Consider the following 56,753-nt stretch of genomic DNA (forward strand, 5'->3'; position numbering starts at 1 on the left):
GGTGGTATCTTCCGTGACCTCCAGGACCAGACTACGTGCAGGCAAATGGTGCTCCATCAATGCCTTGGCCACCCGTTTGAGCAAATTACGCTGGTACATGCCTGGCGAGATATTCACACACATTTGCAGATCAACCATACCAAGCTGGTGCCACTGATAGAGCTGCTCGCAAGCTGTGTTCAGCACCCAGCTCCCAACCCGCTCGGCAAGCTGGAACTCCTCGGCCACCATGATCACTTCGTTTGGCGGAATGAAGCCGAGTTCCGGATGCCGCCAGCGCAGCAGAGCCTCGACAGCTTCACAACGGCCACTCTCGAGATTGACGATGGGTTGGTAATAGAGTTCCAACGCATTGTGTTCCAGCGCCATGATCATGTCCGACGCCAGATGCTTGCGCCGCGCCGTCTCGTTGAGCAGGGAGTTATCGTAAATCACATAGGGGACATGGGTCTTGCGACTATGGAACAGGGCCTGCTCCGCACGACTCAGCAACTCCTGAGTCTTGTCGCTGTCCATCGGATAGAAGGCAATCCCGATCCCGACTTCGAGCCGGAAGGGATAGTTGTCATAGACGATATCTTGCTTCAGCGCATGCAGCAATCGCGCTACCAGCTCCCTGACCTGACGCAGATCGCTGCTGCCACGCTGAATAATGGCAAATTGATCTCCCCCCAGACGTCCGCTCCACTCACCCTCTTCACAGAGCCCCCTGATCCGGGTGGCAAACTCACAAAGCAGATAATCACCGGTGTCATAGCCAAACTTGCTGTTGATATCCCTGAAGTCGTTGATATCGACCAGCACCAGACCAAACGGCACTTCCTGTGTGGCGTACAGCTCCATCCGCTCCAGCAAAGCAACCCGATTGGACAACCCGGTCAGCGGATCCCGTCTGGCCGCTCTGAAATGGCGACGCCCTTCATATATAAGCAGCATGCTGAGCAGCAGCACTGACATGACCAGACCGGAGACCATCAGCAACAAGGCATTGCGCAACTGCCCAAAATGACGATCGTTCTCGGAATAGACGTTAATGTTCTTCTGCATCACAGAAGCGAGGGAGTAGGAGAGCGGCTCTTGCAGCGGGGCAAGGCGCATCATGATCTGCTGATAGTCAGATGCCCCGCTTTGCAACTTGGTGATGTCGGGCTCTATTTGGCGAATATTGGTTTCAATCAGCTGCACCAGACGCAAGGTTTTCTGCTTGTCCTGCATGCTCTTGCGCAGCTGGCCGCTCAACAGGATGGGCGTTCTGCTCCAGAGAATGTCATAACGCAACATCAAGGTGTCATGATCAATCCCGCCATAGTGATAGACCTCTACCGCATTGAGGAAACGCCCGAGCTCCAGCTGCAACTGCATCAGCGCCCAAGAGACATCATAGGTGTATTTCTCCATCGCTCTGGTCGCATTCTGGATCTGCATCAGGCAATAGAGGGTGCTCCCGGTAAACGACAGGATGGATACATACAGAATGACGAGCAGTGGCCACGCCCTGGTCTTTCCTTTCACCCCATGCTCCCGTGCTGTTTTTATCAGTGCTGAATGTCTATCAAATCCAGCTGCCAAATCATCATGTCGGTATATTCGGATCGCTTCAATTCCGGATATTGATCAAGAGGCAGCATAAACCAGACCGGCCCCTTGTCACGCACCCGCATGACAGCCCCATTGTCTTCCCATGCAAGAATGGGCTCGTATTTGGCAACCTTGTCCCATTCAATACGGATCTGGAAACTGTTCAGCGCAGTCAACGTAATGGTCTTGCCATCCGCACCGACTGCAGCCAATACATCGGCCAGTTTTGGGCCTCTGTAGGTGTGCGGCTTATCCACCCACGGGTTGCCGGTCACGATCTCATGTTGCGGCAGAGCCTGTAGTTTTGCCAGATCAAACAACACCTTGCCATCAACTTCGTCTGCCGACTTGATGTTACCACCCACTTTCAGGATCACCGGCCCCGTCAGCGCCTCAGCAGCCATCACCGGCATGATGACCAATGAACACAGTAGTGTCAGCCAACCAAACATTTTCATATCGCCCCCCAGATTTGCTGTCTCAACAGACTCAGTTTAGCCAGATATAAAAAAACGGCTCGCCTTGAGCGAGCCGTTTGTCAAACAGAACAAGGGGGATGATTACATCATGCCCATGCCACCCATGCCGCCCATATCAGGCATAGCAGGGGTATCTTTCTTCGGCAGTTCGGTGACCATGCACTCGGTGGTGATCATCAGACCGGCGATAGAAGAGGCAAACTGCAGAGCGGAACGGGTTACCTTGGTCGGATCCAGGATACCCATGGCCAGCATGTCGCCATACTGTTCGCTGTAAGCGTTGTAACCGAAGTTGCCTTCGCCGTTCTTCACTGCGTTGGCAATGACGGAGGCTTCTTCACCGGCGTTGATGACGATTTGACGCAGCGGGGCTTCCATGGCGCGCAGGGCAACCTTGATACCGACGTTCTGGTCTTCGTTGTCACCACGCAGACCAGCCAGTTTGGCTGCAACGCGAACCAACGCAACACCACCACCGGCAACCACACCTTCTTCAACCGCGGCGCGGGTAGCGTGCAGGGCATCTTCAACGCGGGCTTTCTTCTCTTTCATCTCGACTTCGGTGGCTGCGCCAACCTTGATCACGGCAACACCGCCAGCCAGCTTGGCTACGCGCTCTTGCAGCTTCTCACGGTCGTAGTCGGAGGAAGTCTCTTCGATCTGCTGACGGATCTGGGCAACACGGCCTTCGATCACGCCTGCATCACCCACGCCATCGATGATGGTGGTGTTCTCTTTGGTGATGACGATGCGCTTGGCACGACCCAGATCTTCCAGAGTCGCTTTTTCCAGCTCCATGCCAACTTCTTCGGAGATGACGGTACCGCCAGTCAGTACGGCGATATCCTGCAGCATGGCCTTGCGACGGTCACCGAAGCCCGGCGCCTTGACGGCAGCCACTTTCACGATGCCACGCATGGTGTTGACCACCAGAGTCGCCAGGGCTTCGCCCTCTACGTCTTCGGCAACGATCAGCAGCGGTTTGCCCGCTTTGGCAACACCTTCCAGCACCGGCAGCATTTCGCGGATGTTGGAGACTTTCTTGTCAACCAGCAGGATGAACGGATCGTCCAGCTCGACAGAACCAGTTTCCTGTTTGTTGATGAAGTACGGAGAGAGGTAGCCGCGGTCGAACTGCATACCTTCAACAACAGCCAGCTCATCTTCCAGACCCTGACCATCTTCAACGGTGATGACGCCATCGCGACCCACTTTATCCATGGCTTCGGCAATCAGCTTGCCCACTTTCTCGTCGGAGTTGGCGGAGATGGTGCCCACCTGAGCGATGGCATTGCTGTCGGCACACGGCTGGGACAGTGCCTGCAGCTCGGCAACGGCAGCCACAACTGCCTTGTCGATACCGCGCTTCAGATCCATCGGGTTCATACCGGCGGCAACGGCTTTCAGACCTTCGTTGACGATGGCCTGAGCCAGAACGGTTGCAGTAGTGGTACCGTCACCGGCGGCATCGTTCGCCTTGGAAGCCACTTCCTTGACCATCTGGGCGCCCATGTTCTGGAACTTGTCTTCCAGCTCGATTTCGCGCGCAACAGACACACCATCTTTAGTAATGGTCGGGGCGCCGAAGGACTTGTCCAGCACCACGTTGCGGCCTTTCGGGCCCAGAGTCACCTTGACGGCATCAGCCAGGATGTTTACGCCTTCCAGCATCTTGATGCGGGCTTCGTTACCAAACTTAACGTCTTTAGCTGCCATTTTTCTTCAATCCTTAAATCAATTCGGGGAAAAGGAGGATGGATTACTCTTCGACAATCGCCAGGATGTCGGTTTCTGAGAGGATCAGGACGTCCTGACCATCCAGCTTCTCGGTCTTCACACCGTAGCCTTCGTTGAAGATAACCTTGTCACCAACCTTCACGGCCAGCGCTTTGACTTCGCCATTATCCAGGATGCGACCAGTCCCCACGGCAAGCACTTCACCACGGGTGGACTTCTGGGCCGCAGTACCAGTCAAGACGATACCGCCGGCAGATTTGGCTTCAGCTTCGATGCGCTTGATGATGACGCGGTCGTGCAGTGGACGAATTTTCATCGATAACTCTCCCAAAATGAGTCTCATTGTTGCTTTGAGGAATGGCCGTTCCAGGCCAAATTAGATATGTCCCTGATGTGGGGCAGAGTTGCTAACCCTTCAAGGGCAAATACAAAAAAAATTTTTTCACGTACTATAAACATCTTCGATGGTTCAGCCATGTCCGCACCCTGGTGCAAGGTCGGTTCAAGCCGCCCGTTTTCGATGCCAGAACCTTCAAAGCCAGCTGTAGAGACGAGCCCTTGACCCACACCAACCCCATGTTGACAGCCCCTATTCCGGTCGTACTGCGCCAGATGACGGGCCCCATGATCTTCGGCATCATCGCCATTCTTGCCTTCAATCTGGTCGATACCTTTTTTATCGGTATGCTGGGCACCGAAGCTCTGGCCGCCATCAGTTTTACCTTTCCTGTCACTTTTGTGGTTACCTCGCTGGCGATGGGATTGGGCGCCGGATTGTCAGCGGTGATCGGTCATACCCTGGGGCAGGGCAAACACGATGAGGCAGCCCATCTCGCCACCGACAGCCTGTTTCTGGCGGTGATCATGGTAGCCCTGCTCTCCGCGGGGGGCGCTCTCACCATCAAGCCTCTGTTTACCCTGTTGGGCGCCAGTGCCGAGCTTATCTCCCTCATCCATGACTACATGCTGATCTGGTATCTCACCGTCCCCATGCTGGTGCTGCCCATGGTGGGCAATGCCGCCATCCGGGCGACCGGCGATACCAAAACCCCCAGTCTGGTGATGGCCGTAGCCGGGTTGGTCAACGGAGTACTGGATCCTCTGTTGATCTTCGGCATCGGCCCCTTTCCCGAGTGGGGGATCCGCGGGGCCGCCATCGCGACTTCTCTCTCCTGGTTGATGGCGATGCTGGTCAGCCTCTATATCCTGCGTCATCGGGAGGGCTTGCTGCTGTGGCGCCTCTCGCCGCGGGCTCGGTTGCTGACCCACTGGCGGGCCTTGCTCCATGTCGCCGTCCCCGCCTCTTTTACCAATATGCTCAACCCCCTGGCCAATGCGGTGCTGATGACGATCTTTGCAGGACTGGGTACCGAGGTGGTGGCGGCTTACGGCGCCGCGTCGCGGGTCGAGGCGCTGTTGCTGATTGTGATGATGGCCCTTGCCTCCGTGCTGGCCCCTTTCATCTCGCAAAACTGCGGTGCCGGTAATCCGGCCCGCGCCAAGGCTGCGCTGCAAAGCTGCATGAGTTTTGCGTTGCTGTTTCAGCTCGCCATCTATGGCTTGACCTGGCTACTGGCGCCACTCATCGCCAACCTGTTCAGCGATCATCCGCAGGTCATCCGCCTCATCATTCTCTATCTGCATCTGGTGCCGATCGGTTACGGCTTTCAGGGCATGGTGATGCTGCTGGCCTCTGCACTCAATGGCGTGCGAGCATCCAGTATCTCGTTTTTGTTCAACGGATTGCGGCTGTTTGGTTTTCTGTTGCCAGGAGCCTGGCTGGGGGCAAAGCTGGGAGGAGAACAGGGGATATATCTGGGGATACTGCTGGCCAATCTGGCGGCGGGCACCCTTGCATGGTGGTATGCCCGACACCGCTTCGAGACCTTGTGCCATCAGGGCAAACCCTGATTCAGTCACTCGCCTCGGGTTTTCGTCTCGTCGATTACTCTTTGCGCTCACTCTTTGCGCTCAAATTCGCCTTCGATGGTGGTGCCGCCCTGCTTGGCGTTCCCCAGATGATCATCGGACGGTGCGTTGCCAAACGGCGATTGAGTACGCTGGAAGCCACCCATCTGCATCCGGAACTGGCTGCTGCCGATCAGCTTGTCAGCCAGTTTGTTACGCAGCCAGGGTTGCAGCAACAGCACACCGAAAATGTCGGTCACGAAACCCGGGATAATCAGCAGCAAACCGGCCAACGCCAGCATCATGCCCCCCATCACCTCGCGGCCCGGCATCTCGCCCATCTGCATCTTTTGCTGGGCGCTGAACAGGGTCTTGATCCCTTCACTGCGCACCAGCGAGGAGCCCAATACCGCAGTCAGTATGAGCAAGCCGACAGTCGGCAGCGCCCCGATTACCGAGCCGACCTCGATCATCACGGTGAGTTCCAGTACAACCAGACCCACCAACAACAAAAACAACTTGCCCATATCCACTCCAGCACCGGTAAATTGAGAAAAAGTGGCGTCCATCCAACGATGGTCAGAGGTGATTTTGCCACCCCGTCATCACCACTTTCTGCCCTGAATAAATGGGGGCGGCCCCCCTCTTTTCAAGTTGGTCAACTGACCCCTAAGTCATCAGCAATCTAAAAAACCAGCAAAAAGTCACAAAAATTTATAAAAATCATCATGATAAAAACTTCATAACATATGTGTACTTTCCTCAAAGTAATTTGAAAATGTCGCAAATTTAGTGATCCACCTCTAATAACCGATACCTCAATTGGAGTAGTATATTGATTAGTTTTTCGGGAGGTCATTCTCCCAACCGCCCCACTCGATGTGTGGTGCTTCAGGATGAGCTGTGCGCAAGGAACTCGCGACCACTCGGTGAGGATTTTTCCATTTATCTGATTTCTGAGGCATTACAATGAGCGACATCAAGAACGTCCGCATTGAAGAAGACCTGCTGGGCACCAAAGAAGTTTCCAATGATCTCTACTACGGTGTGCACACCCTGCGCGCTGTCGAGAACTTCAAGATCAGCTCTCAGAAGATTTCTGACGTTCCGGAATTTGTCCGCGGTATGGTGCTGACCAAGAAGGCCGCTGCGCTGGCAAACGGTGAACTGGGTACCATCCGTCCTGAAATTGCTGACAAGATCGTAGAAGCCTGCGACCTGATGCTGAACACCGGCAAATGCTTCGACCAGTTCCCGGTCGACGTTTACCAGGGTGGTGCCGGCACCTCCGTCAACATGAACACCAACGAAGTACTGGCCAACATCGCCTTGGAAATCATGGGTCTGGAGAAAGGCCGTTACGACGTCATCAACCCGAACGACCACGTCAACAAGTGCCAGTCCACCAACGATGCCTACCCCACCGGTTTCCGCGTTGCTGTGGTCAACAGCACTGACGTGACTCTGCACGCGCTGGAGCACCTGATCGCGGCATTCGATGCCAAAGCGAAAGAGTTCAAAAACATCCTGAAGATGGGTCGTACCCAGCTGCAAGATGCGGTTCCGATGACTCTGGGTCAGGAGTTCCACGCATTCGCCGTGACCCTGCGTGAAGAGATCAAATCCATCAAGCGTTGCCAGGAGCTGCTGCTGGAAGTGAACCTGGGCGCGACCGCCATCGGTACCGGTCTGAACACTCCGCCCGAGTACTCTGCACTGGCTATCAAGCGTCTGGCTGAGATCACCGGTCGTGCCTATGTGCCGGCAGAAGATCTGATCGAAGCGACCTCCGACTGTGGCGCCTACGTCATGCTGCACGGCGCCATCAAGCGTCTGGCCATGAAGCTGTCCAAGATCTGTAATGACCTGCGTCTGCTCTCCTCCGGCCCGCGCACTGCACTGAAAGAGATCAACCTGCCAGAAATGCAGGCGGGTTCCTCCATCATGCCGGCCAAGGTCAACCCGGTTATCCCGGAAGTGGTCAACCAATCCTGCTTCAAGGTATTCGGCAACGACATCACCATCACCTTCGCCGCCGAAGCCGGTCAGCTGCAGCTGAACGTCATGGAGCCGGTGATTGGTCAGGCGATGTTCGAATCCCTGAGTCTGATGGAAAAAGCCTGTATTTCCCTGCGCGAGAAGTGCGTGGAAGGTATCACCGCCAACCCGGAAATCTGCATGAATCACGTGCTGAACTCCATCGGTATCGTGACCTACCTGAACCCCTTCATCGGCCACCACGAAGGGGATATCGTCGGCAAGATCTGTGCCCAGACCGGCAAGAACGTCCGCGAAGTCGTTCTTGAGCGTGGCCTGCTGAGCGCCGAGCAGCTGGACGAAATTCTCTCCATCGAGAACCTGATGAACCCGCAATACAAAGCCAAGCGTTTCACCCGCGAAGCTGCCGTATAAGCGAGTGTGGGCCGGGATCTTCCCGGCCCATAAAGTCAGTTCCCGATTGGTCTTTATCCCCAGCCCGATCGGGAATTGGCTTTTTGCCAAATAAAAACCAAAAACTAAAAAATGGAGTTATCGCTATGATTGGAATCGAGTTACTTGTCGTGCTCGCCGCTATCTATCTGGGGGCCCGGATAGGCAGCATCGGCATCGGCTTTGCCGGTGGTCTGGGGGTACTGGTATTGACGTGGGGTCTGGGCATGCCCATCCCGAGCGATCAACTGGTCAGCTACATCCCTTGGGATGTGATCATGATCATCGCGTCCGTCATCTGCGCCATCGCCTGTATGCAACTGGCTGGCGGGATGGACTACCTGGTCTTCCTGGCAGAAAAAGCGCTGCGCAAGAACCCCAAATACATCACCTTCGCCGCCCCGGTGGTCACCTACCTGATGACCATGCTGGCCGGTACCGGTCATACCGCCTTCTCCACCCTGCCGGTGATCGCGGAAGTGGCCAAAGAGCAAGGGATCCGCCCATCCCGTCCGCTCTCCATCGCGGTTGTCGCCTCCCAGATCGCCATCACAGCCTCCCCGATCTCTGCCGCTGTGGTTGCCTTCTCCGGCATGCTCGAGCCATTTGGTGTTGACTACCTGACCCTGCTGGCCATCTGCATCCCCTCCACCTTCCTGGCCTGTATCCTGGGCGCCTTCATTGCCAACATGATGGGCAAGCCGCTGGAGCAGGACGAAGTCTATCTGGAGCGTAAAGCCAAGGGCCTGATCAAACTGCGTGGTACTACCAAGCTCGAGATCAAACCGTACGCCAAACTGTCTGTCTGGATCTTCATCGCCGCCATCGTTGCTGTCATGGCTTATGCCACTGCCATCTCCGGTAAAGTGGGTCTGATCACCAACCCGCCGATCCCCCGTGACGGCGCCATCATGGGCATCATGCTGGCCGCGGCCACCATCATGACTCTGGTGTGCAAACTGGACGCCACTCAAGTGACCAACATGCCGACCTTCAAGTCCGGTATGTCTGCCTGTATCTGCGTACTGGGTGTGGCCTGGCTGGGTAACGTCTTCGTAAAAGGCAACATGGACACCATCCAGCTGATCGCTGGCGACCTGCTGAACCAGTACTCCTGGCTGCTGGCCGTGGTGCTGTTCTTCGCCGCCATGCTGCTCTATTCACAAGGTGCCACCACCAAAGCGTTGATGCCGGCCGCACTGGCACTGGGTGTCAGCCCGCTGACTGCGATTGCCTCTTTCGCAGCCGTGAGCGCCCTGTTCGTACTGCCGACCTACCCGACCCTGCTGGCTGCGGTAGAGATGGACGACACCGGCTCCACCCGTATCGGTAAGGCGGTATTCAACCACCCCTTCTTCGTACCGGGCACCGCCACCATCGCCATCGCCGTGGCACTGGGCTTCTTCTTCGGCGGCATCCTGCTGTAATCCATCGCCTGCCGATCACCAAACAAAAATCCCCGCCAGTTGGCGGGGATTTTTTATCTCTTTACTCTGTGCTTGGCTGTCTGCCAGCAAGAGACCTGACCTCTTATCCGGATGGCTCAACCACGGCGACAGCAGACACCACAACAGCGTGCCAGCGGCGCTATAACCACCGCTGCCGGATTGCAGGAGCGATAGGCCACCATGGTACTCACCACCACGCCAGAAGGCGGGATCCGTCGGATCAGACCGGATCCAGGGTATCCAGCGGCCAGCGCGGCACGGCTTTGACCGCCAGCGGTTCGAACACGCCCGCTTTCAGGCGCTGCATACCGGCATAGGCAATCATGGCGCCGTTATCGGTGCAATATTCAGTGCGCGGATAGAACACCTCGCCCTTGAGGCTCTCCATCAGCTCGGCCAGCTGGGCACGCAGATGACGGTTGGCACTGACGCCACCGGCGACCACCAGACGCGTGAGACCGGTCTCTTTCAAGGCACGACGGCACTTGATGGCCAGGGTATCAACCACCGCATCTTCAAACGCCCGAGCGATATCGGCACGGGTCTGTTCATCATCACCATTGGCGGCGATGGTGTTGGCTGTGAAGGTCTTGAGGCCGGAGAAGCTCATGTCGAGCCCAGGACGGTCAGTCATGGGACGGGGGAAGTGGAAGCGCCCAGTAGTGCCCTTCTCGGCCAGACGGGAGAGCAGCGGACCACCCGGATAGTCCAGCCCCATCAGCTTGGCGGTCTTGTCGAACGCTTCGCCAGCGGCATCATCGATGGATTCGCCCAACAGCTGATAGCTGCCGATACCGTCGACTCGTACCAGCATGGAGTGACCACCAGAGACCAGCAGCGCCACGAAGGGGAACTCGGGAGCTTTCTCTTCCAGCATGGGGGCCAGCAGGTGCCCTTCCATATGATGGACGGCAATGGCCGGCTTGTTCCACGCCATCGCCAGCGAGCGGCCAATGGTCGCCCCCACCAGAATGGCGCCAACCAGACCCGGACCCGCGGTATACGCGATGCCGTCGATGTCATCTTTGCCCAGTCCCGCCTCTTGCAATGCGGCCTGGATCAACGGGATCGTCTTGCGAACATGATCCCGGCTGGCGAGTTCGGGGACGACGCCACCGTAGTCCGCATGCAGCTTGACCTGGCTGTATAACTGATGGGAAAGGATCCCTTTTTGATCGTCGAAGATCGCGATCCCGGTTTCGTCACAGGATGTCTCTATGCCCAATACACGCATTGCTAAAAAATTTCACTGCTAAAATGAGACGGCTATGGTAACCTTCGCGGGTTTTTTAAACCAGAGCGATCTCTGCGGGTTTACTTTCATTCCCTGTCCAGAGTATAATTTCGCACCATTTTAAGACATGCTGATCGATTGAAGGTCAGCTAACAATTTATCACTGAGGTGAAAGGCACATGCCAGTAATCAAAGTCCGTGAAAATGAGCCGTTTGACGTTGCTCTGCGTCGTTTCAAGCGTTCTTGCGAAAAAGCCGGTATCCTGTCCGAAGTTCGTAGCCGTGAGTTCTACGAGAAGCCGACTACCATTCGTAAGCGCGCCAAAGCGTCTGCTGTCAAGCGTCACGCCAAGAAGCTGTCTCGCGAAAACGCACGTCGTATCCGCCTGTACTAATCGGGAGATATTGCCGTGTCTCTGAAGGATCAACTCAAGGATCAGCAAAAGCTCGCAATGCTTGCCAAAGACAAGGCACGTCTGGGAGCGATCCGCTTGTTGATGGCAGAAATCAAGCAACGTGAAGTCGATACCCGTATCGAGCTGAATGATGAGGATATCCTCGCTGTCGTGACCAAAATGGTCAAACAGCGCCGCGATTCCATCAGCCAATTTGAAGCTGCCGGTCGCCAGGATCTCGCCGACAAAGAGTCCGCCGAGATCGTTGTGTTGCAGGAATTCCTGCCGCAACAGCTGACCGTAGATGAAATTTCCGCCCTGATCGAGCAAGCCATCACTGAAAGTGGTGCTGCCGTCATGGCTGATATGGGCAAGGTCATGGCTGTCTTGAAGCCGAAAATTCAGGGGCGTGCCGATGTCGGCGCCGTCAGTGCTCAGGTGAAAACCCGCTTGGCGTAACAGGCAACTCTCTTGTTTGGTCGAAGAAGCCGTGCTTCCCTTGGAATGCGCGGCTTTTTTATTTTCTCCGCAATGAAACAGGACGGTTATGGCAGGCAGGATCCCCCAATCCTTTATCGACGATCTGCTCGTACGCACAGACATAGTCGAGCTGATCGACTCGCGAGTGCGGCTGAAAAAAGCCGGTAAGAACTACCAGGCTTGCTGCCCTTTTCATAACGAAAAAAGCCCCTCTTTTACCGTCAGCCAGGAGAAGCAGTTCTACCACTGTTTCGGTTGTGGCGCCCATGGCAACGCCATCGGCTTTGTCATGGAGTACGACGGTCTCGAATTTCCCGATGCCATCGAAGAGCTCGCCAGCATGCAAGGCATGCAGGTACCTCGCGAGCAGAGCATCGGTGGTTCGGCCAATAGTCAGCCCGCTGTTAGCAAGGATCTGTTCGAGCTGATGAACCAGATCGCCCGCTTCTACGAGAGCAATCTCAAGAGCGCTCCCCATGCGGTGGAGTACCTCAAAGGCCGCGGCCTGACCGGTGAAGTGGTCAAACGATTCAACATTGGCTATGCACCCAGCGATTGGGATCAGGTGCGCCGCCGCTTTGGTACCAGCCGGGATCACGAGCAATTGCTTATCTCGGGCGGCATGCTGATCACCCGTGACAATGGCCCGGGGAGTTATGATCGTTTCCGCGATCGCATCATGTTCCCGATCCGCGACAAGCGTGGCCGGGTCATCGGCTTCGGTGGCCGGGTGCTGGGTGATGGCACACCCAAGTATCTGAACTCGCCGGAGACCCCCATCTTCCATAAAGGGCGGGAGCTGTTCGGTCTCTACGAAGTGAAGCAGGCACACAAGGATCCGCGCCGGATCCTTGTGGTGGAAGGCTACATGGATGTGGTGGCACTCGGTCAGTACGACATCGACTATGCGGTGGCGGCGCTGGGTACTGCAACGACCAGCGACCATATCCACACCCTGTTTCGCACCACCGCCGAGGTAGTCTGCTGCTACGATGGTGACAACGCCGGTCGTGAAGCCGCCTGGCGCGCGCTGGATAATGCCCTCCCCCATTTGCAGGATGGCCGCGAGCTGAAGTTTGTGTTCCTGCCCGATGGCGAGGATCCCGACTCGCTGGTACGCCAGATCGGCAAGGAGGGCTTCGAAGCCTTGCTCGATGAAGCCCAGCCGTTCGCCGACTTCATGTTCGAGCGTCTCGGTCGCGATGCGGCGCTCTCCGGTGAGGCAGGCAAGTTCGAAGTGGCCAACAAGGCCGCCGAGCTTATTCGTCGCGTACCGGAAGGGTTTACCCGCGAAGGGCTGATCACCCGCCTCTCCAGCATGATGCGCTGGGGCGAGAACAAGCAGCGCATCGCCGAGCTCTTTACCCGTAACAGTCAGCCCAAGGCCGAGGCCAACAAACCCAAGGCAGCCAAGCTGACGCCACTGCGGCGTGCGCTGGCACTGATGGTGCAATATCCGGCAGTAACGGCTGAGCTTCCCCCCATGCCGGAATTGGCCGGACTACGCGTACAAGGCATCAAGTTCCTGCTGCAACTGCACCAGCAAATCCTGGCACAGCCCGGTATCACAACCGGTATCCTGCTGGAACACTGGCGTGGTACCAAAGAGGGAGAGATCCTTGCTCAGTTGGCCATGCACGACCTGTTCGAGGAGATCAAACTCGATCAGGAGCCGGATATTCTGGGAGAATTGCAGGACACCTTCGTCGGCTTCATCAACCAGTTTCTGAAACAGCGGATCGAAGAATTGCAGGCCAAAGTGACTCAGGAAGGACTAAGCTCCGAAGAAACCCAAGAGCTGATGATGCTGATAAGAGAGGTGCAAATTGAGAAAAGAAATGAGAGTGGGGCTTGATATTTGAGTGATTAGTCCCAATATGGATAGCGTTGCCCGAATCGACGGGATGAAAAGCAAAATTTTTATAACCGCCTGGCCCCGACAATACTGCGGGCAGGGGTTTCTCATGACCGACGCCGCAACCAGACATAGCATGTCTGGCGGTTTTCTATTAGAATTGGCTATTTGCGCAGCAGCGCACTGTACGCGCAACCTAGCAACACCAACCGGATGAGTTCTATGGAGCAAACCCCGCAGTCTCAGCTTAAACTCCTCGTTGCCAAAGGTAAAGAACAGGGCTACCTGACCTATGCCGAGGTGAACGATCACCTCCCGCAAGACATTGTCGATTCAGACCAGATCGAAGACATCATTCAGATGATCAACGATATGGGCATTCAAGTGGTTGAAAACGCTCCGGATGCCGATGACCTTATCATGGCTGAAGGTGGTACCGCCGATGAGGACGCTGCCGAAGCAGCGGCCCAGGCTCTGGCATCTGTTGAATCTGAGATTGGTCGCACGACCGATCCCGTCCGCATGTACATGCGGGAAATGGGTACCGTCGAACTGCTGACCCGTGAAGGCGAAATCGACATCGCCAAGCGGATCGAAGACGGTATCAACCAGGTACAAAGCTCCGTAGCCGAGTACCCTGAAGCAATTACTTACCTGCTCGAACAGTACGACAAGTACGAAGCCGAGCAGCTACGTCTCTCTGACATCATCTCTGGCTTTATTGACCCGAACGAAACTGAAGACATGGCACCTACCGCCACGCATATCGGTTCCGAACTCGGCGAAGACGATCTGGCCGACGAAGATGAAGAAGACGAAGAAGACGAAGACGAAGATGGCGACAGCTCTGACGACGACGGTGACGGTGGTCCGGATCCGGAAGTCGCTCGCGAGAAGTTTGGCGAACTGCGTGCCCAGTATGAAGTGACCCGCCTCTCCATTCAGAAGAATGGTCGCGCGCACGAAGATACCCAGGCCGCCATCGCCCAGCTGGCCGATGTATTCCGCCAATTCCGCCTGATGCCCAAGCAGTTCGATCGCCTGGTCAACAACATGCGGGAAATGATGGAGCGCGTCCGCGTGCAGGAACGCATCATCATGAAGCTCTGCGTTGAGCAGGCCAAGATGCCGAAGAAAACCTTCGTCGCGGCCTTCACCAACAACGAGTGTGAAACTGCCTGGTTCGAATACCAGAAGCAGGCTGGCAAAGCCTGGTCTCCCCGTCTGGTTGAAATGGACGAGGATATCCAGCGCGCCATCGGCAAGCTGCAGCAGATTGAAGAAGAGACCGGTCTGTCGATTGCCCAGATCAAGGATATCAACCGCCGCATGAGCATCGGTGAGGCCAAGGCCCGCCGTGCGAAGAAAGAGATGGTTGAGGCCAACTTGCGTCTGGTTATCTCTATCGCCAAGAAGTACACCAACCGTGGCCTGCAGTTCCTGGATCTGATCCAGGAGGGCAACATCGGTCTGATGAAGGCGGTAGACAAGTTTGAATACCGTCGTGGCTACAAGTTCTCGACCTATGCAACCTGGTGGATCCGTCAGGCCATTACCCGCTCCATCGCGGATCAGGCCCGTACCATCCGTATCCCGGTACACATGATCGAGACCATCAACAAGCTCAACCGAATCTCCCGTCAGATGCTGCAGGAGATGGGTCGTGAACCGAACCCGGAAGAGCTGGCCATGCGCATGGGCATGCCGGAAGACAAGATCCGCAAGGTACTGAAGATCGCCAAAGAGCCTATCTCCATGGAGACGCCCATCGGTGATGATGAAGATTCCCACTTGGGCGACTTCATCGAAGATACCACCCTGGCTCTGCCAGCGGATGCGGCGACCAGCGAAAGCCTGCGCAACGCCACCCGCGAAGTGCTTGCTGGCCTGACCGCCCGCGAAGCCAAGGTACTGCGGATGCGTTTCGGTATCGACATGAACACTGACCACACCCTCGAGGAAGTGGGCAAACAGTTCGACGTTACCCGTGAGCGTATTCGTCAGATCGAAGCCAAGGCACTGCGTAAACTGCGCCACCCGAGCCGCTCGGAAGTGCTGCGCAGCTTCCTGGACGAATAGTCCTGACCCTGTGTCAAACTGCTCTGCCAAAGCCCCGCCATGCGGGGCTTTGTTTTGTCTGGCATTTACCCTTGCGACCCGCTTTGCACCCTCTATCGACCTGGACAATTAGTCGCCAAGTGGTTGATATGCCTATAGACTGCCCTTTCCTCTTCCCCTATAATCCACGCCGCTAAACGCACAATTTGGCCCCTTAGCTCAGTTGGTCAGAGCAGTCGACTCATAATCGATTGGTCGTGGGTTCAAGTCCCCCAGGGGCCACCAAATTTAAAAAGGCCGCTCATGATGAGCGGCCTTTTTGCATCTACGTATCGGACAATGCCCTGTGATGAGCTCGATGAGGTCATAGAAAAGACCCGCCATGGGCGGGTCTGGGCAGGGTCCGGATCAGGCGCCTCACTCAGAGACAAGGAGCCTAATGCTGAGCCTCAGGTATGCTCGTTGCTGCCGCTCTGGATGGACGAGCGACGCCCGGCGGGTAGCATCCGGGTAACCAGATTGCTGCGCTGACGCCAGGAGGTGAAGATGATGGCCAGCAGGTGCAGACCGATCAGCCCCTGTAGCGCCACCACGCACCACTCATGCCACTCGTCAGCCCCCAGTTCAAATCCCGTCTCGGTATTTTGAAACCAGCCGCTGCCAGCAGTAGCCAGCACAACCAGCCAGAGCGCCCACACGGCCAGCTTGCCGCTACCGTGATGCCCCGGTGCCGGAGGCTGCCGCTCACGCATCTCGCGCGCTTGCTGGCGAAAATCCTCACCACTGGGGATGAGGGCACCAAGGCGAGCGTAGCCACGGGCAAAAGTAAGCCCCCAGAGCAGACGCAAGGAGACCAGCCCAATGGCACCGTAACCCAGCCACTCGTGCCACTCCTCGCCCGCTTCGTTAACCCAGAGATTGCTGATGCAGACCGCCACCAAGCCCCAGTGGGTCAGGCGAACCAGCGGATCCCAGCGAAAGGGCTCACCCTTTTTGCTTGGCATATTTGTGGTACTCCTTCTTCAGGTCGTTGACCTTGGCCAGATGTTCGCGCGCCTTGGCCTCATCACCCGCCTTGAGTGCGGCCAGGCTGGCGTCCAGCTCGGTCTGTACCTCGTTCATCCCTTCAAGGAATTTCTCTTTCTTGGCGGCCGGCATGTTCTTCTGCTTGGCCACATCAAGCTGGGCCTTCATCTCGTTGATGTGCTTCTCCATGGTGGCTGCATCATCAGCCTTGACGGCCTGCTTGTAGTTGAAGCCAATCTTCTTCATCGGCTGTTCCAGATCACCCGCCACGGCAGGCAGGGTCATCAGGCCAAACATCAGGGGCAGCAGCAGGGGGCGGACGGTTTTCAACATGGGATTTCCTTATATAACGACATGCTCGAATTGTTAGGGGTACTTATGAATCCAAACAAGAATTCATCACCAGCATGATGCCATGACTCATGGTGAAACGTTTGTGAAAAATGCTGTTTTTTGTGGCAAATAGTGACAGATATGCCGCGCTTGTTTGCGCTTGGTAACTGATTGAACGCAGGTGACGCGCACTATGAGGATGGTTGAAAGCGGTAAACAGGGACAAAAAGCCCCGCCGTAGCGGGGTCTGAATCAGCTGGTCATTTGCGTGCGTCAGTTACTCCTGTTCGCGAGCAATGGCGCGCCAGCCGATATCCTTGCGGTAGAAGACGCCATCCCACTTGATGCGGCCAGCGAGCTGATAGGCACGCTGCTGGGCTTCTGCAACCGTATGGCCCAGCGCCGTGGCGCACAGTACACGACCGCCAGCAGTCAGGCTGGTATCGCCCTCCAGGCGGGTCCCGGCATGGAACACCTTCTCTCCTGCCACTTCATCCACCGGCAAGCCGCTGATGGGGTGATTGGTACTGTAATCGCCAGGATAGCCTCCCGCCGCCAACACCACGCCGATGGCGGCGCGGGGATCATAGATGGCCTCTTTCTGATCCAGCTTGCCTGCGCAAGCGGCCAGGCAGAGCTCCACCAGATCGGACTGCATCCGCAGCATGATGGGCTGGGTCTCGGGATCGCCGAAACGACAGTTGAACTCGATCACCTTGGGATTGCCTGCACCGTCGATCATCAGACCGGCGTAGAGGAAACCGGTGTAGACGTTGCCCTCGGCCGCCATGCCTCGCACGGTCGGCATGATCACCAGCTCCATCACGCGTCGATGTACCTCGGCGGTCACCACAGGCGCCGGGGAGTATGCCCCCATGCCGCCGGTGTTGAGGCCGGTATCACCGTCGCCAACCCGCTTGTGATCCTGACTGGTGGCCATCGGCAGCACGTGCTCGCCATCGACCATGACGATGAAGCTCGCCTCTTCACCCTCCAGAAACTCCTCAATCACCACCCGGGAGCCCGCTTCGCCAAAGGCATTGCCGGAGAGCATGTCGCGCACCGCGTCTTCCGCTTCCTGCAAGGTCATGGCGACAATCACCCCCTTGCCCGCCGCCAGACCATCGGCCTTGATGACGATGGGGGCGCCCTTCTCGCGCAAGTAGGCGAGTGCTGGCTCCACTTCGGTGAAGTTCTGGTACTCGGCAGTCGGGATGGCGTGACGGGCCAGGAAATCCTTGGTGAAGGCCTTGGAGCCTTCCAGCTGGGCAGCGGCAGCGGTCGGGCCAAAGATGGGCTGACCAGCGGTGCGGAAGGCATCCACCACCCCTTTCACCAGCGGCGCTTCCGGCCCGACGATGGTGAGGCCGACCTGCTTCTCTTTGGCAAAGGCCAGCAGCCCTTCGATATCGGTCGCCTCGATGGCGACGTTCTCGACACCCGGCTCAAGCTGGGTGCCAGCGTTGCCCGGCGCCACAAAAACGTGACGTACCAGTGGGGAGTGTTTGGCCTTCCAGGCCAGAGCGTGTTCGCGGCCACCGTTGCCAATGATCAGTACTTTCATCGTATCGCTCGCTTCTATTTGTGGTCACTGGACGGCCACTCGGGCCGTCAGTCAGTGGAAATAGTCAGTTGAAAAGAGACAACAAAAGGGCCGCCATCGGCAGCCCCTGACCCATCAATGACGGAAATGGCGCATGTTGGTAAAGACCATGCACATGCCGTGTTCGTCGGCGGCGTCGATCACCTCCTGATCGCGCATTGACCCACCCGGCTGGATCACGCAGGAGATACCGGCCTGAGCGGCAGCATCGATACCGTCGCGGAACGGGAAGAAGGCATCGGAGGCCATCACGGAGCCCGCCACGGTCAGTCCTTCATCCGCCGCCTTGATACCGGCGATTTTGGCCGAATAAACACGGCTCATCTGGCCTGCGCCGACGCCGATGGTCTGGCCATCTTTGGCGTAGACGATGGCGTTGGATTTGACGAACTTGGCCACTTTCCAGCAGAACAGCAGATCCTGCAGCTCGGCCTCGGTCGGCTGGCGCTTGCTGACCACAGTCAGGTCACTCAGCGTCACCATGCCGAGATCGCGCTCCTGCACCAGCAGGCCACCGTTGACGCGTTTGAGGTCAAAGCCTTGCGCCGGAGCCGTCCACTGACCGCATTCGAGCAGACGCACGTTCAGCTTGGCGGCGACCGTATCGCGGGCCTCCTGGCTGACGGTTGGGGCGATGATCACTTCGACAAACTGGCGGGCAACGATGGCAGCGGCAGTGGCGCCATCCAGCTCACGGTTAAAGGCGATGATGCCGCCGAAAGCAGAGGTGGGGTCGGTCTGGTAGGCGCGATCGTAGGCACTCAACAGGTCGCTACCGATGGCCACACCGCAGGGGTTGGCATGCTTGACGATGACGCAGGCTGGCTCGTCGAACTCCTTCACACACTCCAGCGCAGCATCGGTATCAGCGATATTGTTGTAGGAGAGCGCCTTGCCCTGCAACTGGGTAGCGCTGGAGACAGAACCCGGAGCGGCATGCTCTTCGGCGTAGAAGGCGGCTGCCTGATGGCTGTTTTCGCCGTAACGCATGTCCTGCTTCTTGATGAACTGGCTGTTGAAGGTGCGCGGGAAGCGGGACTCCTCGTCACCCTCCTTGTTGTCACCGTAGGAAGGAACCATGGTGCCGAAGTAGTTGGCGATCATGCCGTCGTAGGCGGCGGTGTGCTCGAAGGCTGCGATGGCCAGATCGAAACGGGTCGCCAGTTTCAGGCTGTTGCCGTTGGCATCCATCTCGCGAATAACCCGATCATAGTCGGCAGCTTTGACGACGATAGCAACATCTTTATGGTTTTTGGCGGCAGAGCGCACCATGGTCGGGCCGCCGATGTCGATGTTCTCGACCGCATCGGCCAGAGTGCAGCCCGCTTTGGCCACGGTGGCAGCAAAGGGGTAAAGGTTGACGACAACCATGTCGATGGGGGAGATAGCGTGCTGGGCCATGATGGCGTCATCCTGATCCCGACGGCCGAGGATGCCGCCATGAACCTTGGGATGCAGGGTCTTGACCCGGCCATCCATCATTTCAGGGAAACCCGTGTAGTCGGAGACCTCGGTCACCGGCAGACCCGCCTCGCCAAGCAGCTTGGCGGTACCGCCCGTGGAGAGCAGGGCAACACCACGCTCGTTGAGTGCCTTGGCAAATTCCAGAATGCCAGTTTTGTCAGACACACTCAGCAGTGCACGGCGAATGGGTCGAGCTTGTTCCATCACACTATCGTCCTCAACATAACGGGGACCGTTCCATGGGAGGCGAGGCTCAACACAGAGAGTCCCCAAATAAATGGAAGTGGGGGATTTCGCAAACCACTCTCGCCCCGACATCCGGCAAAAGCGTTTTAGGAAATGCCCGCTTGGTGCGGCGCTCTGTTATGGGCGCGTATTCTACACAAAAAATGTGACCTGTGGTGGATTTTTTGAAACAGAAAAGCCTTATTTGGCGCGGCGTTAAACGTTTTCCACTTGATTTTCTCGAAACGTTTGCACTTTCAGTGTTTTATGGGAAAAAGGGTCGCCAGGAGATGTTTATCTGCCCCTTTTATGCCCTTGGCTGGCAATCCATGGGCAAAGGGGTGATAGTGGATTCCGGTTTTTGTGGCGGCATACATTCAAGGGGAGAGAGAGCATGTATCGGATCGGTGAACTGGCCAAGGCGTGCGGGGTCAAGGCAGATACCCTGCGTTTTTACGAGAAGAACGGGCTTATCTCACCGGGGATCCGCAACGAATCCGGCTACCGCCTCTACAGCGAACAGGACAAGCGGCGGCTGGAGTTTATTATCCGCGCCAAGTCGGTCGGATTCTCGCTGGCCGATATTGGCGAGCTGCTCGACCTCGATACCAACAAGGCCAAAGTCACCTGTCAGGAGGTGAAAGCAGTGGCCGACACCAAGCTGGCCCAGGTGGAGCAGAAGATCATCGAACTGACCCGCTTTCGCGACAATCTGCGCGAGCTCTCCAATATCTGCTGTGGCGGGCCGCGCTCGGCCGAGCACTGCGCCATCCTCGAGACGCTGGAATCTGGCGCCCCGGCCCATCACGAGCATCACAGCCACAACCAGCATGACCCGGTTCACGGCTGACATGGTATGCCTGACTGAGCGTGCCTAGCTCAGTGTGACTGACTCGGCGCGCCCGACGCATTGCTCCGGCGGCGATTTGGTGACAAAATCGCCGCGTTTTTAATCGGTGCAAGTGCATCCGGTTGCCGGGCGCTAGCCTGAACAGGCGCCCGCAGTGAAAACCGCCATCCAGACACAAGAATCAACACACCAAGAGAAAAGAAGAGGAGCCATCATGGCCAAGATCCGGGTCGACCAACCCGCCCTCCCCCGTGAGGAAAATGCGCAAGGGGGCAACTATGCCCACCAGCGCGGCGAGATAAAGGATAACCATCTGCACGCCCTGCTCTCCGATCCCCTGTTTCGCAGCCGGGTCGAGCGCAACAAGAAGGGCAAGGGGAGTTACCAGCGCAAGGCCAAATTTGGCAAGCGGTGGGAGCCCGGCCAACAGCAGATGATCCGCGTCTGCTGCTGAGCGGGTTTCTACCGACCATAAACAATCAGGGCGCCATTGGCGCCCTGATTGTTATCTCGAAACACGGTTCGCCAAAACTGCCTCACGACCTGTTGCGAGAAGCTGTCAGCGAGGTGAAGAGCAGCGCAGGAACCGGAGCGTATAGAGATACGTGAGGCTTCCGAGCAGCGCATGAACCTTGATCACGGCTTCGCAGCCAGATCGTGAGCCAGTTTTCACTCATCCATAAACAGTTCGAGCAGCACGTTGAGATAGCGATGGCCGAGAGAAGTGAGCTGCCAGCTATCCCCCAAATCCTCGATCAGCTCCTTGCTTTGGGCGATGGCGAGCACCGTCTCTACCCTTTCCAGCGGCAAGCCGGTATAGGCCTCGAACTCCGCCTTGGGGGCCGGTTCAAACAGGCGGAAGCGGTTCATAAAGTATTCGAGCGGCAGATCGTCTGCCGTCACCTGCCACTGCTCGTCCAGATAGGGGCGACTCTTGTCCAGATACCCTTTCGGATGCTTCACCTTGGCGGTGCGCAGGATCTGTTGATTAGCGAGATCGGTCACCTTGCCGTGGGCGCCACAGCCGATCCCCAGATAGTCGCCGAAACGCCAGTAGTTGAGGTTGTGATGGCACTGATAGCCCTCTTTGGCGTAAGCCGAGATCTCGTACTGGCGATAACCGCTGGCGGTGAGCATGGCGTGGCCCTGCTCGTAGATGTCCCACAGGGTGTCATCTTCCGGCAGTTTGGGCGGCTTGGAGGCAAACGCCGTGTTCGGCTCTATGGTGAGCTGATACCAGGATAGGTGCGGCGGGGCGCAGTCGATCGCCTGCTGCAGGTCATAAAGGGCGTCATCCAGACTCTGATCCGGCAGACCGTGCATCAGATCCAGATTGAAGGTGGGCAACTTGATGGCATGGGCCAGTGCAGCGGCCTTGCGCGCCTCTTCCGGGCCGTGAATGCGGCCGAGGCGGGTCAGCTTCTCCTGCTGGAAGCTCTGCACCCCGATGGAGATACGGTTGATGCCGGCGCGCTGGAAACCGGCGAACTTCTCCGCCTCCACCGTGCCCGGGTTGGCCTCCATGGTGATCTCGCAATCTGCGGTGAGCACAATGCGGGCCCGTACCCCGTCCAGCAAGGTTTGCATCGCCTCCACCGTCAACAGGCTGGGGGTGCCGCCGCCGATAAAGATCGAGGAGAGCGGCCGCCCCTGCGCCCACTTCAGATCCTGATCCAGATCCTCCAGCAGAGCGGCGACATATTCGAGGTGAGGCAACTCCCCCTTCTGGGCATGGGAGTTGAAGTCACAGTAAGGGCACTTCTGGACGCACCAGGGCACATGAATATAGAGAGAGAGCGGCGGCAGTTGCAGCATGGGGCTTCCAATAAAACGGGGGCTCAAGGCCCCCATTGTAGATGACTATGTGTAATTGACCGTGTGTAACCAACAAGGTGGCGAAGTGGCTCAGTGCGCCGCAGCCAGCGCCGCTTTTAACTTGGCCAGCGCCTGACCGCGATGGCTCAGCTGGTTTTTCAGCTCGGCGGGCATCTGGGCGGCGGTGCAGTCGTGATCCGGCACGAAGAAGACGGGGTCATAGCCAAAACCGTGCTGACCGCGCGGCTCGTCGATGATCATCCCTTCCCAGCTCGCCTGACAGATGATGGGGGTGGGATCGTCGGCGTGGCGCATATAGACCAGCACACACCAGAAGCGGGCGCTCTTCAGATACTCGGGGGCACCTTTGAGCTCGCCGAGCAGCTTCTCGATGTTGGCCTTGTCGCCAGCACCCACACCGGCAAAGCGGGCGGAGTAGACGCCGGGGCGCCCTTGCAGCAGATCGACTTCCAGACCGGAATCATCGGCCACGGCGGGCAGACCGGTAATGCGGGCCGCGTGGCGGGCCTTGATGATGGCATTCTCGACGAAGGTGGTGCCGGTCTCATCGGCATCGGAGACCGCAAACTCGCTCTGTGGGATCACCTGGATCTTCATATCGGCCAGCATGGCGGCCAATTCCTTCACCTTTTTCTGGTTACCTGTTGCCAGGACAAGCTTGTTCATCGAGCACCTCCGCAAAAATAATCTGCGCATTCTATGCGGCGCAAGCGTTTAGTAAAAGCGCCAATTACACCCGCTGTGATGGGGTTACGGGGGATTTGCCGCCATCGAATAACCAGCTTTTTAATACATGTTTCCATAATGGAATAACCAAAGTGATTAAATACCATTTCTATTCATTACTGTGAGTCAGTAGACTCGCGCCCCAATTCATTAACCTGGCTGACTAAAGAGGTGACAGATGCCATTGATACTTTTGCTCGTACTACTGGTGCTGTTCAGTCCGCTGGCTATCGACATCTACCTGCCCGCCATTCCGCAGATGGCCGAGCAGCTGGGCGCCGAAGTAACCCTGATGCAGGGCACCATCACCTGGTTCCTGTTCAGCATGGGGCTGGGGCAACTGCTTGTTGGCCCGCTGGCCGATCGCTACGGTCGCAAGCCTATCGCGCTGGGCGGCGTGCTGCTCTATGGCCTGAGCGCGCTGGGGGCCGGTTTTGCCGCCAGCCTCGGCGAATTGATGCTGGCCCGGGTGCTGCAGGGCTTCGGCGCCTGCGCTACTTCGGTCGCCGCCTTCTCGGTGGTGCGTGACAGCTATGGCCCGAAAAAGAGCGGTCAGATGATCTCCTATCTCAATGGCGCCATCTGCTTTATTCCTGCGCTGGCCCCCCTGCTCGGTGGCTGGCTCACCGCCAAGGCGGGCTGGTCTGCCAACTTCTGGTTTATGGCCGGTTATGCGCTCATCGTCGGCAGCTGGCTGATGTGGCGGATGCCGGAGACCCGCCCGGAGGAGACCCGCAGTGAAGGGGCCCTCATCAGCTGGTCCCGCTACAGCCCGGTGCTGCGCTCCCCCAGCTTCCTGTTCAACGCGGCGCTGTGCATGCTGGCGATGGCGGTGATCCTCGCTTATGTCACCGCCGCACCGGTGCAGCTGATGGTGAAACTGGGGCTGGACATGAGCGGCTTTAGCTACTGGTTTACCGCCAACGCCGCGCTCAACATTCTGGCCTGCTTCATGGCGCCGCGCTTTATCGCCAAGGTGGGGCCAAGACGCACCCTGCGCATCGGGCTGCTGGTGTTGATGCTCTCGGCCATCACCCTGACTTTGGCCATGCACATCGAACATCCGCTGGCGATGATGGGGCCGGTATTCCTCTCCAGCATCGGCTTTGCCATGATTCTGGGCTCGGCCGCCGGGATGGCGCTGGCACCGTTCGGCCACTGCGCCGGTACCGCAGCGGCCCTGCTCGGCCTGTTCCAGATGAGCGGCTCCGGCGCCCTGGTTGGTCTGACCGGCGCCCTGATGCACGACCCGCTCAGCCAGCTGGCACTGCATATGTGGCTACTGCTGCCGCCTCTGGTGATGCTGATGACCCGGCGCGGCCGCCGCTTGTGTTTGCAATAAATCCTGTGCTCTGATGGGCACACTCAGGGGGCCATCGGCCCCCTTCTCGTTTGTATCGCCTTTACAGCATATGGCCATCCGGCAGATTGCCTGCGATGGCAACCCCACTCACTCGATGTCAGCGGAGAACTCCCGATGAGCCACACTCTCAACGCAGCCCTGGTGGGCTATGGCTTTGCAGGCAAGACCTTCCACGCCCCCTTCCTCTCCACCACCCCGGGCTTGTCCCTGAGTTGGGTGGTGAGCCGCGATGCCGCCAAGGTGCAGGCCGATCTGCCCGGCTGCCGAGTCGGTTCACTGGAGGAGGTGCTAAGCGATGAGACCGTCGATCTGGTGGTGATCGCCACCCCCAACGACACCCATGCCCCCCTCGCCCGCCTGGCACTGCTGGCAGGCAAACATGTGGTGATCGACAAGCCCTTTGCGCTGGATCTGGCCGAAGCGCAAGCGCTGGTCGAACTGGCCGAAAAGCAGCAGCGACTGCTCAGCATCTTCCACAACCGTCGTTGGGACGGAGATTTTCTTACCGTGCGCCGTTTGATTGCCGAAGGGACGTTGGGGCAGATCGCCCAGTTCGAATCCCACTTCGATCGCTATCGCCCCGAAGTGCGCCAGCGCTGGCGCGAAGCGGGTGGCCCGGGTTCCGGCCTCTGGTTCGATCTCGGCCCCCATGTACTGGATCAGGCGCTGCAGCTGTTCGGCCAGCCGGACTGGCTGCAGGCCGATCTGGCCGAGCAACGCCCCGGCGCACTGGCGGACGACTACTTCCATGTGGTGCTGGGTTACGGTGCTCTGCGGGTTATTCTGCATGGCAGCTGTCTAGTTTCAGCCACCATGCCGCGCTTTGTCATTCACGGCAGCCAGGGTTCGTTCGTGAAATTCGGTATGGATGTGCAGGAAGATCAGCTCAAGCTGGGCAAGCGGCCGCCGGCGGCGGATTGGGGCATGGATAGCGAACTAGGTCAGCTCAGCCGCATTGTCGATGGTCAGTTGCAGCAACAGAGCGTGGTGGGTGAGGCGGGGGATTATGGCGCCTACTATCGCGGTGTCTGCGCCGCCATCAAGGGCGAAGGGAGCAACCCGGTGCCAGCAAGTGAAGCGCTGGCGGTGATGGCGCTGCTGGATCTGGCCCGTCAGAGCCACCTTGAGGGAAAACGGCTGCCCTGTCAGAAGCTGTCTGACTAAGGTACGGGTCATCGGCCGCACTTGACCAACCTTGACCTTGTTAAACCGCCACAAGATGGCAACGAAGTGGTGTTTTATTGTGCAATTAGTGCCATTTAACGGCATCTTGTATTGATATCAGTCGTTGCAGTGGAGCTTTTTATCCACGGCACGAAAAAATGTCATTGTGATATCCGTTTTCATCGGTAACTAATGGGGCTATATTGCGCCCGCCTGCTGCCTCCCGGCTTCTTGTTTCAATACCGGGCAACGGTGGGCGCTGTGATGGTTGCACAGACCATCTCTCCATCTTTTTTTGAGGGAATGCACATGAACAAAGTACTGGTAGCCGGTATCCTGGGTCTGATGTTGACTGCTTGCGGTCAGAAAGAAGAAAAAGCTGCCGCTCCTGCTGCTGCTCCGGCCGCCGAAGTTGCTGCCACTGTAGAAAAAGCCGCTAGCGAAGCCACCTCTACCGTAGAAAAGGCCACCTCCGAAGCGACTGCAACCGTAGAAAAAGCTGCTACCGAAGCCGCTACCAAGGTTGAAGCTGCAGTGAGCGATGCCAAGGCCAACTAAGCCTGCACCTCATTCGAAGACGGGTCCGAAGGCAACTTCGGGCCCGTTTTTTTATCTGTCGTTCAGGAGGCCGGATTAATCAGCGAGGTGAGGATGTGATCCTCCCAGCGGCCATTGATCATCAGATACGCCCGCGCGAATCCCTCCCGCTCGAAGCCGAGCCGCTCCAGCAAGGCGCCACTGCGCTGATTGGCTGGCATATAGCAAGCCATGATGCGATGCAGATCGTGCTCGCGAAACAGGTAGTCGATGGCGGCTGACAGCACCTCTCTCATCACCCCCTGCCCCTGATGCTGCTGGTCGATGGCATAGCCCAGATGACACGCCTTGAAGACTCCCATCAGGATATTGCTGAAATTGCAGGTGGCGATCACCCGCTCGCCAGCCGGATCAAGGGCCACCAGATTGACGCCGGTGCCGTTAAAGAACTGGCTGTAGCTGTCCTGCAGCCGGGCATGCCAGTAAGAGAGGGTGTAAAAGTGCTCGTCCCGAAGCGGCTCCCAGGGGGCGAGATGGGCGCGGTTGCGCCGGTAGAAGTCGAGCATCATGGGGGCCTGATCCGGCGACAGTATGGTCAGGTGGGTACGAGCCGTCTTGATATGTGGCAGCGCCATCAGGACTCCCTCTGTCTTAGCCACTCATCGCGCAGCAGGCTGTAGTGGACATGGTCAACAATCCGGTTGCCCAGCCGCTCTGCGCGCCGGGTCACCCCCTCCTGCTGCATCCCGAGCCGCTCACAAACAGCCCTGCTGGGCTCGTTATCGGTGGCGGCGCTGATCTCCACCTTCTCCATCCCCATCTCCTCGAAGGCGTGGTGGATCAGGGCCTGACAGGCCCGGGTGATGATGCCGTTACCCTGCCAGCGCTCCGCCAGCCAGTAACCGATGACCACCTTGCCAAGGTCATGATCGATGCTGTTGTAACCTATAACCCCCACCACCTCCCCCTGATACTCGATGGCAGTGGTGAGCCCCTCACCCCGGGCGAACTTCTCGATGGCACTGCGAATGAAGAGGGCGCTGTCGACGGGGCGCTGGATCAGTGGCGGCCAGGGTAGCCACTGGGAGAGGTACTCCCGGTTGTCATTGCAGAGGGCAAACAGTTCGCTCGCCATATCGGGCTGCAAGAAGAGCAGCGCAAGCTCGTCGTCCAACTGCCATGAAAACATGGGATTCTCCTTTCAAATCAGTGATCAAATCGCGAACCAGCACCCAATGTAGCCAATCGCCACTGGCCGCGCCAGCCACTTTTACGCCTCCCCTCCGGCAGGTATCACAGAGGGTCACAGCGCACGTACTCTCCTCCCTCAAAAGAGGAGGGTGGGTGTCTGAAACCGGATAATGCTCTCCACATGACGCCGATTAATCCCCCCAAACGGCACTTTGGCAGATCCTGCTACCCCTTTGTGCTGCGCTGTCACTTTTGACAGGGGGCACTTTCCCCCACCGGCACTAGCTTCAAAACGCCCGACCTTCGGTCGGTTTATCAACCTCATCGATTTAAGGAAAGAAGAGATGAATAAAATTTATCTGGCCGTTGCGCTGGCCTGCTGGGGAAGCGCCGCACTGGCGGCGCAAGAGGTAGAGATCAACGTAACGGCAAACGGCATCCAGGCCATGACAGGCCTCAGTGCCGCAAGTGGTACCTTGCAGCTGGAAGATGGCGAGTTTCGTCAGGTGCGGGTGGTCAAGCTGCCCAACGGCCAGCAGCGGATCCGCTACGAGCAGGTCTGGAACGGCATCCCGGTAATGGGTCAGGTGGTGGTGGCTGACAAGAGCCTGAACGGCCAGCTGCAACAGGCCAGCGGACGCATGCTGCGCCAGATCGATCAGGATGTGGCAAGCCCGGCCGCCACCCTCTCGCCACAGGATGCAACAAGCAAGGCCAAGGCGGGCAGCAAGGGGAGCAACGAGCAGGCCAAACTCTACGTGATGCAGGATGAGAACGGGCTGGCCCGGCTGGTTTATCAGGTATCCTTCATCGCCGAAGGTGACAAGCCAAGCCGCCCCTTCGTCATTCTTGATGCCCAAAGCGGTGAGGAGCTCAAACGCTGGGAGGGGATCAACCACAAGGACGCCACCGGCCCGGGGGGCAACATCAAGACCGGCAAATACTTTTACGGCACCGACTTTGGCCCGCTCATCGTGGATGACAACTGCCGGATGACCAGCCCCAACGTCGATACCATCAACCTCAACCACGCCACCTCAGGCGGGGCCATCCACCAGTTCACCTGTCCGGAGAACCGGGTCAAGGAGATCAACGGCGCCTACTCGCCCCTCAACGACGCCCACTACTTCGGCAACGTGGTGTTCGACATGTACCGCAACTGGTACAACACGGCGCCCCTCACCTTCAAACTGAAGATGCGGGTTCACTACAGCAAGAATTACGAGAACGCCTTCTGGGATGGCAGCCAGATGACCTTCGGTGACGGCGCCACCACCTTCCACCCGCTGGTGAGCCTCGATGTGGCGGCCCACGAGGTGAGCCACGGCTTTACCGAGCAGAACTCCGGATTGGTCTATTCGGGACAATCCGGCGGCATCAACGAGGCCTTCTCCGATATGGCGGGGGAAGCGGCCGAGTTCTACATGAAGGGAAGCAACGACTGGCTGGTCGGCGCCCAGATCTTCAAGGGCAACGGCTCCCTGCGCTACTTCGAGGATCCGACCCGGGATGGCAGATCCATCGGCCATGCCGCGGATTATCAGGAGGGGATGGACGTACATCACAGCTCCGGGGTCTATAACCGCGCCTTCTACCTGCTCGCCACCAGCAGCGGCTGGAACACCCGCAAGGCATTTGAAGTGTTCTTGCTGGCCAACCGCCTCTACTGGGGCGCCAACACCAACTACCAGCAAGGGGCCTGCGGCGTCAGCCGGGCGACCGCCGACCTGGGTTACAGTCAGGCGGATGTGGCACGGGCCTTCCAGACCGTCGGGGTCGATGCCAGCTGCGGCAGCACGCCGCCACCAAGCGACAACGTGCTGCAAAACGGCGTGCCGGTAAGCAACCTTGCCGCCAGCAAGGGTGGCAAGCTCAACTACACCCTGAACGTGCCGGCGGGCACCAGGTCGCTGCAGATCAGCAGCAGCGGCGGTACCGGTGATGCCGACCTCTACGTCCGCTTTGGCAGCGCCCCCACCAGCAGCAGTTACGACTGCCGCCCCTACAAGGGGGGCAATAACGAAAGCTGCTCGTTCACCAATCCCAAGGCGGGCACCTGGCATGTGCAGCTGTCAGGGTTTTCCGCGTTCAGTGGCGTGACCCTCAAGGCCAGCTACTGATCCACCCGATGCGGGCCTTGTCCCGCATCGCTCTACTCATTGCGCCACCGTTTCGCCAGCGTGCGAGCGGTGGCCAACACGGTTTCCCTAGCCGGGTTGGGCCGCTTGCCACCGCGCCACGCCATCATCACATCCCAATGTTCCTGCGGCAGATTGCGCACATCGAGCCTGACCAGCCGCCCCACCTCCAGATCCCGCTTGATGGCCAGCTCCGGCATCAGGGTGATAAACCCGTGTTCCAGCGCCAGATCCCGCGCCGCACTGGCGGGCTGCACCGCGTGCAAGGGGCTGGCGGCCCGCCGCAGCCGCCGCAACTGCTGGATAAAAACGTCACACCCCGGCCCCCATACCTGAGGCGCCAGCCGCTGGTCGGCAATATCCTCCAGGGTGAGGCCGTGACAACCGGCCAGCGGATGCAATGGCGAGGCGATAGCGATGATGGGGGAGCAGCAGAGCAGCTCCATCTGCAGGCCCGCAACCGGCGGGCGCTTGAGCACAAAGCCGATATCGGCCTCCCCGGTCAGCAGCGACTGCATGATCTCGCCGGAGTGATCCGTGGTGCAGCGGATCTCAAACGGCTCGTCCACCAGCTCCATCAATAGCGAGCCAAACACCACCGAAGTGAGGGATGGCAGGCTGGAGAGACGGATACAAGGCAGCGCAGGTGCCCCCTGCAGTGCCAGTCGCCCTTCGCTCAGAGTGGCCAGCGCCGACCGGGCGGCAGGGAGAAACTCCTCGCAGGCACGAGTCGGCGTCACCCCGCGCCGATGACGCTGAAACAGCGGCGCCCCGAGGCTCTCCTCCAGCTGGGCAATCCGCTGGCTCACCAGCGGCTGTGACCAGCCACGAATGGCCGCCGCCTGACTGAAGCTGCCCAGCTCGGCCACATCCAGCAGCAGTTGCAGATCGTCCAGATCCATAGACATAAATAATCCTGATATGAAATATAGGTAGTTGTCGTCTACCACTATATCTAAACCCTCTCCAGAATGAAGGTATCTGTGAATGAGAGGGCGTTATGGTCGATAGGGCGAGGTTTTGGGGACGCTGGTTTCTGGCGCTGGATACCACACTGGTGATCCTGGGTTTCTTTGTGGTGATGCCGATGATCAGCCTGCGCTTCGTCGATCAACTCGGCTGGGCGGCCGGTCTGGTGGGGCTGGCCCTCGGCCTGCGCCAGCTGACCCAGCAGGGGCTGGGGATCTTTGGCGGCTCGCTGGCCGACCGTTTCGGCGCCCGCCCGCTCATCGTCACCGGCATGTTGTTGCGCGCCGTCGGCTTCGCCACCCTGGCCTGGGCCGACAGCGGCGCCATGCTGATCTTCTCCTGCTTCCTCTCCGGACTGGGCGGTTGCCTGTTCGACCCGCCACGGGCCGCACTGGTGATCAAATTTACCCGTCCCCATGAGCGGGGCCGTTTTATCTCCCTGCTGATGATGCTGGAGAGCGCAGGCGCCGTCACCGGTGCCCTGCTCGGCAGCTGGCTGCTGCGCTTTGACTTCACCTACGTCTGCCTGCTGGGCGCCGGGCTCTTCACCCTGGCAGCACTCTGCAACTGGACCCTGCTGCCCGCCTACCGCCTCTCGGTCAAACCGACTCCGATGCGGGAAGGGTTGGGACAGGTGCTGGCAGATCGCGCCTTCTGCCGACTGGTACTGATCCTGAGCGGCTACTACATGCTGTGGGTACAGGTGATGCTGATTTTCCCCATTCTGGTCAAGCAGCTCTCCGGCACCACCACGGCAGTGGGCTGGATGTACAGCCTGGAAACGGCGCTGTCACTGGCGCTGCTCTATCCTATCGCCCGTTTCAGCGAGCGGCGCTATCGGCTGGAGAGCCGGCTGATGGCGGGTATCCTGCTGATGACCGTGGGGATCGGGCTGGTCGCCTTTGTCAGCACCCTCTCCGGCATCTTCGTACTGCTGGCCTGCTTCTATCTGGGGATCATCATCTGCGAACCGGCCCGGGAGACCCTGATGACCCGGCTGGCCAACCCCACAGCCCGCGGCAGCTACATGGGCTTCAGCCGCCTCGGACTGGCGCTGGGGGGCATGACCGGCTACGTGGGCGGCGGCTCCCTCTATGACTTCTCGCTGCAACAGGGGCAACCTGCCCTCCCCTGGCTGGTGCTCGGTACCATAGGCGTCGCCACCATGTTGCTGCTCGCCCGCTGCTTCTCCCGCCGCCCGGAGCTAGCTATCAGAGCCGCCGCCTGACGACCGCCCCACCTGCGGCAGCCCAATCATAGGAGCTGTCGTTCGTCCTTTCCCGCCATAATTGCGGCCAGCACTGACAGAGCGTGCCGCCACACCATGAAATACTCTTCCCAACACTTGGCAAAAGGGAGAGCCCACCATGTCACACCACCCTGTTTATCACTGGATCGCCCGCCTCTCCGGTACGCAGGTCCCTGCGGCCCCGGATGAGAAAAACCGGATCTTTCTGTTGCTGGATCCGCAGAATAGAGAGTGGTGGCTGGAAGTCGCTCCCGATGAGAGCGTGCTGCTCATCACCACTCCGATGACAGGCCAGCTGGATGCCAATCATCTGACCCCCGCCAACCTGCAACACTGGCTGAGCCTCAATAGCGAGGTCGCTCTGATGGGTGGCACCTGGCTCGGGTTGGATGGCGATATGCCAATCCTCACCCTCTACGCCCAGATTTTTCTCGCTCACTGCGATGAAGCACTGCTCGACAACCTGATGGGTCAACTTGTCGGACTGGCTCATGACCTTACCCCCCGACTCTACGCAGCAGAGCTGTGAGCAAGGAGCTCATCATGAAGATCGACCACAGCGCCCCACTTGCAGCTATCGCAATGCCACCCAGCCACCAGAGCACTCCCGGCCATCGCCTGATTAACCTGTTTCGCAATCTGACCGCCCCCACCGCCGAACGGGCTGAACTGACACTTCCGCCCCCACCAGCCCTGACACCAGATAGCCAGCAGTTGCTGAACCATGAACTGCGCAAGGGGCTCTCGGGCTATCTAGCACAGCACCCCGAACAGCAAACCGCGCTGGATGAATTGCTGAGCGCTGGACAGATGCGCAATGAACTCGGCAAACCGACGCTGGCGAAAACCGATCCCATGGCCCACCTGGTCACCCTGCTCAACCAGCTCAACCAGCTCAACCAGCTAATAAAACTGCCAGACGGCAAAACATTCATCCAGACCCTGGTCAAAGATCCCACCGGTGAGATCGGGCGCTATATCACTCTCAAGGGCGCCTTTGGCAGCAAATCCTGCCAGTTACGCAGCCAACCACTTCCATCGCGATCCTTGCACGAACCCGAACTGCTGCAACTGGCGCAGGAGCTAAAACAGGTGCTGCAACACTATCTGGACGCCGACCCGGCCAAACGTGAGCGCCACACCGCCTATCTGCGAGGCTATCTGCAACAGCCCGAGATCGGCCGCTATCTTGGCTTGCTCGATACACCCAGGGGGGGACAGGTCAAGATCAACGCCCTTCCCTCCCGCAAGGAGGAGGCTGCAACCCTGATAAACCGTCTGCTGGCCGGTCATGGCCGTGGTGCGCTCTATCACGCCTTCGCCCAAGCGAGCGTGCGGGAAAGCATTCTGGGTCGTCACTTCAAACTCGAAGGGATACTGGAGTTCAACTTCACTGTACGGGCCACACCGCTACCGCCAGCAGCGCTTGCCCCCCCCACTGCAGCACCAAGCGATGATCTGCCCAATCCAACGATCGAGCTGCAGAAGGAGGCCCAGCGAAGGCAGCAGGAGGCACAGGAACATCTCAAGCTGGAGCAGGAGATCACCCGCCAACTGGCCAATCGCCCAGCCTGTCAGGCCCTGGCAAAACTGACCAGAGCAGCCGCCAACCTGCAAGCCGAACTGGATGGCCAGCATCTGCCCCCGGCAGTTCCGATCCCGGCAACCCGTGTCGATTTGACAATCCTGGCCCGGTTATCCCTCCCCCAGGTGCGAGAGCTGGCGCAGCAGCTCAAGGAGGAAAACAACCACTACCTGCAGCAAGTCGAGGCTAACACCCTGAATCTTCCGACCCACTCAGATGCAGATCGGTTTTCCTCCCATACCCTAGATATGTTGGGAGTCACGCTCACCCAGCCCTACTTCAAGGTGCTGGACGAGGGTATTCAGGCGCTACGGCAACCAGCTACCAGCCGTACCGCCCGCTTGCTTGGCTGGTTACTGCCATCCCAGGCCAGAATGCGCCAGCTCAAGCAAGAGCAGAGCATCGGCAGATTGCACGAACTGCATCAGGTCATCTCCATGTTGCAGTTACAGGGCGGTAGCTGGCAGGGCACCGACCGTTCGGGCTGGGCCAAACAGCTGCTGGCTCGCACGCTGGAGCAAGCCATGCCCACCCCATGGCAACTGGGGCCGTTTCGGATCAAGGCAGGGCTTCACCAGTGGCAGACCAGATTGAATGATTGGGGCATTCCGACCGCCAAAGGCTGATAGCAGGCCATCACCGCAGCTAATCCTGATCCCATCCAGTGACACAGGGTTAGTCTGCTCCACCTCCCCCATACAAACATGACAGAGAAAAAAGTTGCGAGTTACAACTTTTACGCTATTTTAGTTGTCATGCACAACTAAAAAGGAACCCACGATATGGATCCCCGTCCCCTGCGCGCCCTGTCGCGCGATCTGGTTCGCGAACTCGGCATGCTCTCCCAGCAGTGCGGCAATCTGGCCCTCACCCCCATCGAGGCTCACCTGCTAATCGAGCTGGAAAACGCCCCGGCCACCAATCAGCAGCTGGCAGAAAAGCTGCACATCGACAAATCCAACGCCAGTCGTCCGCTGGCGCGCCTCGCCGAGCGGGAGCTCATCAGCTGGCACCCGCACCCCTCCGACGGCCGCAGCAAGGAGGCCCGCCTCACCGTCAACGGTCAGGGGATGCTGCTGGAGTTGCACCGGGAGATGGACGGGGCGATGGAAGAGATGCTGGCGCAGTTGAGCCTGCCCGAGCGGGAGCAGCTGTGGCAAGGGCTGCGGCTCTATCGCAGCGCCCTCTCCCGCGCCCGTCGCCAGCGGGGCTACCAGATCCGCCCCATCACGGCGGCAGACAATGCCCAGATCGCCTTGGTGATCCGCGCCGTCTCGGCCGAATATGGCCTCACCGCAGACAAGGGGTATGGGGTCTCGGATCCCAATCTCGACACCCTCTCCCAGAGCTATCAGGGGAAGAAGAGTCGCTACTGGGTCATCGAAGGACCGGACGGTTCCATCCTCGGCGGTGGTGGTATCGCGCCATTGGCAGGAGAAGAGGGAGTCTGCGAGCTGCAGAAGATGTACTTTATGCCCGCCCTGCGCGGACTGGGCCTTGGCAAACGGCTGGTATTGCAGGCACTGGATGCCGCTCGTGGTTTGGGCTATCGACGCTGTTATCTGGAGACCACCGAAGTACTGCGCGAGGCCACCAGCCTGTACGAATCCCTCGGGTTTGAGCATCTGCCCGGCCCCCTTGGCTGCACCGGCCACGGGGATTGCGAGATCTGCATGGTGCTGACACTGGGGTAGCACCCCCTCATCCCCAACCCTTCTCCCGCAAGGGGAGAAGGAGGCAAAAACACTTCCGCGATCTTTCAGTCAGACCTCCGATGGTGCCTTCTCCCTCTGGGAGAGGGCTAGGGTGAGGGCTGCTTGCGACTGGTATATGCTGAACCATTCCCCCCTGCATCCCTCCTTAAACAGGCAAAACGGCACAAAACAAGAGACCCCGCCGAAGCGGGGTCTCTTTGATTATCTGCCAACAGGCAAACAAACCGTTATCAGTGCTCGCGAGTCTGACGGAACTCCACGTCGGGGTGGCGCTCCTGTGCCAGGCGCAGGTTGACCATGGTCGGTGCAATGTAGGTGAGGTTGTCACCGCCATCGAGAGCCAGGTTGACCTCGTTCTTGCGCTTGAACTCTTCGAACTTCTTGACGTCGGTCCCTTCCACCCAGCGGGCGGTGGAGACGTTGACCGCCTCGTAGATGGCTTCGACGTTGTACTCGCTCTTGAGGCGCGAAACCACCACGTCAAACTGCAGCACACCGACCGCACCAACGATGAGATCGTTGCTGATCAGCGGGCGGAACACCTGTACAGCGCCCTCTTCGGAGAGCTGGACCAGCCCCTTGAGCAGCTGCTTCTGCTTGAGCGGATCGCGCAGGCGGATGCGGCGGAACAGTTCCGGCGCAAAGTTCGGGATACCGGTGAACTTGAGATCCTCACCCTGGGTGAAGGTGTCGCCGATCTGGATGGTACCGTGGTTGTGCAGACCGATAATGTCACCGGCGAAGGCGTCTTCCGCCTGCTCACGGTCACCGGCCATAAAGGTCACGGCGTCGGAGATGTTTACATCCTTGCCGATACGCACGTGGCGCATCTTCATGCCCTTGGAGTAAGTTCCTGACACGATACGCATAAAAGCGATACGGTCGCGGTGTTTCGGATCCATGTTTGCCTGGATCTTGAACACGAAACCGGAGAACTTCTCCTCGGTCGCTACCACTTCGCGGCTCTCGGCCTTGCGGGGCATGGGAGACGGCGCCCAGTCAGTCAGGCCATCCAGCATGTGGTCAACACCGAAGTTACCCAGTGCAGTACCGAAGAAGACCGGGGTCATCTCGCCAGCGATAAAGGCATCGTGATCGAACTCGGGAGAGGCGCCCTGCACCAGCTCCAGCTCGTCACGCAGTTGCTGAGCCAGATCTTCGCCGACGGCGGCATCCAGATCCGGGTTGTTCAGCCCCTTGACCACCCGCTTCTCCTGGATGGTGTGGCCCTGACCGCTCTGATAGAGATAGGTCTCATCCTTGTAGAGGTGATAGACACCCTTGAAGGATTTACCGCAGCCGATAGGCCAGGTGATGGGGGCACACATGATCTTCAGCTCGCGCTCCACCTCGTCCATCACTTCCATCGGATCGCGCACTTCGCGGTCCAGCTTGTTCATGAAGGTGAGGATGGGGGTATCACGCAGACGGGTGACTTCCATCAGCTTGCGGGTCCGGTCTTCAACACCCTTGGCGGCATCGATGACCATCAGGCAGCAGTCGACCGCGGTCAGGGTACGGTAGGTATCTTCAGAGAAGTCCTCGTGGCCCGGGGTGTCGAGCAGGTTGACCAGACAATCGGCATAGGGGAACTGCATCACCGAGGTGGTGATGGAGATACCGCGCTGCTTCTCCATCTCCATCCAGTCGGATTTGGCATGCTGGCCCGAGCCACGGCCCTTGACGGTACCGGCGCGCTGAATGGCCTGTCCGAACAGCAGGACTTTTTCAGTGATGGTGGTTTTACCCGCATCCGGGTGCGAAATGATCGCAAAAGTGCGTCTCTTGGAGACTTCACTCAGAAATTCAGCTGACATAATTCAACGTTCTTCTATTGAGCGGTGGCATCAGCCACCGTGGGAATAAATCCGGAATGCCGCTCACGGCACATGTATACGCAACGAAAGCCACGCCAGCTGGCGTGTTGCCAACCTGGTGGAGAGAGGGAGGAGGGTTGCGTTACATGGGTCTTCTCGCCTGAGTCAAAGCAAAATTGCGCGACATTATACCCGCGCGAGTGAAAAATACCCAGCCTGACAAGAGATGATAATTTGGCCGCTCATCCGTTCCACTGGTTCCAACTGAACAGAAAATCAAACACTCTGAATCGGATGGCAGCATCCGGACCACGTGGACTTGGCCCCCTCCCCATGCCAGCAACAACCACTCTTGATAAATTTTCATACTTGGACTTTCCCTATCCAGCTACAAATATGTAAATCGTATCTACATAATGGAGAGGTCATTACATGAAACATTCCACCCTGCACAATCAACAGATCGTCATTATCGGTGGTACCTCGGGTCTTGGCCTGGCCACCGCCCAGCAAGCGATCGAGCAAGGCGCCAAGGTCATTATCGGCGGTTCCAGCCGTGAGCAGCTTGCCACAGCACTGGCTGAATTGGGCCCAAATGCCAGTGGCCATCAACTGGATATTCTCGACGTCGACTCCGTCAATCACTTTTTCAACCAGCTGACATCACTGGATCATCTCGTCATCACCGCCGCCGTCATGCGACCAGGCAACTTTCTCACCGCAGCCATCGAGGATTTGAAAATCAACATGGACAGCCGCTTCTGGGGAAGTGTTCATGCGATCCGCGCCGCAGCACCCAAACTGTCCGAACGCGGCTCCATCGTGCTCACGTCCGGGATGGTGACGCGCCGCCCACAACCGGGTAAAGCACTCCCTGCCGTTGCAGCTGGCGCGGTTGAAACGCTGGCTCACAGTCTGGTTACCGAGCTGCCCCCCCGTCGGATCAACGTTATCAACCCGGGCCCCATGCGTACTCCCATGTTGCTTAAAGCGCTGGGCAATGACCCACAAAAAGTGGCTGCCGTGGCGCAAAGCCTGCCGTTGAAACGCCTGGGAGAGGGAGAGGATTATGCGCAGGCCGCGCTGTTCCTGATGAGCAATAACAATATGAATGGTGAGGTGCTTCACCTCAATGGCGGCAGCGCCTGGGCATAACGCCCTTCTGACAGTCTTCTGCGCTCGCGCTCGCCAATCTGTCATCGCAGGCAAGAACGAGCGCAGGGGACGAGCATCATCGCCGTATCAGTGTGCTCCCCAATATCGATGACCCCCTGGTGAGTGACAATACCCAGCCCGTCACTCGTCTGTCTCCACCCGGTTGCGCCCCGCCTCTTTCGCACGATACAGCGCATTGTCAGCACGCTGGATCAAGGCCGCCAGATCCTGATCATCGTCTCGCAGAGAGGCACATCCGATACTGATGGTTACCGGGTACGACATACCGGGCAGCGCCCGATTGGCGACCGTGTGGCGGATCCGCTCAGCCACCCGGTACGCCTCTTCAAGGCTGGTATCCGGCAGCAGGATCAAGAACTCCTCTCCGCCGGTACGCCCCAACTGATCCTGGTGCCGCAGCTGACGATCTGCCGCCCGAGAGACCCATTGCAGCACCCTGTCTCCTTGATGATGTCCCAGGGTATCGTTGATCCGCTTGAAGTGATCGATATCGAACACCAGCAGACAAAATGGCGTGCCCTGCCTGCGAGCCTGCGCCAACATATCGCTGCCCTGCCGCAGCACCCGACGGCGGTTGTTGATGCCGGTCAGCTCATCGGTAAAGGCCAGACGACGCATCCGACGGTTGCGATCAAGCAGCCACCCCATCGTCAGCAGTGCCAGTACCCCGCAGAGCACCATCACCACCAGCAGCCAGAAGCGACGCTCCTTGACCTGCTCCAGCTCCTGCTGCTGCAGTCGCTGCTCGACTCGCAGTCGCTCGTTCTCCCCCTCCTGACGGGCCAATTCAAACTCGCCGCGAACCCAGGCCGTGCTCTGTTCCCGTAACAGCTGATCGAGCCGCTGCTCCTGCACCAGATGCTCCCGCAATGCAGCCAGCGCCGCCGGATAATCGCCTTGCAACTCGAGCGCCCGACTGCGTACCCAGTAGAGCTCGAGCAAAAAGCGCACGTGCCCTTCCACCTTCAAAATCGGCTCAATCTTCTCAAGCGCACGCAAGGCTGGCGCCGGTTCCTGCTCTTCGACTCTCAACCTCGCCCGCATCAGCTCGAGATGCGCGTGGAGGATGGGGTCAACGTCGGGAGAGAGCACCTCCGCCGCTTGTGCCAGCAAGCGTCCGGCATCAGCGGGGCGATCCAGCCCGAGCAGAGCCTCGGCCTGCATCACCATGCGTTCGGCATGCTCAATCAGATATTGAGGCTGATTATAAAAGGCCGCACTGCGTTCAAGCTCGCCCAGCGCATCTTGATAACGCCCGGTCTGCAGATAGACCATCGCCAGTTGATCACTTAGCCTTGCCGAGCCAAACCCGTCGTGACTTCTGGCAAAATGCTCGCTCAACCGGTTGAGGGTGGCGAGCGCTTCGGCGTAGAGGCCCATACGACGAAATGTGGCTGCAATCTCGAGCTGCGCCTGGTGATACCAGGTGGGCAACCCCAGCTGCTCATAGATATTGTGCGCCTTGGTGAGATCCATCAGCCCCTGGCCTGAGACCCCCTGAAAAGACAGCATGGCCCCCCGGCGGGCCAGCGCCAGCGCCTCCAGCTTCGGCAAGGCGGCCTCTCTTGCCAGCCGCAGCCCCTCATCGTAATCGTGACGAGCCTTCGCTACCTCGCCGAGCAGCTGATTGAACCAGCCGCGGCAAATCGTCAGCTCCGCCACGGCGGCGTCATCACCCTGCTCGCGCGCAATGGCCAGCATCCGCTCCGCATTGGCGATGGCGGTTCGGGACTCCTGCATGTCATCGGCCGATTGAGCCCAGCAAGCCAGACGACTGATCCGCATCTGCTGCGACGGCGGATAGGCGTTGCCGTCCCGCTGCAAACGGGCAACGCGCTCCCGCAGCAACTCGATCGGCTGGTAGACCCGCTCCATCCCTCCCAGTTCATTTTCCAACTGCTCGGGGGACAAGGGTTTGGCTGCCAGCCCGAACGCCGCCAGCAACAGCAGCAAGGCAAGTCGGCTCATACACACTCCGGATCAATGGGAAAGATCATCGGGCAAGCCGATGCCGGAAAATCACCATCTTTCCCCTGTAACAATGGTTGTAAAGGCTATCACCCGGACAGAGAGCCCGAATGGCAGGCTAGTCACATTTTACTGCGATATCATCGCGTTGGAATAAAAGCGGGGACGCACAGCGAAAAAGAGGGGGCGGGATAACAACCCAAGAGGGGTTGCCCCCTCCCGGTCACTAGTGATGCTGCCAGCGCCGCAGCAGCCGGCCGCGCAGGCCGCAATCGAGCAGCCAGCTGTTGTCAAATACCCGCAGCAGCGCCTGCTTGGCGTGGCGGGACATGGCGACGGCGTGAAAACGGGTCTGACGCTGGCGATAGCGGTTCATCTGATCGAGCAGGGGATGGGGCAGGCTCTGGGCTATAAAGTCGGAGATGACCAGCACATCCGCCTTGGCAAAGGCGGGATCATCGAGCTTGGCCAGCGCTTTTTCCAGGCAGGGCACCAGATCGGTACCGCCGTGAAAACTCATGGAGAGGAAGCGCTCCGCCTTGTCCAGACCTGTCTCAGCGGTGATCTCGAGGGTCGCCACCTCGGTGGAGAAGAGCATCAGGTAGCAGCCGCGCTTCTCATCCATCGCCACCTTGAGCAACGCCAGAAACAGCGCCTTGGCACACTCCTCGGGATAGCCGCCCATGGAGCCCGAAGTATCGACGCAGACGATAAAGGGGCCTCGCTGCTGCAACTGCTGCCCCCCCTGCTCCGGAGTGCGCAGCATGATGCGCTGGCGCGGCAAGGTGCCACGTGACTGGTAGCTGAGCAGACGCCGCTCCAGATAGCGGCGGTAGAACTCCAGCTCCAGCTCCGGCAGCCCCAGCATCACCGCCTCGCTTGGCAGCAGCCGCATCAGATCGCTGGCCTGATGGATCCCCACCAGATCGTCCGGCACATCGTCGCTGGGGGCGGATTCCAGCTCCAGCACCTGAACCGGCGGCACCGGTTGCTCCTGCGCCCGGCGATCCCGCTCGCTGCGCCCGAGCAGGCCGGCAATCTCCGCCAGCAAGGGCTCGCGCTGCAACATGCGGGCATATTGTTTGATCAGCACCAGACTGCGCTTGTGCCAGTGCCCCTGAGCCAGATCCCAAAGACCACCAGCGGAGATCTGGTTGGGATCGAGGGCATCGGCCAGGGTGCGGCTCGCCAGCAGCTGATCTTCAATCTCCTGACGCTGCTTCTCCCGCTCCGCTTCGGCGATCTGCTGCTGCAGTTGCAGCAGGCTTCCCACCAAACTGGCGCGCCACTTGTCGATAAAGAGCTGGCGCAGCCCCTCGGTGGGGTGGGCCATCAGCTGACGCACCAAGGATCTGGCCTCACCGGCGAAGGGGCTGTACTGCTCCAGCGACTCCAGCAAGCCGGGCAGGCGACCAATCAGCTCGGTCATCGGCAGTTGCCGATGCGCCTGATAGAGCAGGTACTCCTGCTCCAGCGCCACCGGCACCGGCTTGTGGCGGATCTCCTCACCAAGCTGCTCACCCCAGCTATGCAGGCGCTTTTTCAACAGCTTGCCCTGTAGCGGAGAACGTTTGATAAATTCGGAAATCTTGGGCGAGGCCGCCAGCAGGAGCGCCACCTCACCCGCCAGCTCCCCTTCGCCAATCAGGAGCCCCAGATCCAGCATGCCAATCTCAAGCATGAGCGCTCCTTACTCGTCCAGCCTTGGCAACCGCTCGCGCCACTGGGTCAGCTCGCTGCGCAGCAGTTCGAGATCCCGGTTCAACACGAAGAAGCTGTCTTCCACCTGCTGCAACCAGCGCGGGGCGATAAAGAGGTGTTGCTGGTGACGCTCGAACAGGCTGCGCTGCTGTTTGAGCTCCTGCATCACCTTGCCGACCTGAACCAGTTGCTCGTCGAGCGACTGCAACCAGGGCGCCAGCACCACCTCGGGGATGGCGTTGCGCTCCATCAGCACCAACGGGATCTGCTGGCGCTGGATATCGAGCACCTGCAGCCGTAGCTCATCGTCCAGCACCAGCTCGTAATGCCCCTCTTTCGGGTTGCCGAACTCATAACCCACCAGCGCCTCACCGGTAGGATGCCAATGGGAGAGCAAGGTGCGATCGAACACCAGGGTGCGGGTGAGACGCTCGGGATCGCTGCCATCCAGCGGCGCAGGGGTGAGCAGATGGAAGTGCACCTGCTTGCCAAAGGGTCTGGCATTGGCAAGCGGGATCTCGATGCCCCGGGCCCGCCGGCCAAACCACTGCTTGCGTTGCCGGGCCTTTGTGCAAAGGCGTTGGGCCACGCTCTGTTTGAGCTGTTTGAACTGATCCCGCAACGCCAGCAGCTGACGGGTCATCGCCAGTTGCTGATAGCCGTAAAGGCGGGAGAATTCGGTCATCATCTCCAGCAGGGCGGTGCGGGACTCCTCGTCATGCCAGAGACAATCCTTGAACAGCAGCAGATCTACCGGTGCGACCTCATCGCGGCCATTGAAGAAGGCACTCGCCTTGATGAGCCGTACCGCCTTCTTCCAGCGGCGATCCGACACATAGCAGCGATGGGCCAGCTGACTGTCGAGCTGCTGGCGCAGCTGATAGATAAGCTCGAAACAGGCATCCGGCAAACGCACCTGTTCAATCTGGCTCTGCCACTGCTCGTACTCATCCCCTCGGATCTGCAGGGATTCCGGCAGGTTCTGGTGGGCGTGGCCATCGCTGGCCAGCATGGATTGAAAGTTGGCTTTCTCCTGCACCCGGTCCATCCAGATCCGCACCAGCATCCGGTCGTAGAGCGCTTCCAGCCCGCTGTCTGGCGCCGGCAGCTCGTTGGAGGCGGTCACCAGCAAGCGCATCGGGATAGGGTGCTGGCTGTCACCGTTGCGAAACTGCCGCTCGTTGATGGCGGTGAGCAGGGTGTTGAGGATGGCAGGGCCCGCCTTCCAGATCTCGTCGAGAAACACCACCTCAGCCTCCGGCAGATAGCCTGTGGTGAGGCGCAGGTATTTGCCATCCTCTTTCAGCGCCTGAATAGAGAGGGGGCCGAACACCTCCTCCGGCGTACTGAAACGGGTCATCAGGTATTCAAAGTGGCGGGCGTCGTGAAAGGCCAGCTTGAGGCGGCGGGCAATCAGGCTCTTGGCGATACCGGGTGGCCCCAGCAAGAAGACACTCTCGCCGCTGAGGGCAGCCAGCAGACCGAGGCGCAAGGCATCCTGCCGTTCGTAGAGTCCCTCACCAAGGGCGGCCAGCAGCCGGGGCAAGCGCTCCTGGATGGGAATAAGACGCGCAGGGTTCTGGGCTTGAGCTAAAGACGACATAGAGAGTGTTCCGAAGCTGGGATGATGTTAGCCCCAAGGCGCGATATCCATTTGCTCGACCTTGGGTTTTGTCTTGTTATGATGTTTATTCTGGTATCTGTTGCCGCACAATACCCGCCTCTGGCAGGAAAAAACGCAAGGGCAGTGCGATACCATATCGGCAGCGTGCTGCGCCCATGCATAGCCAGTGTCGTGATGAGCACCATGCCCGCATGCGCCAGATGATGCGTTGCAAAGGGTGCAGCAAAAGCGGTTCGAGTGTACCCTGCGCAACACAATTTTCCCCAATGCAGATCAAGAGTGAGTCGCCCCAGATGCAAGATCCCGTTCGTCAGAGCATGTTGGCCCGCATGGGCATTCAAAGCTGGCAACTGCGTCGTCCGGCATTGCTGGGCGCAGCTCCCGCTCCCGAGCTTGCGCAAGATGCCGTGCAGCCCGACCACACAGCACCGGCCACCCGCGCTCCGCTGCCCAGCGGCAAACTCTGGCTGCTGGCGCCTCAGCTGCCTGCCACCACGCTGCTGGCGGATATCTGCCAGTTGCTCGGCATGACCCCCGACGAGGTCTCACTGCTCAGCGAGCTGCCGCCTGCCGATCTGCAAACGGCGGGCGCCTCCCCCCTGCTCTGGCTGACAGAGGCCAACCCCGCGAGGCCTGATGCGCTGATCTGCCCGCTCGCCCCCAGCGCCGCGCAAAAGCGCGCCCTGTGGCAACAGCTGCGCCAGCACCTTGCGGCCAGCGCGGCGTGATCCTGCATCATGCCGCCAAGACCCACAGTGATGCCGCTCTTTTTACCTGATTTTACAAATGCCGCCTCTGCCAACCCCTGTGCCCAACATCTTGCCATCCGGAGCCCCCATGCCTGAGTTTCGTCCCCTGCTCGAGAGCGATTTCGACCTTGTCTACCCCATCGAGCAAGCCGCTCACAAGGAGCCGTGGAGTGAGGCCAACCTGCTCTCCTGCTTCGGTCCTCGCTATCTCAACGGTTTGATGCTGGTCGATGGTCGCCCGGCGGGCTTCTATATCTCGGATCTGGTGGCCGGTGACAGCTCGCTGATGAACATCTGCGTGCATCCGGCGTTTCAGGGCAAGGGGTTGGGACGGGCGCTGTTGCAGGCCTATCTGGCGCGCAGCAAACAAGCCGGGGCAGAGGCCTGGTTTCTCGAGGTGCGGGCCGGTAACCAGGCCGCCATCAACCTCTACGAGAGCGCCGGTTTTGCCGAATATTGCCGCCGAGCCGACTACTACGGCACCGGCAACGACAGGGAAGATGCGGTGCTGATGTCGCGACTGTTCGATTTCGGCTGATCCAGCCTGTTCGTCGCGCCCAAGCCTTTTGTCCCCCCTCAATCGAGGGGGGCATTGTCCAGCGCGGGATCCTGCAAGGCCAGGGTGGTATGCACCACCGCCTCGAATCCTGCCCCGGAGAGCGGCATATAGAAGCCACGCTGCCAGGTTTTCCCCGGCATCCAGATCTGGTCGATATCCACCACTATCTTGATGGGTCTGAGGGGCTGGCCCGGCTGCTGGATATAGATGCCGGGCGGCGTGGCGACTTTGGGAAAGCGGCGCAGGATCTGCTCGCTGCCATCCCCCTTGCCCGGGTTGAGCCGCACTTTCACCAGCCGGGCAAGCGGGCCAGCCATCTCCTTGCTCTGCCAGAATTTCTTCTCCAGATCGCCGCAGCGGCGGCACTTGGGGGTCTCCAGCACATAGAGCAGCGGATAGCCCAACGCCAGCGCCTGTTGCTGCGCCTGCTGATACCCCTCGGCCCCCTGATACCAGGGATTGGCGGGCCCCTGTGATGACGTTCCGGCAAAGAACCAAAACGCAGCCCCCCCCACCACCATCAGCCCGACCGCGGCCAACGCCCCTTTCACCCACAGATTCATATCGTTAACCCTCTCTCTGCCTCCTAGCAGTATCGGCCAGTCTGCGCAAAGGGAGAGCTATTTGCGCTCTTTGTGATCCAAGACAAACGGCGAACACTTGTAAGCTGTAATGTTGGAGTTTAAACTCTAGCCCGATTTTTAGTGCCCTCGCGGGCGTACAACTGTAATTAAAGGATGTTTAACTGATGCCGAAGCTTCATCTGGTTCGACTGATGCGTGAACGTATTGCCCAGCTTGGCAACAAGGCTGCCCTGCGGGTTCAGCAAGATGGCCAGTGGCGCGCCATCGGCTGGCGTACTCTGGGCCAGGCCATGGACTACTGCGCACAGGCGCTGATCCGCGCCGGCCACCAGCCAACCGAAATGGTCGGCATCTATGCCCGCAACATGCCGGAGTGGACCCAGGCCGATCTCGGCATCCTTGCCGCCCGCGGCGTCAGCGTCCCTATCTACCCCACCAGCACGCTCGATCAGCTGCGCTACATCGTCAAAGATGCCGGCATCAAGGTGCTGTTCGTTGGCGAACAACCTCAGTTCGATCAGGCGCTGCAACTGATTGAAAGCGGCGAGATCCGCCAGCTCATCGCCCTCGACGGCAACGTCAACCTGCGCGGCTGCGAGCAGGCGAGTCACTTCCAGACATTTCTGGTCTCCGGCAACCATCAGCCCAGCGAGCAGGAACTGCGAGTACGGGAAACCCAGTACCGGATGGATGATCTGCTGACCCTGATCTACACCTCCGGCACCACAGGCGAGCCCAAGGGGGTGATGCTCGACTTCAGCAACATCGCCGCCTGTTTCGAGATGCACAACAGCCGCCTCGACCTCAATCAGCAGGATGTGTCGCTCTGCATGTTGCCGCTCAGCCACGTGTTCGAGCGGGCATGGAGCTATTACGTGCTCTATTGCGGCGCCGAGAACGTCTATATCCGCGATCCGCAGAAGGTGATGGATGTGATTGGCGAGGTGCAGCCGACCGTAATGTGCGCCGTGCCGCGCCTCTACGAGAAGGCCTACGCCATGATCCAGGCCAAAGTCGCTCAGGCTCCGGCTCTGCGCCGCGCCCTGTTTGGCTGGGCGACCAAGGTCGGCAAGCAGATGGTTGCCACCCGTCAGGCGGGCAAGTCCGCTTCCCCGCTGCTCTACGGCCAGCTCTGGCTCGCCGAGCGACTGGTGTTTCGCAAGCTGCGCGCCCGCTTTGGCGGCCGCACCCGCTTCCTGCCGGTGGCGGGCGCCCGTCTGGCCGACGATGTGAACCTCTTCTTCCAGGCGATGGGACTCAACCTCAAGTATGGCTACGGCATGACCGAGACCACCGCCACCGTCTGCTGCTACGAAGACTGCCAGTTCAAGCTCGGCTCCATTGGCACGGCACTGAACGGCATCGAGGTGAAGCTGGGTGAGAACAACGAACTGCTGGTGCGCTCCCCCACAGTAATGCGCGGCTACTACAACAAGCCGGACGCGACCGCCGAGGTGATGACCGAGGATGGCTTCCTGCGTACCGGCGATGCCGGTGAGCTCGACAGCCAGGGCAATATCTACTTCACCGAGCGCCTCAAGGAGCTGATGAAGACCTCCAACGGCAAGTACGTGGCCCCGCAACTGGTGGAAGGGACCATCGGCAAGGATCGCTTTATCGAGCAGATCGCCATCGTCGCCGATGCCCGTCACTTCGTCTCGGCGCTGATCGTCCCCTGCTTCGAGTCGCTGGAGGAGTACGCCCGCTCCATCAACCTGCAGTACCAGTGCAAGACCGAGCTGTTGCGCCACTCCCGGGTGATGGAGTTCTTCGAAGCCCGCATCGCCGACTTGCAAAAAGAGCTGGCCAAGTTCGAGCAGGTGAAGAAGTTCACCCTGCTGCCGAGCGCCTTCTCCATGGAGCTGGGTGAGCTGACCCCCACTATGAAGCTGCGCCGCAAGATCATCGAGGCAAAATACCAGAGCGAAATCGAGGCCATGTATAACCACGTCTGATATCGCTCAGGTTCAGAGAAATAAAAAAGCCGCTCACTCGAGCGGCTTTTTGTTGGCACTTTGGTTGGTCGAACCCGCCTTCAGGCTGAAGTGGTACTGGTCCCGAAGTAGTCGGCCAGAAAGTCATCGAACGACAGGCTGTCGCTGCGCTCGCGCTCCCGCTGCTTGGCCAAGGAATCCTTCGCCTCACCGGCAAAGTAGGCCTCATCCCAGTATTGCAGCTCCCCTGCCAGCAGCTCCTCGCGATAGCGGGTCGCCAGCTTGTCGCCATAGCAGCCGTTGTCCTTGCCGCTCTCCAGCAGCTCCCTGAGCATGCGAGCGGAGTAGGTGAGCTCGGGGTTGAGCAGCTTCTCGCGGTGCATCGCCAGCGTCTCGCGATAGCGGTTGCGGCCGCAGCAGCGATCCAGCAGATCGGCCACCTGAGCCAGCTCGTCGAACAGTTTGAGTCCGTACTCTTTGAGGCCAATGGCATTGCCCTGCTCATCTTCAAGCGTCAGGCCGGGACGACGCCCTTCCAGCACCACCTTGTTCTGGTTGCGGCGGTTGCGGGCAATCTCCTCGTCACTCAGCACCGGAGAGGGGCGCAGCAGGCACCAGACCAGGAACAGATCGAAGAAGCGGATCTGGTCTGCGTCGATGCCGAGCGGGGTGAAGGGATTGACGTCCACGGTGCGCAGCTCGATGTATTCGATGCCGCGCTGATCCAGCGCATCCGAGGGCTTCTCGCCGCTGCGCGGGGTGCGCTTGGGGCGGATCGGGGCGTAGAGCTCGTTCTCCAGCTGCAACACGTTGTCGTTGAGCTGACGATACTCCCCATCCACCTTGACCCCAATCTTGGCAAAGTCGGGATTGTGGGTGTTGATGGCACGGCGCAGGCTGCTGACATAGGCCGGCAGATTGTCGTGGCTGATCTTGAGCCCAGCCTGGGCGCTGTTGGTATAGCCGAGATCGGAGAGACGCAGCGCGGTGGCGTAAGGCAGATAGAGGGTACCCTTGCCGGTCTTCTCGAACGGCAGGTTGCTCTTGCGCCCTTTGAGGAAGGATTCGCAGATGGCCGGGGAGGCACCAAACAGATAGGGTACCAGCCAGCCGAAGCGGTAGACGTTGCGAATAAGCCCCATGTACTTGTCGGAGATAAAGCGCTGGCTGCAGCACCCTTCGCACACCAGATCCTGCCACTCGCTCCAGAAGCTGTCTGGCATGGAGAAATTGAAGTGCACCCCGGCGATCACCTGCATCAGGCTGCCGTAGCGGTTCTTCAAACCCTGACGGTAGAGGGTCTTCATTTTGCCGATGTTGGAGCTGCCGTACTGGGCCAGCCGGATACTCTCTTCCCCGCCGACGAAGCAGGGCATGGAGAGCGGCCAAATCCGCTCGTCACCCAGATGTTGAATCACATGGTGATGGATGTCGCCGAGCTGCTCCATCAGGCTGTCGATGGAGTCAGTGGCCGGGGTGATGAACTCCAGCAGGCTCTCTGAGTAGTCGGTGGTGATATTGGGATGGGTCAGGGCCGAGCCCAGCGCCCGGGGATGGTCACTCTGGGCGAGTCGGCCATCCGGCGTGATGCGCAGGCATTCACGTTCGATCCCGCGCCGGATCCCCTTGAGCGCGGTGAGGCGCTCCGGTGATCCCAACGCATTCAGCAACTCGGTGAGCGACAAGCTTGTTGTAGTCATATTCACGGCTCATGTGAGGCCGCCCCATCCGGGGCGGCTCTTGATTTTTATAAAGCGTCAGTTACGGCAACTGCAGCGGATAGATGGGAAGATGAAGCTCCTTCAGGGGTTTTTCAAGCTTTTGCTTGTCTCCCACCACCACGATCACCATGTCGGCCGGATTGAGCCAACGGGCGGCACTGGCCTTCAGCGCCTCGGGCGACACCGTTTTGATCAGGTTGTTCTGGGCCTGCACATAGTCCGGTTTCAGGTCATACATCACCATCTGCAGCAGGAAGCCCGCCTTCTGGCCCAAGGTCTCGTAAGAGAGGGCATCCTGCTGGGAGACCGCGCTGCGCATATAGGCCAGCTCGACCGGGGTCGGGCCGCTCTTGCGGTAGTTGTCCATCTCCTTGAGGAACTGGCGGATGGCATCCACAGTCGCATCGGCCCGCACATTGGCGCCGGTGGCGAAGGTGCCCACCTCGCGGTTGGCGGAGAAACCCGAGCTGGCGCCGTAGGTGTAGCCCTTGTCTTCCCGCAGGTTGAGGTTGATGCGGCTGTTGAAGTTGCCACCCAGGTTGAAGTTCATCAACCCGGCGGTGAAGTAATCCCCCGTGGTATCGAACGGCATGGCGCGACGACCGATGCGGATCACCGACTGGGGCGCCCCCGGCTTGTCGACCAGATAGATGCCAGGCTTGGCCTGCTCACCCTTGAGCTTGAGATCCCCCAGAGTCGGCGTGGCCCCCTTCCACTCGGTCAGGAAGCCAAGTTGCTCCTCGATCTGCTTCTGATCCACATCACCGACCACCACCACTTTGGCGTTGGTGGGGTTGTAGTAGGCCTGATAGAAGTGCTTCACGTCCGCCAGGGTCAGCTTGGCCACATCGGCCGCTACCCCGTCGGTAGGTTGACCGAGGCGGTTCTGCTTGCCGTAGACCAGCTCGCGGAACGCCTGCCCGGCCAGCCACTCGGGCTGCTGCTGGGCCTGTTGCATCCCTTGCAGCAGCTGCGCCTTGACCCGCTCGAAGTCAGCCTCCCGCATGCCCGGGCGCTCCAGCACCTCGCGCACCAGCGCCAGGGTCTGGGGCAACTTGTCCGCCAGCGAGCTGACGGTGATGAGGTTGTTGTACTGGGCGCTGGAGACATCGATGCTTGAACCCAGCTTTTGCAGCTCGTCGCTAAGCTGAGCCTCGGTCAGGCGCACCGTGCCCTGCCCCATCATGGCGGCGGTCAGATTGGCCAGCCCCAGTTGCCCCTTATCTTCGGCACGAATGCCGCCTGGCAGGGCGATCATAATGGAGACGGCGGGGATCTCGTCACTCTTGGTGCCAATAATCTCGATGTTCTTGTCGAGCTTGCCGTGCCAGATGGCGGGCACCTTGACGCTCACCGCCTCGCTCGCCTTGGGCTGCACGCTGCGATCGAAATTGTCTTTTACCGGTCGTTCGGCCAGCGCCTCGTCATGCTTGCTGTAATCCGGCAACTCGCGCTTGGCGGGGGTAAAGTTCGGGGTGGCAACCTGCCACTCTGTCTTGCCCTTGGGCACCACGCTCAGCACCACCGCAGGCTTGTCGGCGATGAACTTGTCGTAGGCGGCCTTCACCTGCTCCGGTGTCACCTTGCCGATGGCATCCAGCGTCTTGAACACATAGTTGGGATCCTGGGCAAACACCTGACCCATGGCGAGCTGGCTCACCTTGCCGGAGACGCTGTCCAGACCCCAGATGGCGGAGGCACGGTACTTGGCGATCGCCTTCTCCAGATCTTCCGGCTTGAGGCCGCGCTGGGCGAATTCGCCGATCACCTTGTCCACCTCCCCCTTGAGGGTCTTGAGGCTGCCATCCTGCGACGGATTGGGGTAGGCGTAGACGGTCAGGGTACAGGCCAGCTCTTCGCAGTAGTGGGACGCCCCCACATCGATCGCCTTGCCGGTTTTCACCAGCGACTGGTAGAGCATGGAGCTGGCGGAACCGCCCAGCACGTCGGCAAACATGTCGAGTGCCGGCTCCTGCGGATCGCCAAGAGAGACGGTGGGGTAGCTGATATAGAGCAGCGGCAGGTGCACCTTGTCCTGCAGCGTCACGTAGCGGGTCTCGGGCAGGGTCACCGGCTTTGGCGTCGGCTCGGCCACGTCCGGGCCGCGCGGGATGGAGCCGAAGTACTTCTCGATCCACTCGAGGGCCTGCTTGCTGTCAAAGTCGCCGCCCAGAGTCAGGGTGGCGTTGTTGGGGCCATACCAGCGCAGGAAGAACTGCTTGAGGTCGTTCACATCGACCCGGTCGAGATCTTCCACGTAACCGATAGGCTGCCAGGAGTAGGGGTGAGTGCGCGGATAGAGCGCCTCCCCTACCTTCTCGCTCACCAGCCCGTATGGCTGGTTATCGACCCGCTGGGCCCGCTCGTTCTTGACGGTGGCGCGCTGGATCTCGAACTTCTTCTGGCTCACCGCATCGAGCAGGAAGCCCATCCGGTCCGCCTCCAGCCAGAGCACTTTTTCCAGCTGGTTGGCCGGCACAGTTTCGTAGTAGTTGGTGCGATCCTTGTTGGTGGTGCCGTTCATGTCACCACCGGCCTCGTTGATGATCCGCATGTGCTCCTGATCACCAACGTGCTTCGAACCCTGGAACATCATGTGCTCGAAGAAGTGGGCGAAACCGGACTTGCCGACCGTCTCGCGGGATGAACCGACGTGATAGGTCACATCGAGGTGCACCAGCGGATCGGAGCGGTCGGGGGCCAGGATCACGGTCAGGCCGTTGTCCAGCTTGTACATCTGGTAGGGGATGGCGAGCTTGCCCTCCTCCTTGCCCTGTTCGGCGATCAGGGTCGGTGCCGCCAGCACCGGCAGGGTGAAGCCCAGCAGAATCGTTAAAGGTATGACTTTGTTCACGGTAACCTCGTGAGTGACAAAAACAGGCTAGAAAATGTGACTGGCCAGTAGAAAAACCAGGGCATAACGGAACAATTTGCCGAGCCCGATCAGAATGAGAGAGCGCCAGAAGGAGAGGCGCAGCCAACCGGCCAACAGACAGAGACCATCACCGACCACCGGCGTCCAGGCAAGCAGCAGACACCAGTGACCATGTTGTTTGAGCCAGCCTAAGGCTTTTTGTTCCCCACGGCCTTGAAAATCTTCCGGTTTTTTCTTGAAGGTGGCGAGCCAGCCGAGCCACCAGGTGGTCATGGAGCCGAAGGTATTGCCCAGCGTCGCCCACAGCAGCAGGCTCGCCATGCTCCACTCCCCCTTGGCCGCCATGGCCCCCAGCAGCACTTCGGAGCTACCGGGTAGCAGGGTGGCGGAGGTGAATGCACTTAAAAAGAGCCACCCCAGCCCCATCTGCATCAACTCATTCATGCTGCGCGTCCCCACCACAGAGGCAAGGACGAGAGGCACTCAGCAACAACCACACCATGTGACATCGCCATCATCCCGCTCATGCAGGATAACCGTCGGCGGCGGGCATGCGCAGCAGCAGCTTGCCGCGCACATGGCCCCCTTCGATAGCCTGATGGGCCAGCGCCCCCTCGGCCAAGGGGAATTCACCGGCGAGGGTGACCTTCACCTCCCCCTGACGCAGCAGCATCAACATCTGACCCAGCTGTTTCTGGTCAGGGTGAACCAGCATGCCGACCACCTCGATACCCGCCGCAGCCCCAGCATCCTTGATCTGCTGGGCGGTGATGGTGGGAACCGTCACCAAGCGGCCACCCGGCTTGACACAGGCGAGCGCCGCCTTGCCGCTCTCGCCGCCTACCAGATCCAGCACCAGATCGACCTGGCCGACCTCTGCCACCACCCGTGCTGGCCAGTTCGCGTCGTGGTAATCCACCATCCAGCGCGCCCCCAGAGCATGCAGGAAGCCATGGTTGTCCGGGCTTGCGGTAGCCACCACCTCGGCGCCATAGGCGCTGGCAAACTGCACCGCCAGATGGCCGACACCACCGGCACCGGCGAGGATCAAGACCCGCTGACCGCTCTGGAGGCCGCCGTGCTCAAGCAGCCCCTGCCAGGCGGTGAGACCAGCCAGTGGCAGCGCCGCCCCCTGCTGCAGGCTCACCCCGTCGAGCTTGACCAGCTCGCTCTCGCTTGCCACCACAGACTCCCCGTAGCCACCGGCAGCGAGGGGAAAACCGACCATGCCGCACACCAAATCCCCCTCGACCAGCGAGGTCACGCCGGGGCCCAGCTTCTCCACCACGCCGGAGACGTCATAACCCGGTGTCCAGGGCAGCTTGTCCTTGTTCTGGGCAGCCGCCCAGCCAAGACCGGCGCGAGTTTTGGCATCGATGGGATTGACCCCCGCAAAGCAGATGCGCACCCGCACTTCGCCATCGGCTGGCACCTTATCGAGGGAAGGGTTGAGCTTGAGTACCGAGGGGTCACCGAATGCGGTAATCTGTAGTTGCGTCATTGCACAATCCATCCTGTTGATTGATCAAGGGTCAACAGAATAACAGCGAGGACACCATGGCTCGAATGTTTCTTATTCCTCTGTTGCTGGCACTGGGGTGGTGGGCGTTTCTGCTCTACTTCCGCATCCCGCTCAAACAGGGGGCCAAGGGGTTTTACTGGATCATCGGCATCGGTGGCGGACTGGCCGCCTTCCTCAGCCTGATGATGGTGCTGACTCACTGAGTGCCACAGCCACTCGATAATGAAAAAGGCCACCGCGTTCCGGTGGCCTTCTTATTATCCAGCTTGCTGCTCCAGCGCCGGATTGAGGTAGTAGTGGCGATTGCTCCCCTGCCCCAACACCCCTTGCGACAGCAGATGGTGGAACACCCGATCCACCTCCTCCAGCGAGAGTGACAGCGCCTGTGCCACCGAGCGCTTGCTGCACTTGAGCTCACCGCTCACCAGCGCACCGCGCACCTGCGCCAGCACTTCGGGGGCCGGCTCGGGGGGCATTGTGGGCTCGGGTTGTGTCGCCATCGCCAACGCTGCCTGCGCCTCTTTGCGAGCTTGCTCCTGCTGCCAGCGCCACATCCGGCGAAAGCGGTTCTCCTCGCCGATCAGACTGACGAAAAAGGCACCGAACACGTCGAGCAGCACCGAGAGGAAGCAGACCAGCAGGAACTGCACCTGACTGATGCTCATCCCCACCCCGTCCGCCAGACTGCTCATCAGCCCCAGCATGGAGGATTGTTCGTTGACCGGCTTGGCATCGCGCTGCTGACGCAGCTCATCCTGCTGCAAGCGCAGCTTGGTGTTGGCATGCTGCAACGAGGAGACGCCACTGGAGATGCGCTCCAGCTCGATATATTTGCGGGCCGCCTCCTCGTTGAGCTGGATCTGCCGCTCGATGCTGGCGATCTGCTCGTCGAAACGGGCCAGTTCCCGTTCGTGGCGCGCCTGCTGGCTCAGTACCGTGTTGGTGGCGCTGTTGATGCCACCAATACTGCCGCCGATGGAGATGGCCGCCAGCACGCTGTAAAACAGCAGCGACCAGAAAGCGCCACTCAGATCACGCCGCGCCTTGCGCTCGCCGTACTCGTACCAGACGTAAAACTTGCCCAGCTCAAAGATGATGGCCAAGCCGCCGAACAGCCACTTCATCAGCGGGTTGTCATCGATGGAGAGGAACAGCAGCAGGGAGAAGATAATGGAAGCCAGAATGGCCAACCCGGTGAAACTGTATACCGTCGTCAGAGCAAACCACCCCTTGGGGTAGCGCAATGTGGAGGAGTCCTGTGTGGTCATGATGAAGGGGTGTGCTGTGCAGGAAAAGTTGGCTGCCGATTATAGTCGCCAGACTCGCCCAGAGAAGGGCAAATGACTGAATTCCTTCAGATTGGCAACCAGCTGCCCAGAGTGCGACCAAAACGGACAAATCGGCAGCAGAAAAGCGATACAATCCCTCCCTGACTTGATCATGTAGTGAGATGGGGAACAGTTCCGCCCGGGTTCAGCTCCGGTCTGTACACTCATCCACCGTTGCAATTATCCGAGGCCATCATGAACAGTAAGACCACTTTGCTACTCTCCCTTCTCCTGGTTACCGGCAGCGCCGCAGCGACCCAGCAATATCAAGAGAGCAGTGGCTCCGAATTCTCCGTCGATGAGCTTAAATTCAATCTGGACTGGGATGACAAGCAGTTCGGCTGGACCCAGAACGACTGCCTCGACTTGGGGGTCGGCGAAACCGCCCCGGCCGACTGCAGGGCGGTCAAATTCAATCTGGAAGATGAAGAGAATCGCAACCAGCCACCGCAAACCAACCAGCTCCCAGCCAACTCGCAGAGTGGCCAATAACGACAGGAGTACCCTTGCAATGACCCAAGCCAAACACAACCCCGTTATCCAGCGCGGCGCCCTGCTGCTTTCCCTGCTGATGGCACATGGCATCGCGGTTGCGGCTCCGCCAGGCAAAAATAGCGATGGCATCAAGATCTCCGGTGATGACATCAAGATCAATCTCGACTGGGATGACAAAGAGTACGACTGGTGGCAGGACAACTGTCTGGATCTTGGCATTGGCGACAGCCGGATCAAACTCAACTGCGACAAGATGGATGGCAAGTATCGGGATCACTACAACCGCAGCATCCACAGTGGCAATAATCCCGGACAAGGTCACGACAAACAGAAAGATAAAAACAAGGGCAACGGCAAGAAGAACTGAATGCCCTCTCCTGATGCAACAGGGGCCTGGCGCCCCTGTGCTGATTTTTTTTACCAATAATTCTCCGCACTGATATTGCCCGGCGCCCGCCGCAGATTCTTGGCCAACCCGAGCGCCAGCAAGGTCTGCTGGGTCTCTTTCACCATCTCCGGATTGCCGCAAATCAGCACCTGACTCAGCTCGGGTGAAAACTCCAACCCCACTCTAGCCTGCAGCTGACCATTGGCAATCGCCGCCGGGATCCTGCCAGCCATTGCATCGGGCCAAGGCTCGCGGCTGACAAAGGGGACATAGCAAAAACGCTCGCCATATTGCTCGGCAAAGCTGGCTATCAAAGCCTGATAGCTCAGCTCTTCGCCTTTGCGCACCCCGTGTACCAGCACCAGATTCTCGAAACGGTTGAAGGCCTCGCCCTCGGCCAGCATGGAGAGGAAGGGGCCGATGGCGGTGCCGGTCGAGAGTAGCCAGAGATCGCGTCCGGCCGGAACCTCATCCAATGTCAGAAAGCCGGTGGCCAGAGACTGCACCAGCAGGGTATCGCCCGCTTGCAGCGAGCCGAGAGAAGGGGTCAGCTCACCGCTCGGGATCTCGACCAGATAGAACTCGTGGTATGGCGCAGAGGGAGGATTGACGAAAGAGTAGGCGCGCTGAATGCGCCGCTCGCCCTGCTCAAGGGCCAGCTTGGTGAATTGGCCTGCCTTGTAGGGGGCCAGCTCGGCCGCTACCCGCAAGGAGAACAGGGTGGGTGTCCATTCGA

At 59.4% G+C, this 56,753-nt stretch carries 50 protein-coding genes and 1 tRNA gene (2 of these 51 cut by a window edge); 25 read left to right on the forward strand and 26 right to left on the reverse strand.

Annotated features, from left to right (window positions below; genetic code table 11):
- From I6L41_RS13055 to I6L41_RS13070, 4 genes are all read right to left on the reverse strand, one after another.
- Window positions 1-1,512, reverse strand: the 5' portion of a protein-coding gene (locus I6L41_RS13055) for a bifunctional diguanylate cyclase/phosphodiesterase (RefSeq protein ID WP_216959343.1). The gene continues 420 nt to the left of window position 1, outside the view; the window shows 1,512 of its 1,932 coding nt (coding positions 1-1,512); the start codon lies at window positions 1,510-1,512; the stop codon falls past the left edge of the window.
- 23 nt (window positions 1,513-1,535) lie between these two features.
- Window positions 1,536-2,036, reverse strand: coding sequence for a molybdopterin-binding oxidoreductase (locus I6L41_RS13060; RefSeq protein WP_216959346.1), 501 nt, complete (start codon window positions 2,034-2,036; stop codon window positions 1,536-1,538).
- A gap of 102 nt (window positions 2,037-2,138) precedes the next feature.
- Complete coding sequence (gene groL / locus I6L41_RS13065; RefSeq protein WP_005340575.1) at window positions 2,139-3,773, reverse strand: chaperonin GroEL; 1,635 nt, start codon at window positions 3,771-3,773, stop codon at window positions 2,139-2,141.
- A gap of 43 nt (window positions 3,774-3,816) precedes the next feature.
- Window positions 3,817-4,110 carry a co-chaperone GroES gene (locus tag I6L41_RS13070; protein WP_005340573.1) on the reverse strand — a complete coding sequence of 98 codons (294 nt, stop codon included), beginning with the start codon at window positions 4,108-4,110 and terminating at the stop codon, window positions 3,817-3,819.
- Between the two features lie 260 nt (window positions 4,111-4,370).
- Here I6L41_RS13070 and I6L41_RS13075 point away from each other — a divergent pair, with 260 nt between their 5' ends.
- Window positions 4,371-5,705, forward strand: coding sequence for an MATE family efflux transporter (locus tag I6L41_RS13075; RefSeq protein ID WP_254203426.1), 1,335 nt, complete (start codon window positions 4,371-4,373; stop codon window positions 5,703-5,705).
- 47 nt (window positions 5,706-5,752) lie between these two features.
- On the opposite strand, the gene I6L41_RS13080 is transcribed toward I6L41_RS13075, so the two are convergent.
- Window positions 5,753-6,229: an FxsA family protein gene (locus I6L41_RS13080; protein ID WP_005340570.1), complete on the reverse strand. Its 477-nt coding sequence runs from the start codon at window positions 6,227-6,229 to the stop codon at window positions 5,753-5,755.
- 442 nt (window positions 6,230-6,671) lie between these two features.
- Between I6L41_RS13080 and aspA the strand changes: the two genes are divergently transcribed.
- On the forward strand, window positions 6,672-8,114 hold the full coding sequence (gene aspA, locus I6L41_RS13085; protein WP_005340569.1) for an aspartate ammonia-lyase: 1,443 nt from the start codon (window positions 6,672-6,674) through the stop codon (window positions 8,112-8,114).
- 125 nt (window positions 8,115-8,239) lie between these two features.
- A complete protein-coding gene (locus I6L41_RS13090; RefSeq protein WP_021229055.1) occupies window positions 8,240-9,559 on the forward strand; it encodes an anaerobic C4-dicarboxylate transporter in 1,320 nt (439 codons plus the stop codon).
- 241 nt (window positions 9,560-9,800) lie between these two features.
- Here the strand turns inward: I6L41_RS13090 and tsaD are convergent, their stop codons facing one another.
- Window positions 9,801-10,814, reverse strand: a complete 1,014-nt coding sequence (tsaD, locus tag I6L41_RS13095; protein ID WP_042052807.1) for a tRNA (adenosine(37)-N6)-threonylcarbamoyltransferase complex transferase subunit TsaD — start codon at window positions 10,812-10,814, stop codon at window positions 9,801-9,803.
- A gap of 179 nt (window positions 10,815-10,993) precedes the next feature.
- Between tsaD and rpsU the strand changes: the two genes are divergently transcribed.
- From rpsU to I6L41_RS13120, 5 genes are all read left to right on the forward strand, one after another.
- Window positions 10,994-11,209, forward strand: a complete 216-nt coding sequence (gene rpsU / locus I6L41_RS13100; RefSeq protein WP_005309452.1) for a 30S ribosomal protein S21 — start codon at window positions 10,994-10,996, stop codon at window positions 11,207-11,209.
- Window positions 11,210-11,224: 15 nt separating this feature from the next.
- Window positions 11,225-11,668: a GatB/YqeY domain-containing protein gene (locus tag I6L41_RS13105; RefSeq protein WP_216959351.1), complete on the forward strand. Its 444-nt coding sequence runs from the start codon at window positions 11,225-11,227 to the stop codon at window positions 11,666-11,668.
- An 88-nt stretch (window positions 11,669-11,756) separates the two neighbouring features.
- Window positions 11,757-13,544, forward strand: a complete 1,788-nt coding sequence (dnaG, locus tag I6L41_RS13110) for a DNA primase (RefSeq protein WP_216959353.1) — start codon at window positions 11,757-11,759, stop codon at window positions 13,542-13,544.
- Window positions 13,545-13,766: 222 nt separating this feature from the next.
- A complete protein-coding gene (gene rpoD, locus I6L41_RS13115; RefSeq protein ID WP_005340563.1) occupies window positions 13,767-15,623 on the forward strand; it encodes an RNA polymerase sigma factor RpoD in 1,857 nt (618 codons plus the stop codon).
- A gap of 187 nt (window positions 15,624-15,810) precedes the next feature.
- Window positions 15,811-15,887, forward strand: a tRNA-Ile gene (locus I6L41_RS13120).
- A 164-nt stretch (window positions 15,888-16,051) separates the two neighbouring features.
- Here I6L41_RS13120 and I6L41_RS13125 read toward each other — a convergent pair.
- The 4 genes from I6L41_RS13125 to purH form a co-directional block, all read right to left on the reverse strand.
- A complete protein-coding gene (locus I6L41_RS13125; RefSeq protein ID WP_216959355.1) occupies window positions 16,052-16,606 on the reverse strand; it encodes a cytochrome b/b6 domain-containing protein in 555 nt (184 codons plus the stop codon).
- Window positions 16,587-16,961, reverse strand: coding sequence for a cytochrome b562 (locus tag I6L41_RS13130; RefSeq protein ID WP_005349056.1), 375 nt, complete (start codon window positions 16,959-16,961; stop codon window positions 16,587-16,589). Before I6L41_RS13130 ends, I6L41_RS13125 begins: the two co-directional genes overlap by 20 nt.
- A gap of 277 nt (window positions 16,962-17,238) precedes the next feature.
- Complete coding sequence (purD, locus tag I6L41_RS13135) at window positions 17,239-18,525, reverse strand: phosphoribosylamine--glycine ligase (protein ID WP_216959357.1); 1,287 nt, start codon at window positions 18,523-18,525, stop codon at window positions 17,239-17,241.
- Window positions 18,526-18,639: 114 nt separating this feature from the next.
- Window positions 18,640-20,232 carry a bifunctional phosphoribosylaminoimidazolecarboxamide formyltransferase/IMP cyclohydrolase gene (purH, locus tag I6L41_RS13140; protein WP_216959360.1) on the reverse strand — a complete coding sequence of 531 codons (1,593 nt, stop codon included), beginning with the start codon at window positions 20,230-20,232 and terminating at the stop codon, window positions 18,640-18,642.
- A gap of 415 nt (window positions 20,233-20,647) precedes the next feature.
- Here purH and zntR point away from each other — a divergent pair, with 415 nt between their 5' ends.
- Window positions 20,648-21,103, forward strand: coding sequence for a Zn(2+)-responsive transcriptional regulator (gene zntR / locus I6L41_RS13145; RefSeq protein ID WP_139408414.1), 456 nt, complete (start codon window positions 20,648-20,650; stop codon window positions 21,101-21,103).
- 214 nt (window positions 21,104-21,317) lie between these two features.
- The gene (locus tag I6L41_RS13150; RefSeq protein ID WP_005340543.1) at window positions 21,318-21,557 is read left to right on the forward strand and encodes an alternative ribosome-rescue factor A; all 240 of its coding nucleotides are present in this window, start codon (window positions 21,318-21,320) and stop codon (window positions 21,555-21,557) included.
- Window positions 21,558-21,772: 215 nt separating this feature from the next.
- On the opposite strand, the gene hemW is transcribed toward I6L41_RS13150, so the two are convergent.
- Both hemW and rdgB read right to left on the reverse strand, forming a co-directional pair.
- Window positions 21,773-22,918 carry a radical SAM family heme chaperone HemW gene (gene hemW / locus I6L41_RS13155; RefSeq protein ID WP_216959363.1) on the reverse strand — a complete coding sequence of 382 codons (1,146 nt, stop codon included), beginning with the start codon at window positions 22,916-22,918 and terminating at the stop codon, window positions 21,773-21,775.
- 90 nt (window positions 22,919-23,008) lie between these two features.
- Window positions 23,009-23,605, reverse strand: coding sequence for an RdgB/HAM1 family non-canonical purine NTP pyrophosphatase (rdgB, locus tag I6L41_RS13160; RefSeq protein WP_076495765.1), 597 nt, complete (start codon window positions 23,603-23,605; stop codon window positions 23,009-23,011).
- A gap of 238 nt (window positions 23,606-23,843) precedes the next feature.
- On the opposite strand from rdgB, the gene I6L41_RS13165 reads away from it, so the two are divergent.
- The 3 genes from I6L41_RS13165 to I6L41_RS13175 all read left to right on the forward strand — a co-directional run bounded on the left by I6L41_RS13165 (window position 23,844) and on the right by I6L41_RS13175 (window position 26,750).
- Window positions 23,844-25,007 carry a multidrug effflux MFS transporter gene (locus I6L41_RS13165; protein WP_005340537.1) on the forward strand — a complete coding sequence of 388 codons (1,164 nt, stop codon included), beginning with the start codon at window positions 23,844-23,846 and terminating at the stop codon, window positions 25,005-25,007.
- Between the two features lie 135 nt (window positions 25,008-25,142).
- Window positions 25,143-26,192 carry an oxidoreductase gene (locus I6L41_RS13170; protein ID WP_216959366.1) on the forward strand — a complete coding sequence of 350 codons (1,050 nt, stop codon included), beginning with the start codon at window positions 25,143-25,145 and terminating at the stop codon, window positions 26,190-26,192.
- A 309-nt stretch (window positions 26,193-26,501) separates the two neighbouring features.
- Entirely contained in the window at window positions 26,502-26,750 is a 249-nt protein-coding gene (locus tag I6L41_RS13175; protein WP_005340533.1) for a hypothetical protein, read from the forward strand.
- A 62-nt stretch (window positions 26,751-26,812) separates the two neighbouring features.
- Here I6L41_RS13175 and rimJ read toward each other — a convergent pair whose 3' ends face one another.
- Both rimJ and I6L41_RS13185 read right to left on the reverse strand, forming a co-directional pair.
- Window positions 26,813-27,364 carry a ribosomal protein S5-alanine N-acetyltransferase gene (gene rimJ / locus I6L41_RS13180; RefSeq protein WP_216959370.1) on the reverse strand — a complete coding sequence of 184 codons (552 nt, stop codon included), beginning with the start codon at window positions 27,362-27,364 and terminating at the stop codon, window positions 26,813-26,815.
- Complete coding sequence (locus I6L41_RS13185) at window positions 27,364-27,918, reverse strand: GNAT family N-acetyltransferase (protein WP_115522024.1); 555 nt, start codon at window positions 27,916-27,918, stop codon at window positions 27,364-27,366. The genes rimJ and I6L41_RS13185 overlap by 1 nt, the downstream gene beginning before the upstream one ends.
- Window positions 27,919-28,264: 346 nt before the next feature.
- On the opposite strand from I6L41_RS13185, the gene I6L41_RS13190 reads away from it, so the two are divergent.
- A complete protein-coding gene (locus I6L41_RS13190; protein ID WP_216959375.1) occupies window positions 28,265-30,040 on the forward strand; it encodes a M4 family metallopeptidase in 1,776 nt (591 codons plus the stop codon).
- 32 nt (window positions 30,041-30,072) lie between these two features.
- On the opposite strand, the gene I6L41_RS13195 is transcribed toward I6L41_RS13190, so the two are convergent.
- Complete coding sequence (locus I6L41_RS13195) at window positions 30,073-30,966, reverse strand: LysR family transcriptional regulator (RefSeq protein WP_005340524.1); 894 nt, start codon at window positions 30,964-30,966, stop codon at window positions 30,073-30,075.
- A gap of 92 nt (window positions 30,967-31,058) precedes the next feature.
- On the opposite strand from I6L41_RS13195, the gene mdtH reads away from it, so the two are divergent.
- The 4 genes from mdtH to I6L41_RS13215 all read left to right on the forward strand — a co-directional run bounded on the left by mdtH (window position 31,059) and on the right by I6L41_RS13215 (window position 35,555).
- Window positions 31,059-32,255: a multidrug efflux MFS transporter MdtH gene (gene mdtH / locus I6L41_RS13200; RefSeq protein WP_005340523.1), complete on the forward strand. Its 1,197-nt coding sequence runs from the start codon at window positions 31,059-31,061 to the stop codon at window positions 32,253-32,255.
- 139 nt (window positions 32,256-32,394) lie between these two features.
- Window positions 32,395-32,805, forward strand: a complete 411-nt coding sequence (locus tag I6L41_RS13205) for a type III secretion system chaperone (protein ID WP_216959378.1) — start codon at window positions 32,395-32,397, stop codon at window positions 32,803-32,805.
- Window positions 32,806-32,819: 14 nt separating this feature from the next.
- Window positions 32,820-34,487 carry a hypothetical protein gene (locus I6L41_RS13210; protein WP_216959381.1) on the forward strand — a complete coding sequence of 556 codons (1,668 nt, stop codon included), beginning with the start codon at window positions 32,820-32,822 and terminating at the stop codon, window positions 34,485-34,487.
- Between the two features lie 156 nt (window positions 34,488-34,643).
- A complete protein-coding gene (locus tag I6L41_RS13215) occupies window positions 34,644-35,555 on the forward strand; it encodes a bifunctional helix-turn-helix transcriptional regulator/GNAT family N-acetyltransferase (protein WP_216959384.1) in 912 nt (303 codons plus the stop codon).
- Between the two features lie 251 nt (window positions 35,556-35,806).
- Here the strand turns inward: I6L41_RS13215 and prfC are convergent, their stop codons facing one another.
- Window positions 35,807-37,396 (reverse strand): peptide chain release factor 3, encoded by a 1,590-nt coding sequence (gene prfC, locus I6L41_RS13220; RefSeq protein ID WP_085942998.1) that lies wholly within the window; start codon window positions 37,394-37,396, stop codon window positions 35,807-35,809.
- Window positions 37,397-37,825: 429 nt separating this feature from the next.
- On the opposite strand from prfC, the gene I6L41_RS13225 reads away from it, so the two are divergent.
- Entirely contained in the window at window positions 37,826-38,548 is a 723-nt protein-coding gene (locus I6L41_RS13225) for an SDR family oxidoreductase (protein ID WP_216959387.1), read from the forward strand.
- 141 nt (window positions 38,549-38,689) lie between these two features.
- On the opposite strand, the gene I6L41_RS13230 is transcribed toward I6L41_RS13225, so the two are convergent.
- From I6L41_RS13230 to I6L41_RS13240, 3 genes are all read right to left on the reverse strand, one after another.
- On the reverse strand, window positions 38,690-40,537 hold the full coding sequence (locus I6L41_RS13230; protein WP_216959390.1) for a diguanylate cyclase: 1,848 nt from the start codon (window positions 40,535-40,537) through the stop codon (window positions 38,690-38,692).
- Window positions 40,538-40,763: 226 nt separating this feature from the next.
- The gene (gene viaA, locus I6L41_RS13235; RefSeq protein ID WP_216959394.1) at window positions 40,764-42,218 is read right to left on the reverse strand and encodes an ATPase RavA stimulator ViaA; all 1,455 of its coding nucleotides are present in this window, start codon (window positions 42,216-42,218) and stop codon (window positions 40,764-40,766) included.
- A 9-nt stretch (window positions 42,219-42,227) separates the two neighbouring features.
- Complete coding sequence (locus tag I6L41_RS13240) at window positions 42,228-43,841, reverse strand: ATPase RavA domain-containing protein (protein WP_216959398.1); 1,614 nt, start codon at window positions 43,839-43,841, stop codon at window positions 42,228-42,230.
- Between the two features lie 314 nt (window positions 43,842-44,155).
- Between I6L41_RS13240 and I6L41_RS13245 the strand changes: the two genes are divergently transcribed.
- Window positions 44,156-44,590 carry a DNA polymerase III subunit psi gene (locus I6L41_RS13245; RefSeq protein ID WP_216959401.1) on the forward strand — a complete coding sequence of 145 codons (435 nt, stop codon included), beginning with the start codon at window positions 44,156-44,158 and terminating at the stop codon, window positions 44,588-44,590.
- 109 nt (window positions 44,591-44,699) lie between these two features.
- Window positions 44,700-45,149: a ribosomal protein S18-alanine N-acetyltransferase gene (gene rimI / locus I6L41_RS13250; RefSeq protein ID WP_216959404.1), complete on the forward strand. Its 450-nt coding sequence runs from the start codon at window positions 44,700-44,702 to the stop codon at window positions 45,147-45,149.
- A gap of 38 nt (window positions 45,150-45,187) precedes the next feature.
- Here the strand turns inward: rimI and I6L41_RS13255 are convergent, their stop codons facing one another.
- On the reverse strand, window positions 45,188-45,733 hold the full coding sequence (locus I6L41_RS13255) for a hypothetical protein (protein ID WP_005340504.1): 546 nt from the start codon (window positions 45,731-45,733) through the stop codon (window positions 45,188-45,190).
- Window positions 45,734-45,918: 185 nt separating this feature from the next.
- Here I6L41_RS13255 and I6L41_RS13260 point away from each other — a divergent pair, with 185 nt between their 5' ends.
- A complete protein-coding gene (locus I6L41_RS13260; RefSeq protein ID WP_216959407.1) occupies window positions 45,919-47,709 on the forward strand; it encodes a long-chain fatty acid--CoA ligase in 1,791 nt (596 codons plus the stop codon).
- Window positions 47,710-47,789: 80 nt separating this feature from the next.
- Here I6L41_RS13260 and gshA read toward each other — a convergent pair whose 3' ends face one another.
- From gshA to I6L41_RS13280, 4 genes are all read right to left on the reverse strand, one after another.
- Entirely contained in the window at window positions 47,790-49,388 is a 1,599-nt protein-coding gene (gshA, locus tag I6L41_RS13265; RefSeq protein WP_216959410.1) for a glutamate--cysteine ligase, read from the reverse strand.
- Window positions 49,389-49,449: 61 nt separating this feature from the next.
- Complete coding sequence (locus I6L41_RS13270) at window positions 49,450-52,263, reverse strand: pitrilysin family protein (RefSeq protein WP_216959413.1); 2,814 nt, start codon at window positions 52,261-52,263, stop codon at window positions 49,450-49,452.
- 27 nt (window positions 52,264-52,290) lie between these two features.
- Entirely contained in the window at window positions 52,291-52,728 is a 438-nt protein-coding gene (locus I6L41_RS13275; protein ID WP_216959418.1) for a YqaA family protein, read from the reverse strand.
- A gap of 79 nt (window positions 52,729-52,807) precedes the next feature.
- The gene (locus I6L41_RS13280; RefSeq protein WP_254203313.1) at window positions 52,808-53,785 is read right to left on the reverse strand and encodes an NADP-dependent oxidoreductase; all 978 of its coding nucleotides are present in this window, start codon (window positions 53,783-53,785) and stop codon (window positions 52,808-52,810) included.
- Between the two features lie 56 nt (window positions 53,786-53,841).
- Here I6L41_RS13280 and I6L41_RS13285 point away from each other — a divergent pair, with 56 nt between their 5' ends.
- The gene (locus tag I6L41_RS13285) at window positions 53,842-54,009 is read left to right on the forward strand and encodes a hypothetical protein (RefSeq protein WP_005308905.1); all 168 of its coding nucleotides are present in this window, start codon (window positions 53,842-53,844) and stop codon (window positions 54,007-54,009) included.
- A 54-nt stretch (window positions 54,010-54,063) separates the two neighbouring features.
- Here I6L41_RS13285 and I6L41_RS13290 read toward each other — a convergent pair whose 3' ends face one another.
- Window positions 54,064-55,074 (reverse strand): Preprotein translocase subunit SecY, encoded by a 1,011-nt coding sequence (locus I6L41_RS13290; protein ID WP_216959423.1) that lies wholly within the window; start codon window positions 55,072-55,074, stop codon window positions 54,064-54,066.
- Window positions 55,075-55,329: 255 nt separating this feature from the next.
- Here I6L41_RS13290 and I6L41_RS13295 point away from each other — a divergent pair, with 255 nt between their 5' ends.
- Together I6L41_RS13295 and I6L41_RS13300 are read left to right on the forward strand one after the other, a co-directional pair.
- A complete protein-coding gene (locus I6L41_RS13295) occupies window positions 55,330-55,626 on the forward strand; it encodes a hypothetical protein (protein ID WP_005348982.1) in 297 nt (98 codons plus the stop codon).
- A 19-nt stretch (window positions 55,627-55,645) separates the two neighbouring features.
- The gene (locus I6L41_RS13300) at window positions 55,646-55,996 is read left to right on the forward strand and encodes a hypothetical protein (RefSeq protein WP_160880914.1); all 351 of its coding nucleotides are present in this window, start codon (window positions 55,646-55,648) and stop codon (window positions 55,994-55,996) included.
- Window positions 55,997-56,046: 50 nt separating this feature from the next.
- Here I6L41_RS13300 and I6L41_RS13305 read toward each other — a convergent pair whose 3' ends face one another.
- Window positions 56,047-56,753, reverse strand: the 3' portion of a protein-coding gene (locus tag I6L41_RS13305) for a ferredoxin--NADP reductase (RefSeq protein ID WP_160880913.1). Its footprint extends 34 nt past the window's final position; 707 of the gene's 741 nt are visible here — the last part of the coding sequence; its start codon lies off the right edge, out of view — the gene reads right to left on this strand; its stop codon occupies window positions 56,047-56,049.

Source organism: Aeromonas sp. FDAARGOS 1411, assembly GCF_019047125.1.
Taxonomy (GTDB): Bacteria; Pseudomonadota; Gammaproteobacteria; order Enterobacterales; family Aeromonadaceae; genus Aeromonas; species Aeromonas veronii.

Coding starts and splice junctions, on each gene's coding strand:
- I6L41_RS13060 (WP_216959346.1), bottom strand. CDS start 2,036: ATGAAAATGTTTGGTTGGCTGACACTACTGTGTTCATTGGTCATCATG.
- I6L41_RS13090 (WP_021229055.1), top strand. CDS start 8,240: ATGATTGGAATCGAGTTACTTGTCGTGCTCGCCGCTATCTATCTGGGG.
- I6L41_RS13210 (WP_216959381.1), top strand. CDS start 32,820: ATGAAGATCGACCACAGCGCCCCACTTGCAGCTATCGCAATGCCACCC.
- aspA (WP_005340569.1), top strand. CDS start 6,672: ATGAGCGACATCAAGAACGTCCGCATTGAAGAAGACCTGCTGGGCACC.
- groL (WP_005340575.1), bottom strand. CDS start 3,773: ATGGCAGCTAAAGACGTTAAGTTTGGTAACGAAGCCCGCATCAAGATG.
- tsaD (WP_042052807.1), bottom strand. CDS start 10,814: ATGCGTGTATTGGGCATAGAGACATCCTGTGACGAAACCGGGATCGCG.
- I6L41_RS13130 (WP_005349056.1), bottom strand. CDS start 16,961: ATGTTGAAAACCGTCCGCCCCCTGCTGCTGCCCCTGATGTTTGGCCTG.
- purD (WP_216959357.1), bottom strand. CDS start 18,525: ATGAAAGTACTGATCATTGGCAACGGTGGCCGCGAACACGCTCTGGCC.
- I6L41_RS13165 (WP_005340537.1), top strand. CDS start 23,844: ATGCCATTGATACTTTTGCTCGTACTACTGGTGCTGTTCAGTCCGCTG.
- rpoD (WP_005340563.1), top strand. CDS start 13,767: ATGGAGCAAACCCCGCAGTCTCAGCTTAAACTCCTCGTTGCCAAAGGT.
- I6L41_RS13190 (WP_216959375.1), top strand. CDS start 28,265: ATGAATAAAATTTATCTGGCCGTTGCGCTGGCCTGCTGGGGAAGCGCC.
- dnaG (WP_216959353.1), top strand. CDS start 11,757: ATGGCAGGCAGGATCCCCCAATCCTTTATCGACGATCTGCTCGTACGC.
- viaA (WP_216959394.1), bottom strand. CDS start 42,218: ATGCTTGAGATTGGCATGCTGGATCTGGGGCTCCTGATTGGCGAAGGG.
- rpsU (WP_005309452.1), top strand. CDS start 10,994: ATGCCAGTAATCAAAGTCCGTGAAAATGAGCCGTTTGACGTTGCTCTG.
- rimI (WP_216959404.1), top strand. CDS start 44,700: ATGCCTGAGTTTCGTCCCCTGCTCGAGAGCGATTTCGACCTTGTCTAC.
- rdgB (WP_076495765.1), bottom strand. CDS start 23,605: ATGAACAAGCTTGTCCTGGCAACAGGTAACCAGAAAAAGGTGAAGGAA.
- I6L41_RS13300 (WP_160880914.1), top strand. CDS start 55,646: ATGACCCAAGCCAAACACAACCCCGTTATCCAGCGCGGCGCCCTGCTG.
- I6L41_RS13290 (WP_216959423.1), bottom strand. CDS start 55,074: ATGACCACACAGGACTCCTCCACATTGCGCTACCCCAAGGGGTGGTTT.
- gshA (WP_216959410.1), bottom strand. CDS start 49,388: ATGACTACAACAAGCTTGTCGCTCACCGAGTTGCTGAATGCGTTGGGA.
- I6L41_RS13275 (WP_216959418.1), bottom strand. CDS start 52,728: ATGAATGAGTTGATGCAGATGGGGCTGGGGTGGCTCTTTTTAAGTGCA.
- I6L41_RS13080 (WP_005340570.1), bottom strand. CDS start 6,229: ATGGGCAAGTTGTTTTTGTTGTTGGTGGGTCTGGTTGTACTGGAACTC.
- I6L41_RS13125 (WP_216959355.1), bottom strand. CDS start 16,606: ATGCCAAGCAAAAAGGGTGAGCCCTTTCGCTGGGATCCGCTGGTTCGC.
- I6L41_RS13255 (WP_005340504.1), bottom strand. CDS start 45,733: ATGAATCTGTGGGTGAAAGGGGCGTTGGCCGCGGTCGGGCTGATGGTG.
- I6L41_RS13195 (WP_005340524.1), bottom strand. CDS start 30,966: ATGTCTATGGATCTGGACGATCTGCAACTGCTGCTGGATGTGGCCGAG.
- I6L41_RS13185 (WP_115522024.1), bottom strand. CDS start 27,918: ATGTTTTCATGGCAGTTGGACGACGAGCTTGCGCTGCTCTTCTTGCAG.
- I6L41_RS13260 (WP_216959407.1), top strand. CDS start 45,919: ATGCCGAAGCTTCATCTGGTTCGACTGATGCGTGAACGTATTGCCCAG.
- hemW (WP_216959363.1), bottom strand. CDS start 22,918: ATGCTGCAACTGCCGCCGCTCTCTCTCTATATTCATGTGCCCTGGTGC.
- I6L41_RS13215 (WP_216959384.1), top strand. CDS start 34,644: ATGGATCCCCGTCCCCTGCGCGCCCTGTCGCGCGATCTGGTTCGCGAA.
- I6L41_RS13295 (WP_005348982.1), top strand. CDS start 55,330: ATGAACAGTAAGACCACTTTGCTACTCTCCCTTCTCCTGGTTACCGGC.
- I6L41_RS13285 (WP_005308905.1), top strand. CDS start 53,842: ATGGCTCGAATGTTTCTTATTCCTCTGTTGCTGGCACTGGGGTGGTGG.
- I6L41_RS13225 (WP_216959387.1), top strand. CDS start 37,826: ATGAAACATTCCACCCTGCACAATCAACAGATCGTCATTATCGGTGGT.
- I6L41_RS13205 (WP_216959378.1), top strand. CDS start 32,395: ATGTCACACCACCCTGTTTATCACTGGATCGCCCGCCTCTCCGGTACG.
- I6L41_RS13240 (WP_216959398.1), bottom strand. CDS start 43,841: ATGTCGTCTTTAGCTCAAGCCCAGAACCCTGCGCGTCTTATTCCCATC.
- I6L41_RS13170 (WP_216959366.1), top strand. CDS start 25,143: ATGAGCCACACTCTCAACGCAGCCCTGGTGGGCTATGGCTTTGCAGGC.
- I6L41_RS13280 (WP_254203313.1), bottom strand. CDS start 53,785: ATGACGCAACTACAGATTACCGCATTCGGTGACCCCTCGGTACTCAAG.
- zntR (WP_139408414.1), top strand. CDS start 20,648: ATGTATCGGATCGGTGAACTGGCCAAGGCGTGCGGGGTCAAGGCAGAT.
- I6L41_RS13230 (WP_216959390.1), bottom strand. CDS start 40,537: ATGAGCCGACTTGCCTTGCTGCTGTTGCTGGCGGCGTTCGGGCTGGCA.
- purH (WP_216959360.1), bottom strand. CDS start 20,232: ATGGAACAAGCTCGACCCATTCGCCGTGCACTGCTGAGTGTGTCTGAC.
- I6L41_RS13175 (WP_005340533.1), top strand. CDS start 26,502: ATGAACAAAGTACTGGTAGCCGGTATCCTGGGTCTGATGTTGACTGCT.
- I6L41_RS13075 (WP_254203426.1), top strand. CDS start 4,371: ATGTTGACAGCCCCTATTCCGGTCGTACTGCGCCAGATGACGGGCCCC.
- rimJ (WP_216959370.1), bottom strand. CDS start 27,364: ATGGCGCTGCCACATATCAAGACGGCTCGTACCCACCTGACCATACTG.
- I6L41_RS13150 (WP_005340543.1), top strand. CDS start 21,318: ATGGCCAAGATCCGGGTCGACCAACCCGCCCTCCCCCGTGAGGAAAAT.
- mdtH (WP_005340523.1), top strand. CDS start 31,059: ATGGTCGATAGGGCGAGGTTTTGGGGACGCTGGTTTCTGGCGCTGGAT.
- I6L41_RS13245 (WP_216959401.1), top strand. CDS start 44,156: ATGCAAGATCCCGTTCGTCAGAGCATGTTGGCCCGCATGGGCATTCAA.
- I6L41_RS13070 (WP_005340573.1), bottom strand. CDS start 4,110: ATGAAAATTCGTCCACTGCACGACCGCGTCATCATCAAGCGCATCGAA.